Annotated in this window: 37 protein-coding genes and 2 pseudogenes; 17 read left to right on the forward strand and 22 right to left on the reverse strand. The window is 70.8% G+C overall.

Annotated elements, in window-relative coordinates; translation table 11 throughout:
• Both E1288_RS48330 and E1288_RS37800 read right to left on the reverse strand, forming a co-directional pair.
• Positions 1–247, reverse strand: a pseudogene (locus E1288_RS48330) (hypothetical protein); the annotation flags it as partial.
• A gap of 50 nt (positions 248–297) precedes the next feature.
• Positions 298–1,518: a CaiB/BaiF CoA transferase family protein gene (locus tag E1288_RS37800; protein WP_132493489.1), complete on the reverse strand. Its 1,221-nt coding sequence runs from the start codon at positions 1,516–1,518 to the stop codon at positions 298–300.
• Between the two features lie 184 nt (positions 1,519–1,702).
• On the opposite strand from E1288_RS37800, the gene E1288_RS37805 reads away from it, so the two are divergent.
• A complete protein-coding gene (locus E1288_RS37805; protein ID WP_132493490.1) occupies positions 1,703–2,464 on the forward strand; it encodes a GntR family transcriptional regulator in 762 nt (253 codons plus the stop codon).
• Positions 2,461–2,991 carry a gamma carbonic anhydrase family protein gene (locus tag E1288_RS37810; protein WP_235884099.1) on the forward strand — a complete coding sequence of 177 codons (531 nt, stop codon included), beginning with the start codon at positions 2,461–2,463 and terminating at the stop codon, positions 2,989–2,991. The genes E1288_RS37805 and E1288_RS37810 overlap by 4 nt, the downstream gene beginning before the upstream one ends.
• Positions 2,992–3,042: 51 nt before the next feature.
• On the opposite strand, the gene E1288_RS37815 is transcribed toward E1288_RS37810, so the two are convergent.
• Positions 3,043–3,192, reverse strand: coding sequence for a hypothetical protein (locus tag E1288_RS37815; protein WP_207954774.1), 150 nt, complete (start codon positions 3,190–3,192; stop codon positions 3,043–3,045).
• A gap of 28 nt (positions 3,193–3,220) precedes the next feature.
• On the opposite strand from E1288_RS37815, the gene E1288_RS37820 reads away from it, so the two are divergent.
• Both E1288_RS37820 and E1288_RS37825 read left to right on the forward strand, forming a co-directional pair.
• Entirely contained in the window at positions 3,221–3,724 is a 504-nt protein-coding gene (locus E1288_RS37820; protein WP_456320518.1) for a MarR family winged helix-turn-helix transcriptional regulator, read from the forward strand.
• Positions 3,721–4,968, forward strand: coding sequence for an MFS transporter (locus E1288_RS37825; protein ID WP_132493492.1), 1,248 nt, complete (start codon positions 3,721–3,723; stop codon positions 4,966–4,968). Before E1288_RS37820 ends, E1288_RS37825 begins: the two co-directional genes overlap by 4 nt.
• A gap of 10 nt (positions 4,969–4,978) precedes the next feature.
• On the opposite strand, the gene E1288_RS37830 is transcribed toward E1288_RS37825, so the two are convergent.
• Positions 4,979–5,725: a putative protein N(5)-glutamine methyltransferase gene (locus tag E1288_RS37830; protein WP_328592534.1), complete on the reverse strand. Its 747-nt coding sequence runs from the start codon at positions 5,723–5,725 to the stop codon at positions 4,979–4,981.
• A 237-nt stretch (positions 5,726–5,962) separates the two neighbouring features.
• Between E1288_RS37830 and E1288_RS37840 the strand changes: the two genes are divergently transcribed.
• A complete protein-coding gene (locus E1288_RS37840) occupies positions 5,963–6,793 on the forward strand; it encodes an FAD-dependent monooxygenase (RefSeq protein ID WP_132493494.1) in 831 nt (276 codons plus the stop codon).
• A gap of 219 nt (positions 6,794–7,012) precedes the next feature.
• Here E1288_RS37840 and E1288_RS37845 read toward each other — a convergent pair whose 3' ends face one another.
• The gene (locus tag E1288_RS37845) at positions 7,013–7,273 is read right to left on the reverse strand and encodes a Prokaryotic metallothionein (RefSeq protein WP_093267697.1); all 261 of its coding nucleotides are present in this window, start codon (positions 7,271–7,273) and stop codon (positions 7,013–7,015) included.
• A 117-nt stretch (positions 7,274–7,390) separates the two neighbouring features.
• Here E1288_RS37845 and E1288_RS49975 point away from each other — a divergent pair, with 117 nt between their 5' ends.
• A complete protein-coding gene (locus E1288_RS49975; RefSeq protein ID WP_268952010.1) occupies positions 7,391–10,426 on the forward strand; it encodes an alpha-mannosidase in 3,036 nt (1,011 codons plus the stop codon).
• A gap of 82 nt (positions 10,427–10,508) precedes the next feature.
• On the opposite strand, the gene E1288_RS37855 is transcribed toward E1288_RS49975, so the two are convergent.
• From E1288_RS37855 to E1288_RS37865, 3 genes are all read right to left on the reverse strand, one after another.
• Positions 10,509–11,900, reverse strand: a complete 1,392-nt coding sequence (locus E1288_RS37855; protein WP_235884100.1) for an APC family permease — start codon at positions 11,898–11,900, stop codon at positions 10,509–10,511.
• Positions 11,897–13,297, reverse strand: coding sequence for an aspartate aminotransferase family protein (locus E1288_RS37860; protein ID WP_132493495.1), 1,401 nt, complete (start codon positions 13,295–13,297; stop codon positions 11,897–11,899). Before E1288_RS37860 ends, E1288_RS37855 begins: the two co-directional genes overlap by 4 nt.
• Positions 13,298–13,424: 127 nt before the next feature.
• Entirely contained in the window at positions 13,425–14,900 is a 1,476-nt protein-coding gene (locus E1288_RS37865; RefSeq protein WP_132493496.1) for an aldehyde dehydrogenase, read from the reverse strand.
• A 115-nt stretch (positions 14,901–15,015) separates the two neighbouring features.
• Here E1288_RS37865 and E1288_RS37870 point away from each other — a divergent pair, with 115 nt between their 5' ends.
• Positions 15,016–15,621: a TetR/AcrR family transcriptional regulator gene (locus E1288_RS37870; protein ID WP_132493497.1), complete on the forward strand. Its 606-nt coding sequence runs from the start codon at positions 15,016–15,018 to the stop codon at positions 15,619–15,621.
• Positions 15,622–15,653: 32 nt separating this feature from the next.
• Complete coding sequence (locus E1288_RS37875) at positions 15,654–16,565, forward strand: LysR substrate-binding domain-containing protein (RefSeq protein ID WP_132493498.1); 912 nt, start codon at positions 15,654–15,656, stop codon at positions 16,563–16,565.
• Between the two features lie 55 nt (positions 16,566–16,620).
• On the opposite strand, the gene E1288_RS37880 is transcribed toward E1288_RS37875, so the two are convergent.
• On the reverse strand, positions 16,621–17,868 hold the full coding sequence (locus E1288_RS37880) for a flavin-containing monooxygenase (RefSeq protein WP_132493499.1): 1,248 nt from the start codon (positions 17,866–17,868) through the stop codon (positions 16,621–16,623).
• 279 nt (positions 17,869–18,147) lie between these two features.
• Between E1288_RS37880 and E1288_RS37885 the strand changes: the two genes are divergently transcribed.
• The 5 genes from E1288_RS37885 to E1288_RS37905 all read left to right on the forward strand — a co-directional run bounded on the left by E1288_RS37885 (position 18,148) and on the right by E1288_RS37905 (position 23,379).
• On the forward strand, positions 18,148–18,570 hold the full coding sequence (locus E1288_RS37885; protein WP_132493500.1) for a RidA family protein: 423 nt from the start codon (positions 18,148–18,150) through the stop codon (positions 18,568–18,570).
• Positions 18,567–19,244: a DUF1028 domain-containing protein gene (locus E1288_RS37890; protein ID WP_132493501.1), complete on the forward strand. Its 678-nt coding sequence runs from the start codon at positions 18,567–18,569 to the stop codon at positions 19,242–19,244. The genes E1288_RS37885 and E1288_RS37890 overlap by 4 nt, the downstream gene beginning before the upstream one ends.
• Positions 19,244–20,374, forward strand: coding sequence for a M20 family metallopeptidase (locus tag E1288_RS37895; protein WP_132493502.1), 1,131 nt, complete (start codon positions 19,244–19,246; stop codon positions 20,372–20,374). Before E1288_RS37890 ends, E1288_RS37895 begins: the two co-directional genes overlap by 1 nt.
• A gap of 72 nt (positions 20,375–20,446) precedes the next feature.
• Positions 20,447–21,856 carry an aspartate ammonia-lyase gene (locus tag E1288_RS37900; RefSeq protein ID WP_132493503.1) on the forward strand — a complete coding sequence of 470 codons (1,410 nt, stop codon included), beginning with the start codon at positions 20,447–20,449 and terminating at the stop codon, positions 21,854–21,856.
• 173 nt (positions 21,857–22,029) lie between these two features.
• Entirely contained in the window at positions 22,030–23,379 is a 1,350-nt protein-coding gene (locus E1288_RS37905; RefSeq protein ID WP_132493504.1) for an MFS transporter, read from the forward strand.
• 103 nt (positions 23,380–23,482) lie between these two features.
• On the opposite strand, the gene E1288_RS37910 is transcribed toward E1288_RS37905, so the two are convergent.
• Positions 23,483–24,592: a peptidoglycan recognition protein family protein gene (locus E1288_RS37910; protein ID WP_132493505.1), complete on the reverse strand. Its 1,110-nt coding sequence runs from the start codon at positions 24,590–24,592 to the stop codon at positions 23,483–23,485.
• 235 nt (positions 24,593–24,827) lie between these two features.
• On the opposite strand from E1288_RS37910, the gene E1288_RS37915 reads away from it, so the two are divergent.
• The 4 genes and pseudogenes from E1288_RS37915 to E1288_RS37930 all read left to right on the forward strand — a co-directional run.
• Positions 24,828–25,136 carry a DUF6221 family protein gene (locus E1288_RS37915; protein WP_132493506.1) on the forward strand — a complete coding sequence of 103 codons (309 nt, stop codon included), beginning with the start codon at positions 24,828–24,830 and terminating at the stop codon, positions 25,134–25,136.
• Between the two features lie 100 nt (positions 25,137–25,236).
• Positions 25,237–25,449 carry a hypothetical protein gene (locus E1288_RS37920; protein ID WP_132493507.1) on the forward strand — a complete coding sequence of 71 codons (213 nt, stop codon included), beginning with the start codon at positions 25,237–25,239 and terminating at the stop codon, positions 25,447–25,449.
• 66 nt (positions 25,450–25,515) lie between these two features.
• Positions 25,516–26,304, forward strand: coding sequence for a 2OG-Fe dioxygenase family protein (locus tag E1288_RS37925; RefSeq protein WP_235884101.1), 789 nt, complete (start codon positions 25,516–25,518; stop codon positions 26,302–26,304).
• Positions 26,301–26,645 (forward strand): annotated as a pseudogene (locus E1288_RS37930) (EamA family transporter); the annotation flags it as partial. The gene E1288_RS37925 and the pseudogene E1288_RS37930, both read left to right, overlap by 4 nt.
• Positions 26,646–27,030: 385 nt before the next feature.
• Here E1288_RS37930 and E1288_RS37935 read toward each other — a convergent pair.
• The 12 genes from E1288_RS37935 to E1288_RS37990 all read right to left on the reverse strand — a co-directional run bounded on the left by E1288_RS37935 (position 27,031) and on the right by E1288_RS37990 (position 40,484).
• Positions 27,031–29,613, reverse strand: a complete 2,583-nt coding sequence (locus E1288_RS37935; RefSeq protein ID WP_235884102.1) for a PEP/pyruvate-binding domain-containing protein — start codon at positions 29,611–29,613, stop codon at positions 27,031–27,033.
• An 11-nt stretch (positions 29,614–29,624) separates the two neighbouring features.
• Positions 29,625–30,353: a TetR/AcrR family transcriptional regulator gene (locus E1288_RS37940; protein ID WP_132493509.1), complete on the reverse strand. Its 729-nt coding sequence runs from the start codon at positions 30,351–30,353 to the stop codon at positions 29,625–29,627.
• Between the two features lie 249 nt (positions 30,354–30,602).
• Positions 30,603–31,430: an IclR family transcriptional regulator domain-containing protein gene (locus E1288_RS37945; protein ID WP_132493510.1), complete on the reverse strand. Its 828-nt coding sequence runs from the start codon at positions 31,428–31,430 to the stop codon at positions 30,603–30,605.
• Between the two features lie 2 nt (positions 31,431–31,432).
• A complete protein-coding gene (gene uraD, locus E1288_RS37950; protein WP_165968475.1) occupies positions 31,433–31,939 on the reverse strand; it encodes a 2-oxo-4-hydroxy-4-carboxy-5-ureidoimidazoline decarboxylase in 507 nt (168 codons plus the stop codon).
• Positions 31,936–33,231, reverse strand: coding sequence for a 2-isopropylmalate synthase (locus E1288_RS37955; protein WP_132493512.1), 1,296 nt, complete (start codon positions 33,229–33,231; stop codon positions 31,936–31,938). Before E1288_RS37955 ends, uraD begins: the two co-directional genes overlap by 4 nt.
• 20 nt (positions 33,232–33,251) lie before the next feature.
• Positions 33,252–34,178 (reverse strand): sugar phosphate isomerase/epimerase family protein, encoded by a 927-nt coding sequence (locus E1288_RS37960; protein WP_235884105.1) that lies wholly within the window; start codon positions 34,176–34,178, stop codon positions 33,252–33,254.
• Positions 34,178–35,251 carry a sugar phosphate isomerase/epimerase family protein gene (locus E1288_RS37965; RefSeq protein ID WP_132493514.1) on the reverse strand — a complete coding sequence of 358 codons (1,074 nt, stop codon included), beginning with the start codon at positions 35,249–35,251 and terminating at the stop codon, positions 34,178–34,180. The genes E1288_RS37960 and E1288_RS37965 overlap by 1 nt, the downstream gene beginning before the upstream one ends.
• A gap of 11 nt (positions 35,252–35,262) precedes the next feature.
• Complete coding sequence (locus E1288_RS37970; protein WP_132493515.1) at positions 35,263–36,033, reverse strand: ATP-binding cassette domain-containing protein; 771 nt, start codon at positions 36,031–36,033, stop codon at positions 35,263–35,265.
• Positions 36,030–37,007, reverse strand: coding sequence for an ABC transporter ATP-binding protein (locus E1288_RS37975; protein ID WP_207954775.1), 978 nt, complete (start codon positions 37,005–37,007; stop codon positions 36,030–36,032). Before E1288_RS37975 ends, E1288_RS37970 begins: the two co-directional genes overlap by 4 nt.
• 8 nt (positions 37,008–37,015) lie before the next feature.
• Complete coding sequence (locus tag E1288_RS37980; RefSeq protein ID WP_207954776.1) at positions 37,016–37,858, reverse strand: ABC transporter permease; 843 nt, start codon at positions 37,856–37,858, stop codon at positions 37,016–37,018.
• A 5-nt stretch (positions 37,859–37,863) separates the two neighbouring features.
• Positions 37,864–38,898, reverse strand: a complete 1,035-nt coding sequence (locus tag E1288_RS37985) for an ABC transporter permease (protein ID WP_207954777.1) — start codon at positions 38,896–38,898, stop codon at positions 37,864–37,866.
• The gene (locus E1288_RS37990; RefSeq protein ID WP_207954778.1) at positions 38,895–40,484 is read right to left on the reverse strand and encodes an ABC transporter substrate-binding protein; all 1,590 of its coding nucleotides are present in this window, start codon (positions 40,482–40,484) and stop codon (positions 38,895–38,897) included. Before E1288_RS37990 ends, E1288_RS37985 begins: the two co-directional genes overlap by 4 nt.
• Positions 40,485–40,617 lie beyond the last annotated feature (133 nt).

Below are 40,617 nucleotides of genomic sequence, written 5' to 3' on the forward strand. Positions count from 1 at the left end.
GCCCGCCCTCCCGGTTGTCGACGTTGACCCGCAGCCCCGGATCCACGCCCGCGAGCCCGTCGGCCATCGCCCGGCCCGCGATGTCGCTGCCGCCACCGGCGGCGAAGGGCACCACCATCGTCACGTTCCCCGCCGGCCGCGGCCCACCGGAACCTTCCTGCCCGGCGCTGCCGGTGGCGCACCCGCCCAGCAGCACCGCCGCGCACAACGCGGCCACCACGCCGCGACCCCGCAACAACACGCGCATCGCTGCTCCTCCTTGAGCTGCGTCGCGAAAAAAGGGAAGAAGTAGGGGATTTACTCGCCGGTGGCGATGACCCCGGACTCGCGCAACCGCTCCAGCTCCTCGGCACCCGCACCGGCCTCGGCCAGGACCTCCGCGGTGTGCGCGCCCAGCACCGGCCCGGCCGAGCCGCGGCGCGCCGGGGTCCCCGACATCCGCATCGGCGAACCGATCTGCCGCACCTCGCCGAGCTCCGGATGCGGCGCGTCCCAGAAGAAACCGCGCTGCCCGAGGTGGTCGTCGGTGAACACCCGGTCCATGGTCGCGATCGGCGCGCACGGCACTCCCGCGGCCACCAGCACGTCGACGATCTCCGCGGTGGTGCGCGCCGCCGTGGCCACCTCGATGGCCGCGATGAGGCTGTCGCGGTGGTGGTAGCGGTCGTAGGAACTGGTGTAGCGGTCGTCGTCGAGGAGTTCGGCGAGTCCGAGGGCGTGGCAGAACGCCGGCCAGGTCTTCGTCGTGGTGGCCCCGACGGTCACCCACCCGTCCTTGCTGCGCACCGCCTGGTAGGGGGCGCTGTTCTGGTGCGCCGAACCGTGCGCGCGGCCGACCTCGCCGGTGGCGAAGTAGTTCCCGGCCTCCCACACCGCGAACGACACCCCCGCCTCGTACAGCGACACGTCCACGTGCTGGCCCTCGCCGGTGTGCTCGCGGGCCCGCAACGCGGCCATCGCGCCCATCGCCGAGTACAAACCGCACACCAGGTCGCACATCGGCACCCCGACCTTGGCCGGCTCCCCGTCGGGCGGGCCGGTGATGCTCATCAGCCCCGCGCGGGCCTGCGCCATGATGTCCAGCCCGGGCTGAGCGGCCAGCGGCCCGTCCTGCCCCCACCCCGACGCCGACACGTACACCAGGCGCGGGCTGCGGGCGTGCACGGCGTCGTAGCCGAAGCCCAGCGCGGACAGCGCGCCTGGCCGCAGGTTCTCCACCAGCACGTCCGCGGTGTCCAGCAGCGACCACAGCAGCCGCCGCCCTTCGTCGGTCTTCAGATCCAGCGCCACCGACCGCTTGTTGCGGTTGAGCCGCACGAACGGGGAGCTGTGGCCGTCGAGGAACGGCCCGGTCTGGCGCACGGGGTCACCGCCGGCGGGGTTTTCCACCTTGATGACGTCGGCACCGAGGTCGGCCAGTTGCATCGTCGCGAACGGCGCGGCCATGAACGCGCCGATCTCCACCACGCGCACCCCGTGCAGCGGGGCCTGGGATCGGGAATCTGGGGGAGAAGTCATGCGCGGCTCCAAGAAATCCGGGCGGAAACCGGATACCGTGATCGGCATCACCTGACTTTTGTCTACAGCAGGCAGAACGGAGCTGACAAGCTTTGCCCCACGAGGTTGCCCCGAGCGGACCAGCGCCGCGGCACCGGCGCGAAAGCACGCCGGAACCGGGCCCGGGAAGGGAAGACTGCTGGACGTGACCGGATCCGTTGAAGACAGCCCCGCGACCCGCCGGGCCCCGAGCATCGTCGGCCCACCGAGCCTGGTGGAGCTGGCCGCCGCGACGCTGCGCCGCATGATCATCGGCGGCGACCTGCTGTGCGGGCAGCGCATCGTGGAGAACCGCCTGACCCACGAGCTGGGCATCAGCCGGCCACCGCTGCGGGAAGCGCTGCGGGTGCTCGAACGCGAAGGCCTCGTGCGGCAGGTGCCGCGCAAAGGCGTGATCGTGACCCCGCTGACGCTGCACGACATCTACGAGATCTGCACCCTGCGCGCCGAATTCGAACGGCTCGCGGTCCGCCTGGGCGTGCCGGTCACCGAACCCGCCCGGCTGCGCCGCTGCCGGCAGGCCCTGCAGCGCATGGACGATGCCGCGGGCACCGGCGACGAACCGGCCTTCATGGAATGCTCCTTCGAGTTCCACCTGTCGGTCGTCGGCCTGTCCGGGCACCAGCGCCTCGAAGACGCCTACCGGTCGCTGCAGCTGCAGATGATGCTGTCCATGGCGTTGAACCGGAAAGCCCGCCAGGGCCGCGAAAGCCTCGCCGAGGACGTGGCCCGCCACCGGCGGCTGCTGTCGGTCATCGAGGCCGGCGACCCCGAAGCGGTGCTCACCGAACTCGCCGAGCACGGCGACCGCACCTTCCTCGACGGCATCGAGACCAAAGTGGACGGACACACCGACGTGGCGCTGCAATGGTTGCGGCGGCAGCGGGAGAAACAGGAGGAACAGTGAGTTCAGGCCCCTCGCACACGCTGACCATCGACGGGATCGCCCCGCAGCTCGACGCCGACGTGTTCGTCGCGCCCGGCGCCGCGCTCATCGGCCGCGTGCGCCTGGCTGCCGGCGCGAGTGTCTGGTACAACGCGGTGCTGCGCGGCGACCAGGAGAACATCAGCGTCGGCACCCGCAGCAACATCCAGGACGGCTGCGTCGTGCACGCCGACCCCGGCTTCCCGGCCGAGATCGGCACCGGCGTCACCGTCGGGCACAAAGCGGTCCTGCACGGCTGCACCGTGGAAGACGACTGCCTGATCGGCATGGGCGCCGTGGTGCTCAACGGCGCCCGCATCGGAGCCGGATCGCTGATCGCGGCCGGCGCCGTCGTCCTGGAAGGCACCGAGATCCCGCCGGGCTCGATGGTCGCCGGCACCCCGGGCAAGGTCCGCCGCGAACTCACCGAAGAAGAACAGGCCGGCCTCAAGCTCTCCGCCGAGCACTACGTCACGCTGGCCGCCAAACACCGCGAAGCCCTCGCCTGACCCCGCCCAGCGGGCCGCCCCTTCCGGCAGGGCGGCCCGCTTCCGGCGCGCTCAGCGCGCGGCCACGGCATCACCGACGGCGTGATCCATGCGTTCGTCGTAGCCCGTCGCAGGGCTGACGACCCGCCCGGCCGCCCACCAGTTCTCGCTGTTCGTGTCGACGACGCTTCCGGGAGCCTCCCCCGAAAAGAGCAACAGCACTTACATAAGCACTGTTACAGTCAGCCGGGTGACGACTGGGGGTCCTGACCCGACCGAGGACGAAAGCGTCTGGCAGCCGCTGCGCCGCCTGCTGGGCGACATGGACGACGAGATCGGCCGGCTGTACCGACAGCGGGGCCTGGACAGCATCCGCCCGCGGTTCGTCATGCCCCTGATCCGCCTCGGCCACCGCGGTGCCATGACCATCCGCGAACTCGCCGACGCCCTGGGCGTGACCCACTCGGCGATGAGCCAGACCGTGAGCGCCATGCGCCGCGAAGGACTGGTGCGCAGCATCGCGGGCACCGACGCGCGAACCCGCCAGGTGACGCTGACCAAACGCGCCCACGCGCTCCTCCCGCTGCTGGAAGCCGAGTGGCGGGCCACCGAACAGGCCGTCCGCGAGCTGGAAGGCGAACTGCCGCACCCGCTCAGCGAAGTTGTCCGGGACCTGGAGGAGGCCCTGGCGCGGCGCTCGTTCCACGACCGGATCGCCCACCACCTCCAGCGGTCGCAGGAACAGTCCTCGTGAGCCTGGCGGACCGGCTGCTGGACACCCGGCCGCTGCGCGCCAGCGCCGCCTTCCGCCGCCTGTGGGCGGGAAACGCCCTCTCCGCGCTGGGCGGGCAGCTGACGGTGGTCGCGGTGCTCTTCCAGATGTGGGAGCTCACCCGCAGCCCCCTCGCGGTGGGCGCGATCGGCCTCGTCCAGTCCGTTGCGATGGTCGTCTTCGGGCTGCTCGGCGGCGCGCTGGCCGACGCCGTCGACCGCCGGCGCCTAGTGCTGCTCACGACCGTCATCCAGCTGGTGGCCGCCGGACTGCTCGCCGTGCACGCCGCCTCCGGCACCGCCTCGATGTGGGGGCTGCTCGCGCTCACGGCGCTGCAGACGGCCGGCGGCGGGCTGGGCGCGCCCGCCCGCAAGACATTCGTGGTCCGCCTGCTGCCCGCCGACCAGGTCGGCGCAGGCATCGCCTTGACCAACCTCGCCTTCCAGGCCGCCATGCTGATCGGCCCCGCCATCGCGGGCGTGGTCGTGGCCCAGTGGGGCGTGGACGCCTGCTACCTGCTCGACGCGCTGACCTTCGCCGCCGCCCTCTACGGCGTGCTGCGGCTACCCGCCATGCGACCGCAAGGGGAGCCCGCTCGCCCCGGGGCCCGAACGATCTGGGAAGGCTGGCGATTCATCACCGGCAAACCCCTGCTCCACGGCGCGCTGCTCAGCGACGTCCTCGCGACCGTGACAGCCATGCCGATCGCGCTGTTCCCGCTGATCAACGCAGAGCGCTTCGGCGGGCACCCGGAAACCCTGGGACTGTTCTTCTCCGCGGTCGCCGTCGGCGGACTCGCGGCGGGCGCCGCCTCCGGCATGGTGACCCGCGCCCGCCGGCCGGGCGCGGTCATGCTGGCCGCGGCCGGAGCGTGGGGCCTGGCACTGGCCGGGTTCGGCCTGGCGCAGCCGCTGTGGCTGGCGCTGACCTGCCTCGCCGCGGCGGGCGCGGCCGACACCACCTCGGTGATCACGCGCGGGACGATCGTGCAGCTCGCGACGCCGGACTCGCACCGCGGCCGGGTCAGCGCCGTGGACCACATCGTCGGCGTCTCCGGCCCCGACCTGGGCAACTTCCGGGGCGGCCTGGTCGCCGACGCGACATCGGCGGCGTTCGCGGCCTTCTCCGGCGGAGCGCTCTGCGTCGTCGGCATCGTCGTGCTCGCGCTGACGAACACGCCCCTGCGCCGATTCGAGAACACTGCCCTAAAGTTGCCCAGCCGATAGCCGGACAACGCTACGGCGCCGCGGAGTTGGCCCCCACCACGACCGTGGCGTCCAGCTCCTCGCAACCGGCCACACTCGGGACCAGCCCGGCATTCGCGAAGAGCTCCGCGGTGCGCGGTGCCTGGCGGCGGCCGGTCTCGATCAGCAGATGCCCGCCCGGCGCGAGCCACTCCGGCGCCGCGGCCGCTACCCGGCGCTGGACGTCCAGGCCATCGGCGCCGCCGTCCAGCGCCACCTGCGGCTCGTGCAGCCGCGCCTCCGGGGGCATCAGATCGACCTCGTCAGAAGGCACGTAGGGGGCATTGACCACCAGGACCTCGATGCGGCCCCGCAACGCCACCGGAAGCGCCCGGTATAGGTCGCCTTCGAAGACCTCACCAGTGATGTTGCGGCGCGTGCAGCGCACCGCCGCGGGATCCACGTCCGCGGCGAACAACTCCACCGGAAGTCGCGCGGCGAGCGCGGCGCCGACCGCACCCGAACCGCAGCAGAGGTCGACCACGACCGAGTGCGGCCGGGCCAGCGCGGCGGCCTGCTCGACGAGGAACTCGGTGCGGCGACGGGGAACGAACACCCCGGGATCCACGGCGATGCGCAGACCGCAGAACTCCGCCCAGCCCAGCACCTGCTCCAGCGGCAGGCCATCGACCCGGCGCTGCACCATGCCGGAAAGCTCGGCCGGGTCGGTGGCCGCCGACAGCAGCAGCCGCGCCTCGTCCTCGGCGAACACACAACCAGCAGCGCGCAGGCTGCTCACAACAGCGGAGAAAGATGATGACAACACAGGAATGAGAAGTGCCTTTCGGTGACCACGAGCGCTCTCAGCGACGCCGGTCACGGCGGCGGAAGGAGAGCACCCGGCCTGCAACAGCGGTAATGGGTCTCACCTCCTCGGTCTCGCACGATGCGGCAACACTAGCAGCACCTCGCGGGCGACCGCGTTGATCGTCACCGCGGCCGAACCCTTCGTCGTCAGCAGCGTGCGCACCGCCTCGTGGATCTCGTCGTCGGCGCGGACGGCATCGGCAGCACCACGCGCCGCTCGATCTGGGGCCCGCAACCCGCGCCCCGCTACGCCGGTTACAGCACCTGGCGGATGATCGTGGCCACCCGCCCGGTCGGCGAGGCCGCCGAAACCTGGGGCAGGGGCGAACGCTTCGGCTACTCGCCGCTGCCCGACGGGCGCACCTACTGCTACGCCATGGTCAACGCCCCGCAATCCCGCGGCGGCGGACTGACCGAACTGCGCGAGCGCTTCCGCGACTGGCACACCCCGATCCCGGCGCTGCTCGACGGGGCGCAGGAGGCCGACGTGCTGCACCACGACACCTACGAGCTGCCCGACCTGGACACCTATGTCGCCGGGAAGGTCGCGCTGCTCGGCGACGCCGCGCATGCCATGACCCCGAACCTGGGGCAAGGCGCGTGCCTGGCGCTGGAGGACGCGGTGGTGCTCGCCTCGGCCGTGGCCGGCGGTCGATGGGGCCGGTCGTCGGCTGGGCGTCCTGATCGCGCCCGAAACGCACTGGTGCCGTGGCCGGCCGGCCACGGCACCAGTGTCTCCAGCAGGTTCCGACATCAGTCGCCCGGTTGTTGGTTGCCCCGGTATTGCGTCGCGGCGCGTGGCCGCCGGACCGATGCCTCGACCGCACCCGGCCGAGCGGCCGGGCAGGGTTGGGTACTGACGGACGTCAGCGCCGGGCTCGGCTGCTCGACGCAGGGTTCCGCATCACCATGCGGGCCCGCTGCATCTCACGTGCCATACCGCCCAGCCAGCGAACCAGACCTGCCATCGGGGCGTCCTCCACTAACTTCGAGGGGATGAGTCGACGGTGCTTCGCCCCGTTGTCAAATCCCGAACGCGACAACCGGCGCGAACCAGGCGGGAAGAAGCCGTCTCACCCGCCATGTCGTCGCAGGTAGCTCCTGTGTTTCTCGCAATTCATAACGTATTGATAACGAAGATTCGGATAGGTGCTCATCCATCGATCGGGGCACGCCCGTTAGGCCTCGCTGACGCTGCGTGCATGCCCCGGGTGGACCATCAACCGGGATGCGCGCCGACGGTGTCGCGCAGCTCCCCGGCCATGGCCATGTCCGACTGCCGCGCGCAATGCGCACAGCAGAAGAACCGGCCGCTGGCCTCCACCCCGTGCCCGAGGATCCGGGTCCCGCAGTGCTCGCACTGCGGCGCGAGCCGCTGCGCAGCGCATTCGAAGCAGTCGAAGGTGTGCACCCCGCCGCCCACGGTGTGCACTTCGAAGGTCATCCAGTAGTCGTTGCCGCAGACTTCGCAGGTCGCCATGACGTCGCCTTTCCACGCCGACGGGTGGACACCCGCAGGATGCGTCCCTACCCATGGGTCGGCAACCGCGCCACCACCCGATTCGCAGCTGCCCACCCGCCGCGGACATGTGCCAGCATGATCGCGATCACACCGAGCGCATCGGGGGAGCACATGCACGACGACCGCCGCATCGTCGAACAGCGCCTCGACCGGGTGCTGGCCGAACGCCTGCGACCCGCCTACTACGCCGAAACGCTGCCCTGCGACATCGCCGTCTGGCACGCGCCCGGCGAACCCGTGCCCGTCGCCGAGGCCCTGCGCGCCGACTACGCGCCCGCCGGCATCGGCGAAGCCTGGGGACCCGCCTGGGGCACCAGCTGGTTCCGGCTGGCCGCCACCATCCCGCCGCACTGGGACGGCCGCACCGTCGAAGTCGTGGTCGACCTCGGCTTCGACGCCGACCGCCCCGGATTCCAGTGCGAAGGCCTCGCCCACAGCGCCGACGGCACCCCCATCAAAGGCCTCAACCCCCGCAACACCCACCTGCCCGCCGGCCGCAACTCCGCCGGCCGGCACCGCACCTGGTACGTCGAAGCCGCCGCCAACCCGATCATCCTCGGCGACAACGGATTCCGGCCCACCGACCTCGGCACCAAACCCACCGCCACGACCCCGCCGCTGTACCGGCTGCGCCGCGCCGAACTCGCCGTCCTCGACGAACCCGTGTGGCAACTCGTCCAGGACGCCGAGGTCCTCGACCAGCTCATGCGGCAACTCCCCGCGGACTCGCCGCGCCGCCACGAGATCCTCCGCGCCCTGGAACGCATGCTCGACCGCCTCGACCTGCACGACATCACCGGCACCGCGCCCGCCGCCCGCGACGAACTCGCCGACGTCCTCGCCCGGCCCGCGCACCCCAGCGCCCACGTGATCTCCGCCATCGGCCACGCCCACATCGACTCCGCCTGGCTGTGGCCGCTGCGCGAAACCGTCCGCAAGGTCGCCCGCACCGTTGCCAACGTCACCGCCCTGATGGCCGAGCACCCCGACTTCCACTTCGCCATGTCGCAGGCCCAGCAGCTGGCCTGGATCAAGGAGCACCACCACCAGCTCTACGACCGCGTCCGCACCTTCGTGCACACCGGGCAGTTCGTGCCGGTCGGTGGCATGTGGGTGGAAGCCGACACCAACATGCCCGGCGGCGAGGCCATGGCCCGCCAGTTCGTCCACGGCAAGCGCTTCTACCTCGAGGAGTTCGGCATCGAAACCCGCGAGGTGTGGCTGCCCGACTCCTTCGGCTACAGCGCCGCCCTGCCGCAGCTCGTCGCCCAGTCCGGCTCGCGGTGGTTCCTCACCCAGAAGATCTCCTGGAACCAGACCAACAAGTTCCCGCACCACACCTTCTGGTGGGAAGGCATCGACGGCACCCGGGTGTTCACCCACTTCCCGCCCGCCGACACCTACAACTCCGAGATCAGCGGCGCCGAACTCGCCCACGCCACCGACAACTTCGCCGAGCACGGCTACGCCACCCGCTCCCTGCTGCCCTTCGGCCACGGCGACGGCGGGGGAGGACCCACCCGCGAAATGCTCGCCCGCGCCTACCGCACCGCCGACCTCGAAGGCTCCCCGCGCGTCCGCTTGGAAACCCCCGAGGAGTTCTTCACCGCCGCCGAAGCCGACCACGCCGGCCCCGCGGTCTGGTCCGGCGAGCTGTACCTGGAGATGCACCGCGGCACCTACACCTCGCAGGCCAAGACCAAACAGGGCAACCGCCGCAGCGAACACCTGCTGCGCGAAGCCGAACTGTGGTGCGCCACCGCCGCCATCGCCACCGGCCGCGACTACCCGCACGACGCACTGGACCGGCTGTGGAAGCAGGTGCTGCTGCACCAGTTCCACGACATCCTGCCCGGCTCGTCGATCTCCTGGGTGCACCGCGAAGCCGAAGCCGCCTACGCCCGCATCGCCACCGAACTCGAAGCGATCATCACCGGCGCGCTGCGCGCCCTGGCCGGCGACCTCGCGGGGCCGCTGACCTTCAACGCCGCCCCCCACGGCCGCAACGGCGTCCCCGCCCTCGGCGCCGCTACCGCGAACACTGCCGCCGCGGCGACGGCCACCCGCCACCCCGACGGCAGCACCACCCTCGACAACGGCCTGCTGCGCGTCACCATCGACCACCGCGGGCTGCTGACCTCCGTCTACGACCACGCCGCCGAACGCGAGGCGCTGGCCGGCCCCGCGAACCTGCTGCAGCTGCACGCCGACCACCCCAACGCCTGGGACGCCTGGGACCTCGACGCCTTCTACCGGCACCACACCCGGGACCTCACCGAGCTCGACGAGCTCGACCTCGACAACGGCACCGTCCGCATCCGCCGCCGCTTCGGCGGGTCCACAGTGGAGCAGCGCATCAGCCTCGCCGCCGACGCCCGCCGCGTCGACATCGACACCGACATCGACTGGCACGAAACCGAGAAGCTCCTCAAAGCGGCCTTCCCGCTGGACGTGCACGCCGACCGCTCCGCCGCGGAAACCCAGTTCGGGCACGTCATGCGCCCCACCCACACCAACACCTCGTGGGACGCCGCCAAGTTCGAGATCTGCGCCCACCGGTTCCTGCACGTCACCGAACCCGGCTACGGCCACGCCCTGGTCAACGACGCCACCTACGGGCACGACGTCACCCGCGACACCCGCCCCGGCGGCGGCACGACCACCACCGTGCGCCTGTCCCTGCTGCGCGCGCCCCGCTTCCCGGACCCCGACACCGACCACGGCCGCCACCACCTGCGCTACGCCCTGGTCGTCGGGGCGGACATCGGCGACGCCAGCCGCGAGGGCTACCGCATCAACCTGCCCGAACGCACCATCAACGGCTCGCGGCCCGTCGCGCCCCTGGTGGCCGTGGACAACGACGCCGTCGTCGTCGAAGCGGTCAAGCTCGCCGACGACCGGAGCGGAGACCTCGTGGTCCGCCTCTACGAATCGCGCGGCAGCCGCGCCCGCGCCCGGCTGACCATCTCCTTCCCGGCCACCTCGGTCACCCGCACCGACCTCCTCGAACGGCCGCTCGCCGAACCCGACGCCACCACCGACGCATTCGACCTGCGGCTGCGGCCCTTCGAAATCCGAACCCTGCGCTTCGCCCGCCCCGCCGGGGCATGAGCCTCCCCGGCGACGCACGAACAGGAGCACCAGGCATTGACGGCGGCGGCCCCGCGTTCAGCACGCGGGGCCGCCGGCGGGGTCACGATTCGTGGCCCATGGTGGGTGCCGGCCGCTTGAAGCCGCGGGTGAGCCGGAGCAGCTGCAGGAAGCCGACCGCCACCCAGCTCAGGCCGATGACGAAGGTCAGCGGCGACAGCGACGTCCACAGCCACACGGTCAGCGCCACACCGATCCCAGGGGTGAGCACGTAGCGGAGGAAGTCCGCGCCTCGGCGCCTACCCAGGCCGATCGCGTAGTGCTTGATGACGCTCAGGTTGACGAAGGTGAAGGCGATCAGCGCGCCGAAGCTCACCAGGGCGGCGGCCTGGTCCAGCGACATGACGCAGGCCAGCAGGGACACCGCGCCCACCACCAGGGTCGCCAGGTGCGGGGTCCGGTACCTCGGGTGGATGCGGGCGAAGACGCGCCTGGGCAGCGCGCCGTCACGCCCCATGGAGAACAGGATCCGGGACACCGCGCTTTGCGCCGCCATGGCCGAGGCGAAGCAGGCCGCGACGTAGGCGGCGGTGAAGAACGCCGCCAGGAAGTCGCCGCCGGCGCTGACCATCACCTCGACCGAGGCCGAGTCGGGATCGGTGAAGGTCTGCCAGTCGGGGTGGACCAGGTGGCCCACCCAGGACATGAGGACGAACAGCAGTCCGCAGAAGACCGTGCACAGGATGATCGCTCGCGGAATCGTCTTCTGCGGCTCCCGGGCCTCCTCGGAGAGCGTGGAGATCGCGTCGAAGCCCAGGAACGACAGGCAGAGGATGGCTGATCCGGCGACGACCGCGGTGAGCGAGAAGTCCGCGCTGTAGAACGGCGCCACCAGGTCCGCCGGTTCCGAGCGCCCGGACACGGTCAGGTAGCTCATCGCCAGGAACGTCGCGATGAACACCCCCTGCGCGCCCACCAGCACCATGTTCATGCCGGTCACCAGTTTGATGCCGAGGGTGTTCAGCCCGGTGACGACGGCGATCGCCAGCAGCACCCAGACCCATCCGGGCACTGCCGGGATGGCGATCCCCAGGTAGAGCCCGATGACGATGTAGCTGATCGTGGGCAGGAAGATGTAGTCCAGCAGCAGCGCCCAGCCGGTGAGGAAGCCCGTGGCAGGCCCGAAGGTCTGCTGCGTGTAGGTGTAGGCGGAACCGGCCACGGGATAGGCGCGCACCATGTTCGCGTAGCCCAGCGCGGTGAACGTCATCGCGGCCAAGGTGACGATGAACGCGGTGGGCAGGTGTCCTCGGGTCACGTCGGTCGCGATCCCGTAGGTGGTGAAGGCCGCGAGCGGGACCATGTAGGCCAGCCCGAAGAGGAACAGCGAGGGCAGCCCGAGCACGCGTTTGAGCCCGTGCTCGCCGGCCGGGTGAGCGTCGGCCCGTGCCGTCGCGGGCTGGGCTGCCTCGGCGCGACTGTCGTGCCCGCTCACCGGAGTCCACCCGATGCGACGGCCTTGGAGAGGGTCTGCTCGACCAGCCCGACCAGTTCGCCGATGGCGGCGGCGTCGGCGACCAACGGAGGGGAGAGCTGCAGCAGCGGGTTGCCCTCGGAGTCGACGGCGAGCCGGCACAGCACTCCCGCCTCGGCAGCGGCCGGGGTCAGGTGCTGGTTGACGAACTCGGTGGCGTCGAGGTGTTCCGAGGCCCAGGACTTCGTGGCCTTGTCGGTGACCAGCTCCAGGCTGCGGTGGTATCCGTCGCCGCGGATGTCGCCCACGATCGGGTTCTCGCGGAGCCGTTCGAGTTCGGCGGCGAACGTCGCGCTGGCGGCCTTGACGTTGCCCTGCACGTCCAGCCGGCGCATGATCTCCAGGTTCGCCAGCGCCGCGGCGCAGGCGACCGGGTGCCCGCTGTAGGTGAGCGCGTGGTTGTACATGCCGGCCGGCCCGTCCAGGACGGTCTCGATGACCCGGTCGCCGGCGATCAGACCGCCCAGCGGCACGTAGGCCGAGGCGATTCCCTTGGCGAAGGTGATGATGTCGGGCTGGAAACCGTAGTGGATCGAGCCGAACCACTCGCCGAGCCTGCCGAACCCGGTGATGACCTCGTCGGCGATCAGCAGGATCCCGTGCCGGTCGCAGAGTTCGCGCACGCCCTGGAAGTAGCCCTCGGGCGGGGTGAGGCTCCCGCCGGCGTTCTGCAGCGGCTCCATGATGATGGCGGCGATGGTGTCCGCGCCCTCCTGCAGGATCAGCGATTCGAGCTCCGCCAGCAGGAAAGCGGTGAACTCCGCCTCGGTCTCCTGACCGGGGCGCCGGTATCGCTTGGTGTTGGACACGTGCCGGACGCCGGACATGAGCGGCTCGAACATCTTGCGCACCTGCACCATGCCGTTGAGGGACATGGCGCCGAAGCTGGTGCCGTGGTAGGCGACCCGGCGGGCGATGAACTTCCGGCGAGCGTGCTCGCCCCGGCTGATGTGGTACTGCCGGGCCAGCTTGATCGCGGCCTCGTTGGACTCCGAGCCGCTGGAGGTCAGGAACACCCGGTTCAGGTCGCCGGGGGCGAGATCGGCCAGTTCGGCGGCCAGCTTCGCCGCGGGCGGATGCGCGACGCTCCAGGTGGTCTGGAAGGGGAGTTCGCTCATCTGCCGGGCGACGGCCTCGCCGACCTCGGCTCCGTGCGAGTAGCCCAGCTGGGTGCAGAACAGCCCGGCCAGCCCGTCGAAGTAGCGCTTGCCCGATTCGTCGTAGACGTAGCAGCCCTCGCCGCGGACGAAGATCGGCAGGCTCTCGTTGCGGTACTTCGCCGCCGGGGTGAAGTTCATGACCAGGTGGCGCTTCGCCAGCTCTTCAACGGTGGCGGTCGTGCTCGTCTCCGCGGACATGGTGCTCCCTAAAGTTGTCGGTGTTCGGGGTTCGATGCCTTGCGGTGGCTCGAAAGGGCCGCCCGGTGGTTCTGGGCGCCGGCCACTGGTTCAGGTCAAGGGGCGGGTCGGTGTCCCGCGGTTGCCTTCAGTACTTGATCCATGTGGTTTTCAGGCCGGTGAACTTCTCGATCGCGTGCGCGGACAGGTCGCGTCCGAAGCCGGACTGGCCGAAGCCGCCGAACGGGGTCTGCGAGCTCAACGCGTCAACGGTGTTGACCGAGACGGTTCCCGCGCGCAGCGCGTCGGAGACCCGCAGGGCGCGGGAGAGGTCCGCGGTCCAGACGGAGGCGGCCAGGCCGTAGCGGCTGTCGTTGGCCAGCCGGATCGCGTGCGCTTCGTCGTCGAAGGCGGTCACGCAGAGCACGGGGCCGAAGATCTCCTCGCGCTCGATGCGCGAACCCGGTGCCGCGTCGTCGAAGACCGTTGGCTCCACGAAGCAGTCGCGCCGTCCTCCGCCGGTGACCAGTTCGGCTTCGCGGCTGCCGTCCGCGATGAAGCCGGCGACCCGTTCCGCGTGGGCCGCGTCGACCAGCGGCCCCATCCGGCTCGCGGGGTCGAGCGGGTCGCCGGGTGCGTAGTCGGCGGCCAGCTTCGCGATCCTGGCCACCAGGTCGTCCTTGATCTCGCGGGCGACGAGCAACCGCGAGTTGGCCGAGCACACCTCGCCCTGGTTGAAGAAGATCCCCGCGCACGCGGCTTCGGCCGCCGCGTCCAGGTCGGCGCAGTCGGCGAAGACGAGGTTAGGGCTCTTGCCGCCGCATTCCGGCCACACCTGCTTGAGATTGGATTCCGCCGCGTAGCGCAGGAATTGCTGTCCGACGGCGGTTGATCCGGTGAACGCGATGCAGTCGACGTCGGGGTGCAGGCCCAGCGCGCGGCCGGTGATCTCGCCGTAGCCCGGAACGACGTTGAGCGCCCCGTCGGGCAGCCCGGCTTCGGCGGCCAGCTCCGCGAGCCGCAGCGCCGACAGCGGGGACTGCTCGGCGGGCTTGAGCACCACCGAGTTCCCGGCGGCCAGGGCGGGTGCGAGCTTCCAGGTGGCCATGTCCAGCGGGAAGTTCCACGGCACGACCGCGCCGACGACGCCGAGGGGAACGCGGCGCACCAGGGCCAGATCTCCCGCAGCCGTCGGTGCGATCTCGCCGTAGTCCTTGTCGAGCATCTCGGCGTACCAGCGGAACAGGCCCGCCGCCCCGGGCACGTCGATCTCGTAGGCGTCGGTGACGAGCTTGCCCATGTCCATCGAATCGAGCAGGGCGAGCTCCGCGCGGTGCTCGTCGATCAGGTCGGCCAGGCGCAGCAGTACCTGCTTGCGCTCGGCGGGGCCGGCGGATGACCAGGCGCCGGACTCGAAACACGTGCGGGCGGCGGACACCGCGGCGTCGACGTCGGCGGGGCCGCACTCGGCGACGTCGGCGATGGTGCGGCCGGTGGCGGGGTCGACGGTCGGGAAGGTGCGGCCGTCGAGCGCCGCGGTGAACCGGCCGCCGATGAACGCGGCGGTGCGCGGGGCCAGACCCGCGGCGGCCTCGCGCCACTGCTCGTGGGTGAACGCTGGCATGGCTCTCCTCTTCGCTCAGTAACTTTGAACGCAGATTCAAAACTTCAGCAAAGTCACATGTCAATAGCCAAGTCAGAGATTGAAAAAATTGAACTAGAGCATCAATAATGGTGACGTGACACGGACGAGGACACAGCGGGCACGCCGGGAACAACTCATCGACGCCGCGCTGCGGGCGATCACCGAACGCGGGCGCGTCAACGTCCGCATCCGCGACATCGCCACGGAGGCGGGTGTGTCACCGGGCTCGGTGCTCTACCACTACCCGGAACTGGCGGAGCTGATGTTCGACGTGCATCGCACGGTGACCGACCGCTTCTACCGCCACCGGGCCGACACCGTCGACGCGGCCGGCAGTGCCGAGCTCAAGCTCGCCGCGGCCATCGAGACCGGCCTGCCGTCCGGGAAGGACGACGAGGTCGCCTGCGTGCTCTACGAGATGCATGGGCTCGCCGACCGCAGTTCCGCGCACGCCGCGCTCATGACCAGCCTGTACGACCGCGAGGTCGCGCTCTACGGCACGGTGCTGGAGATCGGCCGTGCGACGGGCCGGTTCACGCTTTCCCGGCCGGTGCGCGAGATCGCCGCGACGCTGGTCGCGCTGGAGGACGGCCTCGGGCTGCACCTGATGAGCAACAACACCTCCGTCGAGCGCAATGCCGCCAAGCACTTGGTCACCGAGTACGCGCGGCAGGCCACCGGCTGCGCGACCACCTCATAGGCGGACGCGGCTCCGCGAGGCAGGATGTCTCCATGAACGAGCCTGCCTTCACCCTCGTGCAGCTGCGCTACTTCGAGGCGGCGGCCCGGCACCTCAGCATGACCGCCGCGTCGAAGGAACTCATGGTGTCCCAGTCGGCCGTGTCGACCGCGATCGCGCAGCTGGAGAAAGAAATGGGCGTGCAGTTCCTGCTGCGCCACCACGCCCGCGGGCTCAGCCTGACCACGGCGGGCGAGGCGTTCTACAAGAGGGTTCTGGACTTCCTCGCCCACGGCGCTGAGCTGGTCGAGGCCGCCCGGCAGTCCGGCACCGAGCTGGTCGGGACGCTGACGGTCGGCTGCTTCGCCACGCTCGCGCCGTTCCGGCTACCCGGCCTGCTGGCCGAGTTCGAGGCCCGGCACCCGCAGGTCCACGTGTCCCTGCGCGAAGGCGCGCACCAGGCGCTCAAATCGGCCCTGCGCTCGGGCGAGACGGAGCTCGCCCTCCTCTACGGCTACGACCTGGACGACGACATCGACCGCCAGGTCGTGGGAACCGCGACCCCGTACGCCCTCGTGTCCGAGGACCACCGGCTCGCGCAACGGAAGAACCGCAAGGTGTCGCTCCAGGACCTCGCCGACGAGCCCATGGTGCTGCTCGACCTGCCGCACAGTCGTGAGTACCTGCAGTCGATCCTCAGCAACGCAGGCGTGGAACCCCGGGTCCGCCACCGCACGACCGGCTACGAGACCGTCCGTGCTTTCGTCGCGCACGGTCACGGCTTCGCGCTGCTCAACCAGTGCCCGCCGGCCGAAACCACCTACTCGGGGGCGCGAGCCGTGCCGCTCACCCTGACCGACGACGTCCCGTCGCTGGAAATCGTCGTCGCCTCGATGCGCGGGGTCCGCCTCACCCGGCGGGCACAGGAGTTCCGGGAGTTGTGCCGCACCCTCTACGAGCGCTGATCGTTTTGCGGCCGGGGAGGCGATCGCCTCCCCGGCCGCAAAACGGTCGAACGGGTCAGCCTCCGTGACTGAGGTAGCGGTGCTGGGTCGCGATGTGGTCGGCCACGAACTTGGCGTCGTGCCACACCCCCCAGATGAAGCTCGAGCCACGGCGCGCCAGCCAGGGCAGTCCCAGGAAGTACACGCCGGGCTCGGAAGACACGCCGCGACGGTGCTTCGGCTTGCCGTTCTCGTCGAACGCGTCGACCTGCAGCCAGCCGTAGTCGACGGCGAAGCCGGTCGCCCAGACGATCGACTGGACTCCGGCGGCGGCGAGGTCGAGCTCGAGGATCGGGGTGGTCACGCAGGCGGGATCCGGCCCCAGCGTGCGGGCATCCGGTTCCTCCGGAAGGTCGAGACCGTTGCGCGCGACATACGCGTCGGCTTCGTCGAGCAGCGCGAGGTAGTTCGCGTCGCCCTTGGCGATGTTGGCCCCGAGGTCCGGCGCGAAGCGGAGGATCCCGTCGTCGAACGAGCCGGTCATGCCGACGAGGTCGATCCCGAGTCCGGCGAGGGCGCGGAAGTCCACCGTGTGCCCGCCGCGGGCTCCGCTGACCGCGATGGTGACGTGTTCGGCCCCCGACGGCGGAGTCTCGGCGTCCCACTTGCCGAGCACGCCGAGCCACCAGCAGAAGTCGCGTCCGCGGTACTGGCGCGGAGGACGGTCGTGGGGGCCGACGGACAGGTACACGGGCCGCCCCGACCGGCGGAGCTCTTCGGCGATCTGCACTCCCGACGAACCGGCTCCGACCACCAGCACGGCGCCGTCGGGCAGCTGCTCCGGATTCCGGTAGGAACTGGAGTGGATCTGCAGGGGGCCGGCTTCTCGGGGCACGATCGGTGGGATCACGGGCCGCTGGAACGGCCCGGTCGCCGCGACGACGAAGCGGGCGTCGATGGTTCCGTCCGAAGTCTCCACGCGAAAACCGGGCCGTCCCTCGAGCCTCCGGACGGACGTCACCTCGACCCCGGTCCGGATCGGCGCGGCGATCTTCTCCGCGTACGCCTCGAAGTAGGCCGCGACCTGGTCCTTGGAAGCGAAAGCGCCGGGCGCCAGGTCGACGAACTCCAGGCCGGGGAAGCGGTCGTGCCACGCGGGCCCGTTCGCGACGAGCGAGTCCCACCGCTCCGAACGCCAGCGCTCGGCGATGCGGTCGCGTTCCAGCACGAGGTGCTGCACGCCGCAGTCACTCAGGTGTTCGCTCATCGCCAGGCCGGCCTGGCCCCCACCCACGACGAGGGCCTCCACCTCTTGGATCGACATCCAGACCTCCACTCCGGACCGGCGGGCGGACCGCGCTGGTCCGCCTCCATGCCTCTGTGCGTCTCAACCGGATCCTCGCCGCCGGGCAGTTCCCGTGTCCAACAGATGTTTTTGGTACACGAGATCTGTTTTTCCGATCCATGACACGGACGCCGTGGATCGATATTTTCGATTCATTGGTACTGAAACATCTACTAGACAGAAAGCGCGTGGCGAGGTCAGGCTGTGGCGATGGCGCCGCCGATCCGTCCGACAACCGCCGCCGGGAAAGGCCACGAAGTGACTGTTCATCGCCGCATCCGCCCGTTCAACACGCGCGACACCTACCCCGAGCAGAACCTCGACAACGACCTCTGCCAGGCCGTCGTCGCCAACGGCACCGTCTACGTCCGCGGCCAGATCGGGCAGGACCTCGACACCAGCGAGTCCGTCGGGATCGGCGACGCCGCCGCGCAGGCCGAGCAGGCGATGGCGAACATCAAGATGCTGCTCGAGGAAGCCGGCAGCCGGATGGAGCACCTGGTCAAGCTCACCATCTACCTGATCGACCCGCGCTACCGCGAGGCCGTCTACCGCACCGTCGGGCGCTGGACCAAGGGCGTGCACCCGATCTCGACCGGCCTGGTGGTGTCCGCGCTCGCCCGGCCCGAGTGGCTGTGCGAGATCGACGCCATCGCCGTGATCCCGGAGGAGGAGAAGTGACCCTGTCGATCGTCGCCCGCGACACTTCCGGCGGCACCGTGCGGTTCGGTGTCGCGGCCAGCTCATCCAGCCCTGCCGTCGTCGCCCGCGTCGCGCACCTGCGCCCGGGCGTCGGCGCCGCGGCCTCGCAGAACATCACCGACCCGCGGCTCGGCGGCCACCTGCTCGACGGGCTCGCCGAGCACGGCGACGCCGAGCGGGCGCTCGCCGGGGTCACCGCCGCCGCGGACAACATCGAGTACCGGCAGCTCACCGTGCTCGGCCCGACCGGCCCGGGCTTCGCCTACAGCGGGTCCCGGACGCTGGGCAAGCACGGTGCCGTCGCCGCGGACGGTGTCGTGGCGGCGGGCAACATGCTGGCCGGCAACCACATCCCACAGGCCATCGTGGACGCGTTCACCTCCGCCACCGGCGAGCTGGAGCAGCGGCTCGTCATCGCGTTGCAGGCCGGCCTCGACGCCGGCGGCGAGGAGGGCCCGGTCCACTCCGCCGGCGTCGCCGTGGTGTCCGATGTGGACTGGCCGGTCACCGACCTCCGAGTGGACTGGGCGGACGACCCCGTCGACCGGCTCGCCGAGTTGCTCGACGTGTGGCTCCCGCAGCGCGACGACTACGTCACCCGCGGGCTCAACCCCGCATCGGCCCCGTCCTACGGCGTGCCAGGAGACGAGTGATGACGGCACTGAAAAAAGCGGCCCGCGCCGAGGTCGACCGGCACTCCGGCGAGCTGATCCGCCTGTCGGAACGGCTGCACGCCGACCCCGAGACGGCGTGGGAGGAGCACCGCGCCGCCGCCGCGGTGCCGGAGCTGCTCGACCGCGGCGGGTTCGCCGTCACGTCCAGCTACCTCGGCCTGGACACGGCGTTCCACGCGAGCTTCGGCACCGGTCCAACGCGGATCGCGCTGTGCGCCGAGTACGACGCGCTGCCCGGCCTCGGTCACGCGTGCGGCCACAACCTCATCGCGGCCAGTTCCATCGGCGCCGCACTGGGGCTGGCCGCAGTCGCCGACGACGCCGGGGTGACCGTCGAGGTCTACGGCACCCCGGCCGAGGAGGGCGGCGGCGGGAAGATCGAGCTGCTCGACCGCGGCGCTTTCGCGGACGTGGACCTCGCGATGATGGTGCACCCGGCACCCGTCGACGTCGCCGAGGCCCGGCCGTTCGCCGTCAGCCACTCGAAGATCTCCTACACCGGCAAGTCCGCGCACGCCGCCGCCTACCCCGAGGCCGGGATCAACGCCGCCGACGCGTTCACCGTCGCCCAGGTCGCCATCGGCCTGCTCCGCCAGCAAATCCCCGCCTCGGCGCGGGTGCACGGCGTCGTGACGCACGCCGGCGACGCGCCGAACGCGATCCCCGAGCACGCCAGCGGCCGCTGGTACGTGCGTGCCGAGACGCTCGCGGAACTGGCCGAGCTGGAGCCGCGTGTGTTCCGCGCGTTCGAAGCCGGCGCGCTGGCCACCGGCTGCGAGCTGACCGTGGAACCGGAAAGCAAGCCGTACGCCGAGTTCCGCGCCGACGAGGCGGCACTGGCGGCCTACCGTGCCAACGCACTCGAGCTCGGCCGCGAGTTCGCTCCGGACGGCACGGCATCCCGCATGAACCGCGCCTCCACCGACATGGGCAACGTCTCGCAGGTCGTGCCCGCCATCCACCCCTACATCGGCATCGGGTCCCTGCCGGCGATCAACCACCAGCGCGAGTTCGCCGCGCACTGCGTCGGCGGCACCGCGCAACGAGCCCTGCTCGACGGCGCGATCGCACTGGCGTGGACCGGAGTGGACCGAGCAGTGGCGCCGTGACCGCCCGCTCCTCGGCCCGCATCCGCAGCACGCTCACGTTCTGAATCCGTACCTTTTCCGGGAAGGACAACGATGTCCCACGCCCCGACGCGCACCGAGCACGACATGCTCGGCGAGATCAGCGTGCCCGCGGACGCCTACTACGGCGCCCACACCGCACGCGCCCTCGTCAACTTCCCCATCACGCGGGAGACCCTCGCCGACCGCCCGCATCTGGTCGTGGCACTGGCCGCGGTCAAGCAGGCCGCGGCCAACGCCAACGCGGAGGTCGGCGCCCTCGACCGCGCCAGGGCCGACGCCATCGCGAAGGCCTGCGCCGAGATCAGCAACGGCGGGCTGCACGACCAGTTCGTCGTCGACCTGATCCAAGGCGGCGCCGGGACCTCGACGAACATGAACGCCAACGAGGTCATCGCCAACCGGGCACTGGAACTGCTCGGCCACGACCGCGGAGATCACTCCGCGCTCCACCCGCTCGATCACGTCAACCTGGGCCAGAGCACCAACGACGTCTACCCCACGGCGGTCAAGCTCGCGCTCGACAGCCACCTCGCCGAGCTGCTCGCGGCGCTCGCCGGGCTGCGGGAAGCGTTCGCCGCCAAGGCGGTCGAGTTCGCCGACATCCTCAAGATGGGCCGCACCCAGCTGCAGGACGCGGTCCCGATGACGCTCGGCCAGGAATTCGGCGCGTTCGCCGCCACGCTCGGTGAGGACGAGCAGCGCCTCGCCGAGGCCCGGCTGTTGCTGCACGAGCTCAACCTCGGCGGCACGGCGATCGGCACCGGGCTCAACGCCCGCCCCGGCTACCGCGAGCTCGCCGTGGCGCACCTGCGCGAGCTGACCGGTATCCCGACGCTCGTCTCCGCCCCCGATCTCATCGAGGCCACCCAGGACGTCGGCGTGTTCGTCCAGCTGTCCGGCGTCCTGAAACGGGTCGCGGTCAAGCTCTCGAAGATCTGCAACGACCTGAGACTTCTCTCGTCGGGACCACAGGCCGGGCTCGGCGAGATCACCCTGCCCGCCCGGCAGGCCGGATCGTCGATCATGCCCGGCAAGGTCAACCCGGTCATCCCCGAGGTCGTCAACCAGGTCGCATTCGAGATCGTCGGCAACGACGTCACGATCACCCTTGCCGCGGAAGGCGGACAACTGCAGCTCAACGCGTTCGAACCGATCATCGCGCGGGCCCTGACCGCCGGCCTCGACCACTTCACCGCCGCGATCCGCGTGCTCACCGAGCACTGCGTACGCGGCATCACCGCCCGCCGTGAGCATCTGGCGGGCATCGTCGCCACCTCCGCAGGCCTGGTGACCGCGCTGAGTCCCGCGCTCGGCTACGAAACCGCGTGCACCATCGCGCTGGAGGCGCACCGCACCGGCCGGCCCGCGCTGGAGCTGGTGCGGGAACGGCATCTGCTGACCGACGAGCAACTCGGCGCGCTGACCACGCCACAGGCCCTCACCGGCGGCCCCGTCGGCTGACCGTCCCCGGGCTGCGGTGAAGTTGCCGTTTCAGCCTTGTCAGGTTCGCGTTTCGGCCCGGCTCAGCGGCTCTGCATAGATCCTCTCGATGCATTGCTTTGGTTATTACTTCTTGTGAGATGCCACGGACCGCTCCTAGCGTCATCACGAAATCCGGTCCAAGGAGGCCGCCCATGACCACACGTGAATCCGCCCCGGCCAGGGAGCTCACCGAGACGATCGCCGATCCCGCGACGCTGCGCCGGAGCGTCGCCGCGGGCGCGGTCGGCGTCTTCGTGCACTGGTTCGACTGGGCCGCGTACGCCTATCTCGCGAGCACCATCGCCTCGGTCTTCTTCCCCGCCGGCAACGCCACCGCCGGCCTCCTCGCCGTGTTCGGGGTTTTCGCGGTGTCGTTCGGGATCCGTCCCGTCGGAGCGCTGGTGTTCGGACCGCTCGGAGACCGGATCGGCCGCAAGCGCACGCTGTCGATCGTCATCTTCGTGATGTCCGGCGCCACGCTCGCCATCGGCCTGCTGCCGGACTACTCGACGATCGGGATCGCGGCCCCGCTGCTGCTGGTCTTCCTGCGGCTGCTGCAAGGCTTCGCCGCGGGCGGCGAGTTCGGCAGCGCCGCGAGCTTCCTCGCCGAGTTCGCGCCGCGCCGCCGCCGCGGGTTCGGCGTCAGCTGGCTCGAAGTCGGCTCGCTGCTGGGGTTCCTCGCCGGGTCGTTCGTGTTCCTCCTGCTGTCGGTCGGCCTCTCGGACGCGCAGCTCACCTCGTGGGGCTGGCGCATCCCGTTCCTCATCGCCGCGCCGCTGGGCATCGTCGGTTTCGTCGTCCGCAACAAGATCGAGGACACCCCCGAGTACCGCACCCTCGAAGCGACCGACAACGTGCCCCGCAGCCCCGTGCGGGAACTCTTCCGCAACAACAAGAAGCAGCTGCTCCAGGCCGCCGGCCTGATGACGATGATGCACGTGCCGTTCTACGCCGTGCTCACCTACCTGGTCACCTACGAGACCGACTACCTGGGCCACTCCGCCGGCAACGCCGCGCTGCTGTCCACGGTCATCTCCCTCGTCGGACTGGTCCTCGTCCCGGCGTTCGGCCGCCTGTCCGACCGCGTCGGCAGGCGACCGGTCCTGCTCGGCGCGGGCATCGCGCTGTTCGTCCTCGCGACCCCGGCCTACCTGCTGATGCGCACCGGCCTCGCCGGAACGTGGATCGGCGGGCTCGCACTCGGCGTCGTGCTCTCCGCGATCCTGGGCACGTACGCGGTGTGGTCCGCCGAGATCTTCCCGACCCGCACCCGCCAGGGCGGCCTGTCCATCGCCTACAACCTCACCGCCGCCCTGTTCGCCGGCACCGTGCCCTACCTGATGACGGTCCTGATCTCGGCCACCGGCAGCACGCTGGTGCCCGGCCCGTACCTCATGGTCGCCGCCGTGATCGGGCTGATCGCGGCCTTCTCCATGCGCGAAACCGCGGGGAATCCGTTGCTGCAGGAAGAGGACCTCGCCGGGGAGCACACCGAAGCCTGAACCAGAGTCCCGATGCCGGCGGAACGCGAAGACACGAACCCGACCGGCCGGCACATCACGGAGAACCGGCTGCACCTGAGCAGGTGCAGCCGGTTCTCCGTGATCAGCCCAGCAGGCGCTGCCAGGTCCGCTGGTCCAGCACACCCGTGGCCGCCAGGCCGCTGGACGCCTGGAACTCCCGCACCACCGCGACCATCCGGTCGCCGAAACGCGCATCCGCCGCCACGTACCGGCCACGAGACGTCAGCAAGACCTGCGCCGCCCGCACCGCATCACCACCGGCACCCTGGCCCAGCACCGGCGTCAGCCCGGCCCAGGCCGAACCGCCGAACAAACCCGGCTCCGGCAACCGCGTCGCATAGCAGGACACGCCCGCCGCGCCGCCGGCCGCGACGACCCCGCCGGCCGCGGCCTGCGTCTGCGGACCGAACACACCGTCCACCGGCACCGAAACACCTTGCGCCCGCAGCAGGAGCTGCAACGCCGTCACCGACGGGCCCGCCGCCTCCGGGCGCAGCAGCGGCCACACCGCCGGCTGCACCACGGCCCGGCCCGCGGCCGCGCCGACGGCCTCGCGCAGCTCCGGCAACCGTCCATACAGGACATCACCGGGGCATTCGGTGGCCATGAAGTCGCGGTGCCCGTAGATCTCGCCGGGCTCGATGCCGTACTGCGACACCATGTAGGTGCACAACAGCACCAGCGAATCCCACAGGTCTTCCGGCACGTCGGTGTCGATGTAGGTGCCCTCGTTCTCGATGCCCAGCGACACCGGGTTCTCCGCACCGGCGTGCGCACCCTGCACGTGCTGATCGCCGGCGGTCAGCACCTCCAGGCTCTGGTGGCGGCCCTCCATCAGCCAGCCGCCGCGGGAGTTGGTGAAGTTCTGCCCGGTGTCCTTCCACCCGTTGGAATCCATGTGGAAGTCCTGGATCTGCCGGGCCAGCGCGAACGCCGCCTCCTGCGAGGTGTCGTCGACGTTGGGCGAGGCGGTGTGGTGCACGACGATCTTGACCGGCTTGCTGTCGAGCACGTCCACCGGCGAACTGGGCTCCCGCGCCTGCCAATCCGCCGTCGACGCGATCTCCGGCGCGGCCGCCCGCCGCGACCCGCCGGCGGCCACCGCCGGCAACCCGCACACGCCGACCGCCGTCGCCGCCAGCCCACCGGCTAACAGCACCCGACGGGCCATCCGAACATCGCGCAACGCCATAGCCACTCCCCAAACCGGACGAACATCATGATCAGGGCCGAGCCCGGAGCCCCGAACGGTACGCAGCGGTAACCGGAGCGGGGAATTCTTGGCGACAACCCGCCAACAACCGGTCAAGAAGCCACCACGCCGTCCCCGGATGACAAGATCACCCGCGTCGAACGCGTCACAACCGAACCGCCGCCGCGTCCCTGTCTGTGACCGACGAACACCGCGGACAACGGGAGTGCGCAAGATGGACCGGTTCGTCACGTTCCTGCGCCGCCAGCTCGACATCGACCTCGAGCTGCTGCGCGTGGCCAGGCAAGACGCTGAAACCGGCGCCGCCCACGCCTGCCTGATCACCCCCATCCGGGGATTCCGGGAATGCGAGCTGAAGTCCCGCCTGCTTTCCACCCACCACCACTGCGGCACCGGCGGCGGCCCCTGCGACGAACTGGGGGAGAGCTACCCGCCCGAGGACGAACGCGGCTGCCCCACGCGGGCGCTCCTCGGCCTGCCCTACGCCGACCGCCCCGGCTACATCGCCCGCTGGCGCCCCTGAGCCCGCCGGTCCAGGGGCGCCGGGAGGCGCGGCGTCAGGCATCGGGGGTCTGGACCCGGAAAAGGGGCGGGCACGGTTGTCCTACCGGCGGGTGGCGGAGGTGTTCGAGCAGACCACGGCGAAGCTGCCGGCCTTCTCCGGGCACACCTTCGGTGGCCTCGCTGCCGCCGAAGGTGTCCCCGCCGAGGCGATCGCGCGCAAGGCGGAGCTGTTTCCTACCTTTCCGAGCAGGTTCCGGAAGCAAACGGGCAGATTTGTACCTGTACCGGCTTTCTCATCCTGCCTCGGCGATACCATCATTTCCGATGAATAATTGAGCGACATTTGTTGCTGTCGTCAATATTCACGCGACCAGTTAAATTTTCAATAAAGGATCACTGTGAAACTAGCCGCGCCCGCGCTCGAACTTCAACGGTTGGGTTACGCTCGATACGAGCTGGCGTCAAAACTAGAGATCTCCATGGCAGATGAGCGGCTTCGTCGCTTGACCGTGGAGTTCGGGCAGCTGCCATGTGATCCGCACTCGCGAAACGAGGGCCGTTTTCGCCGCTTCGGCCGAGGGGTGTTGCTGCCGTGGAATGGTGAGTTTCACTGGATGCCCGAAACTCTCGTGAACATGCCGGACGGCACGACTTGCAGCGTCAACCACTACCAGCAGGGAATGCACAATCCGGAATTCCTCGGCCTGGTGCGGAACATGCCGGGACTCACGGAGTCGATAAGGCGGAATTCCCTGTTGACCGAACTGATCAAATTCGACTTCTCGCAAACGACGTGGAGTGAGGTCGAGCTCTGCTGGCCGATCCATGTCGGCGTCCACCTGATCAGGTTGTCGGTAGACAGCCCCGGCGGCCGCGCGGTCGCAACCCCCGACATGCTGCACCAGGACGGAGAACCCTACGCGTTCGCGCATTTGATCTACCGGCGTGACGCGGAAGGCGGCGAGAACGTCATAGCCACTCCAGCCTGCGCCGGCAGTTCCCCGGACGATGTCGCACCGGAAAGCGTGCTGGACCGGTTCACGCTCTGCCACCCGCTGGACTCCTATGGGGTCAAGGACGACCTGGTCAGCCATTACGTCGCGCCTGTCACCGTCGCTGCCGGCGCTGAGACAGCCGAGCGAGCGGTGCTGTTGATCGACTTCACCCCGATGACGCAGCGAGCATGACGAAGCCGCTTGCACTTGCTTCTTTGGTCATTGTCACTGCTGTCTGGGGCGGGACATTCGTCGTCGTCAAGGACGTGACACAGCAAGCACCGCCGATGGATTTCCTGGCTGTGCGGTTCCTCGTCGCGGCCGGTGCGCTGGCGTTGTGGAGTCCCGGCCGGTTGCTGGTGCTGAACCGAAAGCAGTGGGGGCACGGTGTCCTGATGGGGCTCTTGCTGGGCATCGCCTACATCGGGCAGACCTTCGGCCAGCAATACACGTCGGCGTCCATGTCGGGATTCATCACCGGGATGTCCGTGGTGTTCACACCCATGATCGCTGGATTGCTCTTGCGGCACCGGATCGGATTGGCGACCTGGGGTGCGGTGGGGATTGCCACGGTGGGCTTGGGAATCCTGTCGCTGCGTGGGTTCACGGTCGGTCTCACCCTAATGCACCGGCGAGTTCATCCTGACCAGCGCGGCGCGGTCTCGACAAGACCGCGCCGCGCTGGTCACCGAGTTGGCCGGTCTGGCCTCGTGCTACCTGGTCACCACGGCACGGCATCCGTCCGCGTGGTCCGGTTCGGCATGAATCGGTTGGTCACTCGGCCGACCGATACGCCCCGGCGTGGGCGTTTCGGTAGCTTTCGCGCAGGCAAAATCCAGGGTCTACATCCACCCACTGCGGCGGAACCGCAGCGAAGCTCCAGCATCCTGATCAAGGCCCTCGACAGGAACCCGGGGGCTAACGCCAATTTTCGTCTCGATGTTCCTCAACCCCCGAATCGGCACTCAGGACCTCGACGGTTCCCGCGGCGCCGTCCACCCGCACCCGATCACCGCTGCGCAGCCGCGTCGTGGCGTTGCCGCAGCCCACCACGGCGGGAATCCCCAGCTCCCGGGCCACGATAGCGGCATGCGACAGCGGCGCACCCACGTCCGTCACCACCGCCGCGGCCCGCGGGAACAACGGTGTCCATCCCACGTTCGTCACCGTCGTCACCAGGACCTCGCCCGGCCGCAACGAATCGCCCTCGTCGACCGAGGTCAGCACCCGCGCCGTGCCCTCGACGACACCGGCCGCGCCGGCGAAACCGCGCACCGAATGCGACACCGGCGCCAACGCCACCGACTCGTCGAACACGTCCATCCGCCGATCCGGCAGGGCCGACCACCGCACCGGATCGAAATGTTCCCGGACCAACGTCGGGTACGGCCCCAACGCCGCATACGCCCGGTAGGTCTGCCGCCGGTCCGCAACCGCCCCCAACGGCTCCCGCGAACCGCCCAGCACCGCCAGGACCTCCTCGATCCGCAAGAAGAACAGGTCGTCGCCGCACCCGGTCAGCTCGCCGGCGCGCAACACGAAGGCCCGCAGCACCCAGAACGCCCGGATCAACTCCGAACGCGCCGCCTCCCGGCCCCGAGCGGCCCGCGCGGCCCCGGCGATCCGGCGCCGCAACCGCCGCTCCTTGCCCGGGTGGCGTGATCGCAGCCGCTCCCACGCCGCATCCCGCGTGCGTTGCTGCCGCGCCAGCAACTCCGCCGGATCCGCCGCCGACCGCAACCCCGCCAGCTGCCGGTCGATCCACTCCGGATCCTCGGCGGGCCGGGGCGCGGACACCTCGAACTCGTCCGGGCACCGGTGCCCCCACGACCGCGCGAACGTGTCCCGGTCGATCTCCCCGCGCGCCAGCTCACCCAGCCCCATCACCGGCCCCAGGCTCGCCAGCGCGTCGCCGCCGGCGCTGAGCCCGGTCAGCAACGCGTTCGCGTCCGCCTCGCCGACCAGCTTCAGCAGCCGCGGCCGAATCCGCACCAGACCCGCGCCGTCCAACCGCGCCCCGGCCGCCAGCATCCGGCTGGAATCCCGCAGCAACGGCTCCACATCCGAACGCCACAACGCCCGCAACTCCCCGGCGTCACCGGCCGCGGCGATCCGCTCGTGCAACCGCGCGCACCGATCCGGCGAGGACGCCAGCAGTTCCGGCAGCCGCCGCTGGTACGCCGCGACGCGACGCCGGAACGGCAACGCGCTCGCCAGCGCCGACCGCACCACCCGCCACCGCGACATCGGCAGCGCCGGAACCGCAACATCCGCGGGGATGCGCCCGAACGCCTGCTCGCTGGCGGCGCGCACCAGCGAACCCAGCCCCAGCGCGTTGCCCACCGCGAACGTCAAGCTCAGGTTCAGGTAGAAGCGGCCGCCGATGTTGCCCGACAGCCGGTGCGGCCCGACCCGCGACAGCGCCATCGTCTCCGACATGAAGATCTCCACCAGCGACCACGTGCACGGCGTCATCACGCTCGGGATCGCCTCACCGAGATTCGCGCACGTCCACAGGTAATCCCCGCCGAGGCTGTCGTTCCACGTCTCCACCGGCCGGTCCCGCAGCCCCGTGATCGGCCGCGCCTGCACCACCCAGAACCGGCCGTCCCGGGCAGCCCACTCCACGTCCATCGGCCGCCCGTACAGCTCCTCGATCCGCACCCCCAGCGCCGCCAGCTCGCCGGCCTCGGCGGGGGAGAGGACCGGGACACCCCGGCGCCCCTCCGGCACCGGTTCTTCCCTGGTGCCCTCGGCGGTGCGCACCGTCATCACCGCCTTGTCGCCGACGATCTGCTCTCGCACCCGGCCGTCGCGCGCCACCACGTAGGTGTCGGGCGTGACCTGGCCGCCCACGATCGACTCGCCCAGCCCCCATGCGGCGTTCACCAGGACGTCCTCACCGGCCCCGGTCACCGGGTCCCGGGTGAACAACACCCCGGCGGCCTCCGCGGGCACCAGGTCCTGCACCACGACCGCCAGCGCCACCTCGTCGGCGGCCACCCCGTTGCGCAGCCGGTAGTCGATGGCCCGCGCGGTCCACAACGACGCCCAGCAGCGCCGCACGGCATCCAGCACCGCAGCCTCGCCGCGGATGTTGAGGTACGTGTCCTGCTGACCCGCGAACGACATCTCCGGGAGGTCCTCGGCGGTCGCCGACGACCGCACCGCCACCGGAACGTCCTCGCCCATCCCGGCATACGCCGCCCCGACCGCCTCCGCGATCTCCGCGGGCACCGGCGACTCGGCGAACCACTGCTGGATCTTCTCCGACGCCGCCTGCGCGGTCTCCGGCCGGTCCGGATCGACCTCCGCCACCGCCGTCAGGATCCGCTCCTGCAAACCCGCGGTGGCCGCGAAATCCCGGTACGCCACCGTCGTGACGTCGAACCCCGGCGGCACCGGCAACCCCGCGCCCGCCAGCCGCGCCAGCGAGGCACCCTTGCCACCGACCAGCGCCAAGTCCGCGTCGGCGGCATCCAACGGCACTACAACAGACAACGGAACACCCCTCATTCCCCAGCACCCAACAGGGCCTGGTACTTCGCTTCCGCATTGCTCAAGGACTCGTCCAGGTACGACACCGTGGCCGCCGCGAGGCCCCGGGCATCCTCCGAAGTGGACTCCGGCCCGGCCGCCAGCGCCCGGCACGCCGTCTCGGCGAGCAACTGCGCACGCGTCTCGTCGGAGACCGCGAACTCCGCCGGAACCAGCGGCGGCGCCAGGAAGAACCCGAGGAACACCGAGCTGACCAGCTGCACCAGCTCGGCCAGTCCCAAATCGGTGCGGATCAGGCCCCGCTCGTGCAGCACCTCCAGGTACCGCACGAAATCGCTGCGCAACGCGTCCCCGGCCTGGGCCGCCTTCTCGGTGCGGGCCAGCTTGCCGATCACGTCCATGTCCCGCGTCAGCACGGCCATGAGCAGGGGATGCCGCTGGTAGACCAGCGCCGTGTGCAGCAGCAGGTCGTGCAGCGACGGCTGCTGCGGCGACTCGACCACCCGCCGCCGGACTTCGGTCAGCAGCCCGACCCGTTCCCGCCGCAGCAGGACCAGGAACAGCCGCTCCCGGTTCTTCCAGTGCAGGTGGATCGTCCCCTTCGAGACCCCGGCCAACCGGGCGACATCGTCCAAAGTGGTTTTGTCGTAACCCCAGCGCAGGATCAACTCGGCAGCGGCATCCAGAATCCGCTGCCCGCGCTGCCGGCGTTCGAGGGAACGATCCCGAGCACCATCCGCCACCCAAGCCTCCACGATGTTCTACGCATGCTTGACCGGATTTACTCATCCGGTCATGAGTGCACAAGCTACGCCTGCCACGCGGAGGTGACAAGCAGCAGGGGGCGGCTATTTACGCGCTCTTGATGCCCATTCGGGCGGCAGCGTCGAGCCGGCCGGGCTTCGTGGATCGGCAAGCTGGCACCGTTGGCGCGACCAGCAGGGCGCACCGCGACCGGCCGAACCGGGCCCGCGGTAGCGCCGTCGTGGCGGTCAGGGCCTGGTTCGGGGGGTTCCGGTCAGGTCGGCGTGGATCAGGTCCGCCGTGTTCCTCACCTGCGGGATCACCTCGTGCTGCATGGCCTCCGCGGTCTGGCGGCCGCTGTGCAGCGAGACGCTCACCGCCGCCGTGACGCGGCCGTCCTGATCGGCGACCGGGGCGGCCGCGCCGCGGAGTTCGTCGTCGAGCTCGCTGTCGGCCAGCGCCCAGCCCTGGTCACGGATCTCGGCCAGGCGATCGCGGAACACCCGCTCGGACGTGGTGCCCGCGGCCCGGTCCAGCGTCGTCTCGGCGAGGGCCTTATCCAGCGCCGCGGGCGGCAGGTTGGCGAGCAGGACCCGCCCGGCGGCGGTCGCGGGCGCGGGGAAGCGGGTGCCGAGGTTGATCCGGACCGCGGTCAGCCGCGGGCACATCGCTATCGCGACGTAGAGGATCTCCGCGCCGTCGAGCACCGCGAGCCCGGCGGTCTCGCCGAGCCGGCCGGACAGCGTTTCCAGGTGCGGCCGGGCGATGTCGCGCAGCGGCATGCTGGAGAGGTAGCTGTAGCCGAGTTGCAGCACCTTGGGGGCCAGCCGGAACGTGCGGGCGTCCTCGGAGGTGAGGAAGCCGAGGTCGCGCAGGGTCAGCATCAGCCGCCGGGTCGTGGCGCGGCTCAGCCCCGTCAGCTCGCCGGCCTCGGTGAAGTTCAGCTCGGGGCGAGCGGCGGTGAAGGCCTGCAGGACGGCCATGCCCCGTTCCACGGCGGTGACGAAGTACGGTGCCGCCTGGTCCTGCTCGTCCACCACTACCTCCGGCGCGGGCGCATCGTGTGCAATCTGCACGCTCAGCGTACCGCTTCGAGGATTCGGCCGAGTCGCAGCTCGACGATCTTGCGCAGCTCCGCGCGGGCCGTCCGCAGTTCGTCCGCCTCGTCCTGGCGCAGCCGGCGGACGAGGTCGTCCCGGATCCCGGCGGCGGACAGCCCGGTCGCGTAGACCAGGTAGACATAGCCGAACCGCTCCCGGTACCGCCGGTTCAGCTCGGCGAACTCCTCGCGGACCGCGGCGTCCCCACCGAGCACCCCCGACTGCTCCCGGCGCGACCAGCGACCGGTCACCCGGTCCTCGCCGGGGTCGACCCCGATCGGATCGTGCCGGGAGATCACCTCCACCAGCTCGGCATCGGGCATCCCGTCGAGCAGACCCGTGCCCGCCACGATCAGCGCCGATTCGGACGGAAAAGGGCGCAGCGCAGCCAAATCCCGCGACCAGCGCGCCGACGGGCAGCACGCGCCCAGCGCATCACGGGCCGCATCGGCCGACAACGCGTTGAGGATCGCGATGCCGCTCACCGCTCGTTCGCCGATCGCACGCCGGCGAGCGTCTCCCGGCACAGCCGGGTGGCCTCGTCCGAGGTGAGCCAGCGCGGGTAGCTGGTGATCCGCTCCACCGCCGAGTCCAACGCGGCGCGCACCGCCCGGACTTCCTCGCTGGTGAGCTCCTCGCCCAGCGACCTTCCGAGTTCCTGGGCCATCGCGTCGGTGCTGAGGCCGTCCCAGACCCAGCGCATCCGGGAACCAATGACCGACGGGTCGACGCAGGCCGAGACCGGCGGGAACGCATCCGTTCCCTGGCGCAGGCAGGACAGCACGTCACCGGGCATGTGCCGGAGGAACGCGTACTCGCCGACCAGCGGCTTCAGCGGCGGGATCGGCAGCCCCATCTCGGCGGCCACGAGGTCGGCCAGCGGCTTGAGCCGGTCCAGCCGGATGCCGGTGTCCACGCCGTAGAGGAACTCGAGGCTGGTGACCACCTCCTCCAGCGGCGCGAACCCGGCACGGTAGGAGACCCCGGCGACCGAGACGTCCGGGGACGCCCCGGCGGTGGCGGCGGCGATCGCCCCGGCCGTGGCCAGCCCGAAGTCGTCGTGCACGTGCATCGTCACCGGGACGTCGCGCACCAGGGCAGCGCGGTAGCGGGTGATGAACACCTTCATGGCCTCCGGCGCGAGGCTGCTGGTGGAGTCCATCAGGTCGATCCGCCGCGCGCCGAGCGCGATCGCGACGTTGGACACCTCCACGAGGCTGTCCCAGTCGCGCCTGCCCACGTGCGCGAGCGTGATCGTGACGTCCACCCCCAGCTCGCGGGCCAGCTCGAAGAAGTCGGCGAGCTCCTCCAACTGGTGCTTCTGCGCCTCCTTCGACGGCGCCTGCACGATGCCCGGCGCCAGCACGCGAACGCCGAGATCGGCCAGCAGCCGGGCCGTCTCAAGGGCCGTCACCGGCTGCCGGTTCACCCCGTCCGACAGCAGCGTGTCCGCGTAGACGTTGAGCCGGAACCCGAAGTCGCGGCCCGCGATGGCCCGGCAGAGTTCGAGTTCGCGGGGGATCGGGGCGCTGCCGCCGCCCCAGTTGATGTTGAGGCTCTCCTCCTTGACGCCGGCGTCGGCGAGCGCTTCGGCGATGCGCAGGAAACCGTCGATCGTGGTGGTCGCCCCGGCGGTGAACAACGTCTTGCGCAACGTGCTGTCGATCAGCTCGAACGGATCGGGCCAGCGGAAACCGCCCTGCACCTCGGGGTCGAAGTTCACCGGGCTGACCCAGTGGCTGCCCTCGCGGCGGTGCGTCTTGTCGGGATTGGGCATGCGATCCTCCTCGAGGTCCGTCATCGGGGCAGCGCGTCGAGCGCCGCAGTGAGGCGAACGCCGAGGTCGGAGACCGGCACGCGGTCCGCCGCGGCGTTGGCCGCCAGCGCAGCGAGCTCGACACAGGTCGCGTCGGGCTGCGCGGCGAGCCAGGCCTGGTCGAAGTACGGCAACTCCAGCTCGGCGCGGTGGAAGTCCAGGACCAGCCGGGCGTCCCCCGGCAGCAGGCGCGGCCAGTCGAGGATTCCCCGCCCCAGCGGGCACATCCGGCGCGCCAGGCCGCGCGAGGTCCGGCACAGCCAGGCGTCGTCGAGGTGGATCGCGCGGACGTGCGGCGCGACGCGGCGGGCGGCGGCCACCGGATCTTCCAGCCGGACCACCACGTTCACCGGGTCAAAGGCGACGCCCAGCACGTCGGGGCCGACGGACTCCACGAGCCGGACGATCTCGAAGGTGGTGATCTCCTCGTGCGTCTTGATCAGCAGCCTGCTGCCCGCGTCGCGCAACGCGGGCGCCAGCCGCGCCAGCAGATCACCGGTGGCGCGCAGCTGCTCCGGCCACGGGATCGCGGCATCGAAGCGGTCCGCCTCGATGCCCACGACCGCGGTCAGCTCGTGCACGCCGAGCGCGGCGGCCGATGCCAGCGTCCGGCCGAATCCGCGCAGCAGATCGCCCGACCCCGCCGCGAGCAGCTCGGCGGCCCGGTCCAGGCGGTAGGCGTTGATCATGCCCACCCCGAGCGACACCGAGACCTGCCGATCGGCGGCGAACGCCGCGAACTCCGCCAGCTCCCGCGTCTCGTGCCGCGCGGAAATGGCCGTCACCGAAGGAAAGTGGACACCGCCGAAGCCCAGTTCGCGGGCCTTGCCGACCGCCTCGGCCGGATCGGCCGGGGCGCCCGGGAGGTCGCGCGCGCAGATCTCCACACGCCGCCGCGCGGCGATCATCACGCCGTCACCGGCAGATCCGCGGCCGCGCACACCGACCGCAGGTGCTCGGCGCTGCGCCGGATGTAGGCCACGGTTTCGGCGTAGCCGTAGGGCTGTTCGGCGTAGCCCTGCCTGGTGAGCAGCTCGCCGCTGCGGATCCGCTGCTCGTAGCCGTGCACCATCTCCAGGTACGCGGCCATCTCCTCGACCGTCAGGTCCGGGTGCCCGGCGAGGAACTCCGGGGAGTAGATCTCGATGAGGATGGGCTTGCGCGGCCGCGGCCGGTCGTCCACCGACTCGTCGTTCTCGATCGTCAGGTGCAGGGCCGGGTTGGCCGACGCGAGGATCGGCAGCAGCGCCGCGAAGTCCACCACGCCGGAGCCGCACGGGCGCATCTGGTACGCGAGCTCACCGGACTCGTGCGCGATCAGGGCGTCCTTGATGTGCGTCTGGCGGACGTAGGGCGCGACCCGCCGCGCCGCCCACACCGGGTGTTCCACGCGTTGCAGGACGTTCGCCGTGTCGAACACGATTCCCGCGACGTCGGCGCCGACCGATTCCACCAGGCGCACCAGCTCGAAGGTGGTGATCTCCTCGTGCGTCTCCAGGTTCAGGTGGATGCCGAGATCCCGTGCTATCGGCGCGAGCCGGTGCAGGAGCCGGTCGGTGGCGGCGAGCTGCTCGTCCCAGGTCACGTCCGTGCGGAAGCGGTCGTAGGCCCACCGGCCGCGGAACGCCGGCTTGTAGTTGGCCGTCGCCACCCACAGCTCCCGGCAGTCGATCGCCGCGCAGGCCTCCATCATGCGCCGGAACCCCAGCAGCACGTCGCCGTCGCCGACCGCGCGCAGCTCCGGGGCTTCGGCGAGCGCGTAGGGGTTGACCTTGCCGAGCCCGGTCTCCAGGTACATGCCGAGCTCGTCGGCGCGCTGCCGGATCGCCCCGAGCTCGCCGGGGTCGAGGGTCGGGCTCATGTCCAGCACCGTCCGGAAGAACAGCCCCGCCATGCCGAGCTCGTGGCCGTGGTCGAGGCTGGCGACCGGCCCGCGCTTGGCGCTCTCGGGGATCTTCCGGCCGTCTACTCCGATTCGCATCCGGCGTCCTCTCATCGTGCGATCGTGGGATCGGGAATGGGCACCGCGTCCAGCAGCGCTCGGGTGTACTCGTGGCGCGGCGCGCCGAAAACCTGCTCGCGCGGCCCGGATTCGACGATCTCGCCGCGCGAGATGACCGCGATCCGGGTGCAGAGGTGGCCGACCACGGCGAGGTCGTGCGCGATGAACAGCACCGCCAGCCCCAGCTCGGCCTGCATGTCCGCGAGCAGGTTGATCACCTGCGCCTGCACCGAAACGTCCAGTGCGGACACCGGTTCGTCGCAGACCAGCAGGCGCGGTCGCACCGCCAGCGCCCGCGCGATGGCGATGCGCTGCCGCTGCCCGCCGGAGAACGAGCCGGGGCGGCGGCCCATGTCCGAGGGGTCCAGCCCGACCATCGACAGCAGCTCGGCCACGCGGTCCCGGCGTCCGGCCCGGGACCGCTCCAGCCCGTGCACGAGCATGCCCTCGGAAACCAGCTGCTCGACCGTCATCCGCGGGTTGAGGCTGGCGTGCGGATCCTGGAACACCATCTGCACTTCCCGGCGGAACCGCCTGCGCTGCGCCCGGTCCGCACGGATCACGTCGATGCCGTCGTAGCGGATCTCGCCGCTGTCCGGGCGTTCCAGCCGCAGCACGCACTTCAGCAGCGTGGACTTCCCGGACCCGGATTCGCCGACCAGACCGACGGTCTCGCCCTCGCCCACGGCGAGGTCGACGGCGCGCAGGGCGCGCGTGCCACGGAAGTCCTTGGTCACCGCGCGTACGTCGAGCAGGGTCATGGGCGGGCCTCCGCATCATCGCCGAGCAGGTGGCAGGCGGCGACGCCGTGCTCCAGCGCACGCGGCCGCGGGATCTCGGTGCTGCACCGGTCCACGCGCACCTCGCAACGGGGGTGGAACGCGCAGCCGGCAGGGCGGGCGGACGGCGTCGGCGGAACACCCGGGATCGACGCCAACCGCTGCGTCTCCCGATCGATGCGCGGCACCGCGCGCAGCAGCCCCGAGGTGTAGGGGTGGGCGGGCTGCGCGTAGAGCGGCCGCACCGGTCGTTCCTCGGCCTTGCGTCCCGCGTACATCACGACGACCCGCTCGGCGAAACCCGCGACCAGCCCCAGGTCGTGGGTGATGAGCAGGACCGCCAGCCCGCGGCGGCGGCACACGTCGTCCAGCAGCGACAGCACCTGCTGCTGCACCCGCACGTCCAGCGCCGTGGTCGGCTCGTCGGCGATCAGCAGCTCGGGCTCACCGATCAGGGCCATCGCGAGCACCACGCGCTGACGCATCCCACCGGAGAACTCGTGCGGGTAGGCCCGCAGCCGCTGCGCGGCCCGGTCGACGCCGAGCTCGTCCAGCAGCTCCCGGGCCCGGTTCAGCGCGGTCCGCCGCGGAACTCCCTTCAACAGCAGCGGTTCGGCGATCTGCCTGCCGATCGTCTGCAGCGGGTTCAGCGCGCCCATCGGGTGCTGGAACACCATGCCGACCCGGCCGCCCCGCACCCGGGTCAACTCGGCCTCGCCGCTGGAGAGCAGTTCGCTGCCGCCCAGGCGGATCGAGCCGGACAGCGCGACGTCGGGATCCAGCTGGAGCACCGACCGGGCCATCACGGACTTGCCGGAACCGGACTCGCCGACCAGCGCGACCCGGTCACCGGCGGCGAGGGCGAGATCGAAGGAATCCACCAGCGTCACCGGCCCCGCGGGCCCGTCGACCTGCACCGTCAGCCCGCGGATGTCCAGCAGCGGGGTCGCGACCATCGCGGACCTCATTTCTTCCTCAACGCGGGATTGCGGCGGACTTGAAGCAGATCGCCGAGCAGCCCGAAGGACGCGGCGGTGACGGCGATGGCCAGGCCCGGGGCCAGGGCCACCCACCAGGCGGTGGCGATGTAGCCCTTCGCGCCCGAGATCATGGCGCCCCACTCGGCGCTGGGCGGCTGGGCGCCGACGCCGATGAACGACAGCCCCGCCAGCAGCAGCACCGTGAACCCGATGTCGCCCGCCCACTTGACCAGCAGCGCGTCCAGGGAGTTCGGCAGGACGTGGCGCAGCATCAGCCGGGTCCGGGACACTCCGAGCACGCGGGCCCCGGCGACGAACGGCATCGCCATGGTCTCGTGCATCACCCCGCGCAACAGCCGCGCGGTCATCGGCCAGCCGGCCAGGATCATCGCGATGATCGCGCTCTTGAGGCTCGGCCCCATCGCGGCGGCGAAGCCGAGGGCCACGACCATCCCGGGCAGCGCCAGCGCGATGTCGGTGACCCGCATCAGCACCTCGTCCAGCCACCGGCCGCCGACGGTGGCCAGCACCGCGACCAGGCAACCGATGGCCGAATAGCTGACCACCACCAGCATCGCGGCCAGCAGCGTTTCGCGCGCCCCGGCCACCAGCCGCCAGAGCACGTCCCGGCCCTGGTCGTCGGTGCCGAACCAGTGCGCCGCACTGGGCGGCTGCAGGGCTTCCAGCACGTTGGAGCGGAACACCGACTCGGGCGCCAGCAGCGGCCCCAGCAGCGCGGTGGCCACGACCAGGCACACCAGCGCGATCACGATCGCGTCGAGCGTGCTCCGCTTGGTCGGTCGAGTCGACCTGATGAGTTGCGGCACGGTCCTCACCCGCCCATCCGGGTCGAACGCAGCCGCGGATCCCGCACGAGCTGCACCACATCGGTCACGAGGTTGGCGAGCACTACGAGCACACCGATCGCCGTCACCGTGCCCAGCACCGCGAAGATGTCCCGCTGCTCCACGGCGTTCTGCAGGTAGGCGCCGACCCCGGACAGCCCGAAGATCGACTCGACCAGCACCGCGGAGCCGACCAGGATGCCGACCTCGATGCCGGTGAGCGTCAGCACCGGACCCATCGCGTTCGGCACCGCGTGACCGCGCACCAACCGCCGCATCGGCACCCCTTTGGCCCTGGCGACGGTGATGTGCTCGCGGGCGAGCACGGTCAGCAATTCCGCGCGCAGCAACCGGAACAGCTGCGCGGCGACCGGGACGGCCAGCACCGAGGCGGGCAGCACGAAGTGCTGGAGCGCGTCGTAGAACGCGTAGAGGTCACCGGCCAGCAACGCGTCGAGCATCGCCATGCCCGTGCGCGTCGGGACCTCGATGCCTGCGGAGAACCGGCCGGAGATCGGCAGCATCTCCAGCTTGGTGCCGAGCAGCCACTGCAGCAGCAGCCCCAGCCAGAAGGTCGGCAACCCGGCTGTGATGACGACCAGGATCCGGCTGACCGCGTCGGTGGCCGCCCCGTGCCGCAGCGCCGCGAACGTCGCGGCGGGCAACGCCACCAACAGCGCCAGCAGCAGCGCGAGCACCACCAACTCGGCCGTCGCGGGCAGCACCGCGAGCACGTCGTTGAGCACCGGGTGCCGGGTCGCCGTGGAGGTGCCGAGATCTCCGTGCACGAGCCGGCCCAGGTAGCGGAAGTACTGCACGATCGCCGGGGCGTCGAGACCGAGCTGCGCGCGGGTCCTCTCGACCTGCGCCGGGGTGGCACCGTCGCCGGCCGCCACCTGCGCCTCATCGCCCGGGATCAGCTTGATCATCGCGAACACCAGCGTGACCAGCCCGAGCACCGTCAGCAGCGCGGTACCCAGCCGGCGTGCCAGGAACCAGATCGCCTGTCGTGATCCGCTCACCGGGCGCCTCCCGCGGACAGCCGCAGATCCGGCACCGACACCCCGGACCCGACCGTGGCCGGGCGCACCCCCGACACCCGGTTGGCGAAGCCGATCGACTTCTCCAGCGTGTACATGGGCAGGGTGATCGCCTGGCGGTCGATCAGCTCCTGGGCCCGCAGGTAGCTCGGGCAGGCCTGCTCGGCGGTGGGACTGGCCAGGGCCTGCTGCAGCAGCGCGTCCAGCTCGGGATCGGCGTAGCCGGAGCGGTTCGTGCCCACCGACTCGGAGTAGTAGCCCCGCACCAGCAGCGCGCCCGGATCGGGGAACTGGGCGAACTCCTCCAGCAGCATCATCTGCGGGATCTTCGACCGGTCCGACAACCGGCTCAGGTAGTCGGCGAAGGCGATCGGTTCGAGGTTGAGCGTCACCCCGATCTCGGCCAGGTTCGACTGCAGCAGCGTCGCCTCCTGCTTCCACACCGTCGACGACGGCTGGAAGCTCATGGTCAGCGTCAGCTCGCCGATGCCCGCCCGGTCCAGGATCCGCCGCGCCTCCGCGAGGTCGCGATGCGCCGGCGGCAGGTCCGGGCGGCACGACATCGTGTTGGGCAGCGGCCCCGCGGCGACGGATCCCGCGCCGCCGCGGAAGGCCCGCAGCGCGCCCTGGTAGTCGTAGGCCAGCTGAATCGCCTTGCGCACCGCGGGATTCGTGGTCGGCCCGTCGACCATGTTGAACACCACCACCGATTCCAGGTTGGTCGGGGAGGTGCGGACCGTGATCCCGTCGATGCCGGTGAGGGTGGCCGCGTCGGTCGCGGTCAGGGTGGTGGCCACGTCGAGGTTGCCCGCGCGCAGTTCGTCGCGTTGCGTGGCGCTCTCGGTGATCAGCCGGAACGAGAGCTCGTCGGGCCGGGCCGGTTCGAACTCCCAGTAGCCGGGGTGGCGGTGGATGCCGAAGGTGTCGCCCTGCCGCGCCTCGGTGAGCCGGTACGGGCCGCTGCCCGCGTCGTTGGCGGACAGCCAGCTCTGCGCGTCGTCGGTTCCCTCGTTGCGCCGCACCAGGGCGGAGTTGAGGATGTAGATCTTGCTGAGCCCGCCGAGGATCAGCGAATTCGGCTTGGTCAGCCGGATCGTCAGGTGCCCGGCGTCGCGGACCTCGGTGCCCGCGTACCCGGTCAGGTAGGTCGCCGCGCCCCGGGCCAGCCGCGCCGCGCGGTCCAATGTGTACGCGACGTCGGCCGCGGTCAGCTGGGTCCCGTCGTGGAACGTGACGCCCTCGCGCAGCGTGATGTCGACGGAGGTGGCGTCGGGGGACAGCGCGAAACCCGACGCGAGCCGGCCCACCAGGCGCTGGTCGGCGTCGTAGGTGACCAGCGTGTCGTAGAGGCCCTGCAGCACCACGTTGGCCTGCTGGTACTCGACGTTGATCGGATCCAGCGAATTGATCTTGTTGTTGTAGGCGACGACGATGTTCCGCCCGTTTCCCGCGGTGGCGCCCGCCCGGCCACCGGCCGTGCACGCCCCGGCCGTGGTGGCGGCCAACGCGAGGGTCATCACCACCGCGGCGAGGCGTCGCGGCCTCGATCTCGCTCCGCTACCGGCCACCTGGGCTCCTAATCAGTTCTGGGAGTGAGCCATCCGGCAAACTCCTGGTTGGTAGCCGGCCGGTAGGTGAGCACTCTTGGTTCCTGGACGCTTGAGTCCTGACGAAAGACCGTGCCCCTGCCGGTAGGCCGGG

Origin of the sequence: Saccharopolyspora elongata, from assembly GCF_004348985.1 — a bacterium.
Classification (GTDB): Bacteria; Actinomycetota; Actinomycetes; order Mycobacteriales; family Pseudonocardiaceae; genus Saccharopolyspora; species Saccharopolyspora elongata.

Coding starts and splice junctions, on each gene's coding strand:
- E1288_RS37975 (WP_207954775.1), bottom strand. CDS start 37,007: ATGGTCGCGACCCCGCTGCTGGACATCCGCGGGCTGACGGTGCAGGTC.
- E1288_RS37895 (WP_132493502.1), top strand. CDS start 19,244: ATGACGGCACTGAAAAAAGCGGCCCGCGCCGAGGTCGACCGGCACTCC.
- E1288_RS37860 (WP_132493495.1), bottom strand. CDS start 13,297: ATGTCCGCGGAGACGAGCACGACCGCCACCGTTGAAGAGCTGGCGAAG.
- E1288_RS37955 (WP_132493512.1), bottom strand. CDS start 33,231: ATGCCCAATCCCGACAAGACGCACCGCCGCGAGGGCAGCCACTGGGTC.
- E1288_RS37800 (WP_132493489.1), bottom strand. CDS start 1,518: ATGACTTCTCCCCCAGATTCCCGATCCCAGGCCCCGCTGCACGGGGTG.
- E1288_RS37845 (WP_093267697.1), bottom strand. CDS start 7,273: ATGGCGACCTGCGAAGTCTGCGGCAACGACTACTGGATGACCTTCGAA.
- E1288_RS37915 (WP_132493506.1), top strand. CDS start 24,828: ATGGACCGGTTCGTCACGTTCCTGCGCCGCCAGCTCGACATCGACCTC.
- E1288_RS37880 (WP_132493499.1), bottom strand. CDS start 17,868: ATGTCGATCCAAGAGGTGGAGGCCCTCGTCGTGGGTGGGGGCCAGGCC.
- E1288_RS37965 (WP_132493514.1), bottom strand. CDS start 35,251: ATGCGAATCGGAGTAGACGGCCGGAAGATCCCCGAGAGCGCCAAGCGC.
- E1288_RS37905 (WP_132493504.1), top strand. CDS start 22,030: ATGACCACACGTGAATCCGCCCCGGCCAGGGAGCTCACCGAGACGATC.
- E1288_RS37865 (WP_132493496.1), bottom strand. CDS start 14,900: ATGCCAGCGTTCACCCACGAGCAGTGGCGCGAGGCCGCCGCGGGTCTG.
- E1288_RS37960 (WP_235884105.1), bottom strand. CDS start 34,178: ATGATCGCCGCGCGGCGGCGTGTGGAGATCTGCGCGCGCGACCTCCCG.
- E1288_RS49975 (WP_268952010.1), top strand. CDS start 7,391: ATGATCGCGATCACACCGAGCGCATCGGGGGAGCACATGCACGACGAC.
- E1288_RS37900 (WP_132493503.1), top strand. CDS start 20,447: ATGTCCCACGCCCCGACGCGCACCGAGCACGACATGCTCGGCGAGATC.
- E1288_RS37875 (WP_132493498.1), top strand. CDS start 15,654: ATGAACGAGCCTGCCTTCACCCTCGTGCAGCTGCGCTACTTCGAGGCG.
- E1288_RS37970 (WP_132493515.1), bottom strand. CDS start 36,033: ATGACCCTGCTCGACGTACGCGCGGTGACCAAGGACTTCCGTGGCACG.
- E1288_RS37910 (WP_132493505.1), bottom strand. CDS start 24,592: ATGGCGTTGCGCGATGTTCGGATGGCCCGTCGGGTGCTGTTAGCCGGT.